This window comes from Exiguobacterium sp. s150 (assembly GCF_018618435.1).
GTDB lineage: Bacteria > Bacillota > Bacilli > Exiguobacteriales > Exiguobacteriaceae > Exiguobacterium > Exiguobacterium alkaliphilum.
The window spans coordinates 1-50,001 of the sequence record NZ_JACSMC010000021.1 but is presented as its reverse complement, the minus strand read 5'-3'; the positions used below and the strand labels follow the sequence as shown (position 1 = coordinate 50,001).

General features: G+C 52.8%; 60 protein-coding genes, 8 tRNA genes, 1 rRNA gene, 1 pseudogene and 1 riboswitch. Of the genes and pseudogenes, 14 read left to right on the top strand and 56 right to left on the bottom strand.

What is annotated here, in order from left to right; all coding sequences use genetic code 11:
• Positions 1-48: 48 nt before the first annotated feature.
• From KNP76_RS10860 to KNP76_RS10845, 4 genes are read right to left on the bottom strand one after another with little or no spacing between them, the layout of a single operon-like run.
• Positions 49-915 (bottom strand): alpha/beta hydrolase, encoded by an 867-nt coding sequence (locus KNP76_RS10860; RefSeq protein WP_214844541.1) that lies wholly within the window; start codon positions 913-915, stop codon positions 49-51.
• Between the two features lie 58 nt (positions 916-973).
• Complete coding sequence (locus tag KNP76_RS10855; RefSeq protein ID WP_214844540.1) at positions 974-1,330, bottom strand: hypothetical protein; 357 nt, start codon at positions 1,328-1,330, stop codon at positions 974-976.
• Positions 1,330-2,055: an HAAS domain-containing protein gene (locus KNP76_RS10850; protein ID WP_214844539.1), complete on the bottom strand. Its 726-nt coding sequence runs from the start codon at positions 2,053-2,055 to the stop codon at positions 1,330-1,332. Before KNP76_RS10850 ends, KNP76_RS10855 begins: the two co-directional genes overlap by 1 nt.
• Before the next feature lie 4 nt (positions 2,056-2,059).
• Entirely contained in the window at positions 2,060-2,413 is a 354-nt protein-coding gene (locus tag KNP76_RS10845; RefSeq protein ID WP_034816206.1) for a PadR family transcriptional regulator, read from the bottom strand.
• Between the two features lie 170 nt (positions 2,414-2,583).
• Between KNP76_RS10845 and KNP76_RS10840 the strand changes: the two genes are divergently transcribed.
• The gene (locus KNP76_RS10840; protein ID WP_214844538.1) at positions 2,584-4,041 is read left to right on the top strand and encodes an aldehyde dehydrogenase family protein; all 1,458 of its coding nucleotides are present in this window, start codon (positions 2,584-2,586) and stop codon (positions 4,039-4,041) included.
• A gap of 44 nt (positions 4,042-4,085) precedes the next feature.
• Here KNP76_RS10840 and KNP76_RS10835 read toward each other — a convergent pair whose 3' ends face one another.
• From KNP76_RS10835 to KNP76_RS10820, 4 genes are all read right to left on the bottom strand, one after another.
• Positions 4,086-4,424: a zinc ribbon domain-containing protein YjdM gene (locus tag KNP76_RS10835; RefSeq protein WP_214844537.1), complete on the bottom strand. Its 339-nt coding sequence runs from the start codon at positions 4,422-4,424 to the stop codon at positions 4,086-4,088.
• Between the two features lie 67 nt (positions 4,425-4,491).
• Positions 4,492-5,004 carry a GNAT family N-acetyltransferase gene (locus tag KNP76_RS10830; protein WP_034807804.1) on the bottom strand — a complete coding sequence of 171 codons (513 nt, stop codon included), beginning with the start codon at positions 5,002-5,004 and terminating at the stop codon, positions 4,492-4,494.
• A gap of 110 nt (positions 5,005-5,114) precedes the next feature.
• The gene (locus KNP76_RS10825) at positions 5,115-5,441 is read right to left on the bottom strand and encodes a four-helix bundle copper-binding protein (protein ID WP_034807807.1); all 327 of its coding nucleotides are present in this window, start codon (positions 5,439-5,441) and stop codon (positions 5,115-5,117) included.
• Between the two features lie 86 nt (positions 5,442-5,527).
• Positions 5,528-6,139, bottom strand: coding sequence for a protein kinase family protein (locus tag KNP76_RS10820; protein ID WP_211780320.1), 612 nt, complete (start codon positions 6,137-6,139; stop codon positions 5,528-5,530).
• Positions 6,140-6,274: 135 nt separating this feature from the next.
• Here KNP76_RS10820 and KNP76_RS10815 point away from each other — a divergent pair, with 135 nt between their 5' ends.
• The 4 genes from KNP76_RS10815 (at position 6,275) to KNP76_RS10800 (ending at position 10,941) form a co-directional block, all read left to right on the top strand.
• On the top strand, positions 6,275-7,171 hold the full coding sequence (locus KNP76_RS10815) for an aldo/keto reductase (protein WP_034807813.1): 897 nt from the start codon (positions 6,275-6,277) through the stop codon (positions 7,169-7,171).
• A 286-nt stretch (positions 7,172-7,457) separates the two neighbouring features.
• The gene (locus KNP76_RS10810; protein ID WP_371816215.1) at positions 7,458-8,720 is read left to right on the top strand and encodes a hypothetical protein; all 1,263 of its coding nucleotides are present in this window, start codon (positions 7,458-7,460) and stop codon (positions 8,718-8,720) included.
• A gap of 12 nt (positions 8,721-8,732) precedes the next feature.
• Positions 8,733-9,977, top strand: a complete 1,245-nt coding sequence (locus tag KNP76_RS10805; RefSeq protein ID WP_214844536.1) for a hypothetical protein — start codon at positions 8,733-8,735, stop codon at positions 9,975-9,977.
• Between the two features lie 106 nt (positions 9,978-10,083).
• On the top strand, positions 10,084-10,941 hold the full coding sequence (locus KNP76_RS10800; RefSeq protein WP_214844535.1) for a pirin family protein: 858 nt from the start codon (positions 10,084-10,086) through the stop codon (positions 10,939-10,941).
• 26 nt (positions 10,942-10,967) lie between these two features.
• On the opposite strand, the gene KNP76_RS10795 is transcribed toward KNP76_RS10800, so the two are convergent.
• The 4 genes from KNP76_RS10795 to KNP76_RS10780 are packed head-to-tail and all read right to left on the bottom strand — an operon-like array spanning position 10,968 to position 12,628.
• A complete protein-coding gene (locus tag KNP76_RS10795) occupies positions 10,968-11,222 on the bottom strand; it encodes a hypothetical protein (protein ID WP_245175486.1) in 255 nt (84 codons plus the stop codon).
• 35 nt (positions 11,223-11,257) lie between these two features.
• Positions 11,258-11,749, bottom strand: coding sequence for a GNAT family N-acetyltransferase (locus KNP76_RS10790; protein ID WP_214844534.1), 492 nt, complete (start codon positions 11,747-11,749; stop codon positions 11,258-11,260).
• Positions 11,746-12,048, bottom strand: a complete 303-nt coding sequence (locus KNP76_RS10785; protein WP_214844533.1) for a hypothetical protein — start codon at positions 12,046-12,048, stop codon at positions 11,746-11,748. The genes KNP76_RS10790 and KNP76_RS10785 overlap by 4 nt, the downstream gene beginning before the upstream one ends.
• Positions 12,049-12,103: 55 nt before the next feature.
• Complete coding sequence (locus tag KNP76_RS10780; protein ID WP_214844532.1) at positions 12,104-12,628, bottom strand: GrpB family protein; 525 nt, start codon at positions 12,626-12,628, stop codon at positions 12,104-12,106.
• 141 nt (positions 12,629-12,769) lie between these two features.
• On the opposite strand from KNP76_RS10780, the gene KNP76_RS10775 reads away from it, so the two are divergent.
• Positions 12,770-13,312, top strand: coding sequence for a TraR/DksA C4-type zinc finger protein (locus tag KNP76_RS10775; RefSeq protein ID WP_034816226.1), 543 nt, complete (start codon positions 12,770-12,772; stop codon positions 13,310-13,312).
• 58 nt (positions 13,313-13,370) lie between these two features.
• On the opposite strand, the gene KNP76_RS10770 is transcribed toward KNP76_RS10775, so the two are convergent.
• From KNP76_RS10770 to KNP76_RS10760, 3 genes are all read right to left on the bottom strand, one after another.
• Positions 13,371-14,357 carry a M23 family metallopeptidase gene (locus KNP76_RS10770; protein ID WP_034807825.1) on the bottom strand — a complete coding sequence of 329 codons (987 nt, stop codon included), beginning with the start codon at positions 14,355-14,357 and terminating at the stop codon, positions 13,371-13,373.
• 168 nt (positions 14,358-14,525) lie between these two features.
• Positions 14,526-14,705: a hypothetical protein gene (locus tag KNP76_RS10765; RefSeq protein WP_034816227.1), complete on the bottom strand. Its 180-nt coding sequence runs from the start codon at positions 14,703-14,705 to the stop codon at positions 14,526-14,528.
• The gene (locus KNP76_RS10760; RefSeq protein WP_251137443.1) at positions 14,702-15,421 is read right to left on the bottom strand and encodes a GNAT family N-acetyltransferase; all 720 of its coding nucleotides are present in this window, start codon (positions 15,419-15,421) and stop codon (positions 14,702-14,704) included. Before KNP76_RS10760 ends, KNP76_RS10765 begins: the two co-directional genes overlap by 4 nt.
• Before the next feature lie 150 nt (positions 15,422-15,571).
• On the opposite strand from KNP76_RS10760, the gene KNP76_RS10755 reads away from it, so the two are divergent.
• Positions 15,572-16,099: a GNAT family N-acetyltransferase gene (locus tag KNP76_RS10755; RefSeq protein ID WP_371816214.1), complete on the top strand. Its 528-nt coding sequence runs from the start codon at positions 15,572-15,574 to the stop codon at positions 16,097-16,099.
• 13 nt (positions 16,100-16,112) lie between these two features.
• Here KNP76_RS10755 and KNP76_RS10750 read toward each other — a convergent pair whose 3' ends face one another.
• Genes KNP76_RS10750 through KNP76_RS10740 form a run of 3 tightly spaced genes read right to left on the bottom strand, consistent with a single transcriptional unit; the run spans position 16,113 to position 17,529 of the window.
• Positions 16,113-16,697 (bottom strand): NUDIX hydrolase, encoded by a 585-nt coding sequence (locus tag KNP76_RS10750; RefSeq protein ID WP_214844528.1) that lies wholly within the window; start codon positions 16,695-16,697, stop codon positions 16,113-16,115.
• On the bottom strand, positions 16,694-17,167 hold the full coding sequence (locus KNP76_RS10745) for an LD-carboxypeptidase (protein ID WP_214844543.1): 474 nt from the start codon (positions 17,165-17,167) through the stop codon (positions 16,694-16,696). Before KNP76_RS10745 ends, KNP76_RS10750 begins: the two co-directional genes overlap by 4 nt.
• 59 nt (positions 17,168-17,226) lie before the next feature.
• Complete coding sequence (locus KNP76_RS10740; RefSeq protein WP_152545895.1) at positions 17,227-17,529, bottom strand: hypothetical protein; 303 nt, start codon at positions 17,527-17,529, stop codon at positions 17,227-17,229.
• A gap of 153 nt (positions 17,530-17,682) precedes the next feature.
• Here KNP76_RS10740 and KNP76_RS10735 point away from each other — a divergent pair, with 153 nt between their 5' ends.
• Both KNP76_RS10735 and KNP76_RS10730 read left to right on the top strand, forming a co-directional pair.
• Positions 17,683-17,997 carry a hypothetical protein gene (locus tag KNP76_RS10735; RefSeq protein ID WP_214844527.1) on the top strand — a complete coding sequence of 105 codons (315 nt, stop codon included), beginning with the start codon at positions 17,683-17,685 and terminating at the stop codon, positions 17,995-17,997.
• A gap of 82 nt (positions 17,998-18,079) precedes the next feature.
• A complete protein-coding gene (locus tag KNP76_RS10730; RefSeq protein WP_034807840.1) occupies positions 18,080-18,865 on the top strand; it encodes an SDR family oxidoreductase in 786 nt (261 codons plus the stop codon).
• A gap of 28 nt (positions 18,866-18,893) precedes the next feature.
• Here the strand turns inward: KNP76_RS10730 and KNP76_RS10725 are convergent, their stop codons facing one another.
• The 8 genes from KNP76_RS10725 to KNP76_RS10690 form a co-directional block, all read right to left on the bottom strand.
• Positions 18,894-19,685: a GNAT family N-acetyltransferase gene (locus tag KNP76_RS10725; RefSeq protein WP_034807842.1), complete on the bottom strand. Its 792-nt coding sequence runs from the start codon at positions 19,683-19,685 to the stop codon at positions 18,894-18,896.
• Between the two features lie 80 nt (positions 19,686-19,765).
• Positions 19,766-20,833 (bottom strand): saccharopine dehydrogenase family protein, encoded by a 1,068-nt coding sequence (locus KNP76_RS10720; protein ID WP_214844525.1) that lies wholly within the window; start codon positions 20,831-20,833, stop codon positions 19,766-19,768.
• Between the two features lie 128 nt (positions 20,834-20,961).
• A complete protein-coding gene (locus KNP76_RS10715) occupies positions 20,962-21,600 on the bottom strand; it encodes an NADPH-dependent FMN reductase (protein ID WP_214844524.1) in 639 nt (212 codons plus the stop codon).
• A complete protein-coding gene (locus KNP76_RS10710; protein ID WP_214844523.1) occupies positions 21,597-22,589 on the bottom strand; it encodes a ring-cleaving dioxygenase in 993 nt (330 codons plus the stop codon). The genes KNP76_RS10715 and KNP76_RS10710 overlap by 4 nt, the downstream gene beginning before the upstream one ends.
• 36 nt (positions 22,590-22,625) lie before the next feature.
• Positions 22,626-23,060: a MarR family winged helix-turn-helix transcriptional regulator gene (locus KNP76_RS10705; protein WP_034816242.1), complete on the bottom strand. Its 435-nt coding sequence runs from the start codon at positions 23,058-23,060 to the stop codon at positions 22,626-22,628.
• A 131-nt stretch (positions 23,061-23,191) separates the two neighbouring features.
• A complete protein-coding gene (locus KNP76_RS10700) occupies positions 23,192-23,626 on the bottom strand; it encodes a GNAT family N-acetyltransferase (RefSeq protein ID WP_214844522.1) in 435 nt (144 codons plus the stop codon).
• Positions 23,627-23,636: 10 nt separating this feature from the next.
• Complete coding sequence (locus tag KNP76_RS10695) at positions 23,637-24,767, bottom strand: tetratricopeptide repeat protein (protein WP_214844521.1); 1,131 nt, start codon at positions 24,765-24,767, stop codon at positions 23,637-23,639.
• Between the two features lie 50 nt (positions 24,768-24,817).
• Positions 24,818-25,357 (bottom strand): ribonuclease FAU-1 family protein, encoded by a 540-nt coding sequence (locus tag KNP76_RS10690; protein ID WP_214844520.1) that lies wholly within the window; start codon positions 25,355-25,357, stop codon positions 24,818-24,820.
• Positions 25,358-25,589: 232 nt separating this feature from the next.
• Between KNP76_RS10690 and KNP76_RS10685 the strand changes: the two genes are divergently transcribed.
• The 3 genes from KNP76_RS10685 (at position 25,590) to KNP76_RS10675 (ending at position 27,344) form a co-directional block, all read left to right on the top strand.
• Positions 25,590-26,312: a hypothetical protein gene (locus tag KNP76_RS10685; RefSeq protein ID WP_251137442.1), complete on the top strand. Its 723-nt coding sequence runs from the start codon at positions 25,590-25,592 to the stop codon at positions 26,310-26,312.
• Between the two features lie 45 nt (positions 26,313-26,357).
• A riboswitch (TPP riboswitch) is annotated at positions 26,358-26,456 on the top strand.
• 62 nt (positions 26,457-26,518) lie between these two features.
• Positions 26,519-27,004: an energy coupling factor transporter S component ThiW gene (gene thiW / locus KNP76_RS10680; protein WP_214844518.1), complete on the top strand. Its 486-nt coding sequence runs from the start codon at positions 26,519-26,521 to the stop codon at positions 27,002-27,004.
• Positions 27,005-27,071: 67 nt separating this feature from the next.
• The gene (locus KNP76_RS10675) at positions 27,072-27,344 is read left to right on the top strand and encodes a hypothetical protein (RefSeq protein ID WP_214844517.1); all 273 of its coding nucleotides are present in this window, start codon (positions 27,072-27,074) and stop codon (positions 27,342-27,344) included.
• Here KNP76_RS10675 and KNP76_RS10670 read toward each other — a convergent pair.
• Entirely contained in the window at positions 27,339-27,818 is a 480-nt protein-coding gene (locus tag KNP76_RS10670) for a GNAT family N-acetyltransferase (protein WP_214844516.1), read from the bottom strand. The two genes, KNP76_RS10675 and KNP76_RS10670, sit on opposite strands and share 6 nt — an antisense overlap.
• Before the next feature lie 93 nt (positions 27,819-27,911).
• On the opposite strand from KNP76_RS10670, the gene KNP76_RS10665 reads away from it, so the two are divergent.
• Together KNP76_RS10665 and KNP76_RS10660 are read left to right on the top strand one after the other, a co-directional pair.
• A complete protein-coding gene (locus KNP76_RS10665) occupies positions 27,912-28,310 on the top strand; it encodes a VOC family protein (protein WP_034816256.1) in 399 nt (132 codons plus the stop codon).
• Between the two features lie 93 nt (positions 28,311-28,403).
• Positions 28,404-30,221, top strand: coding sequence for an LTA synthase family protein (locus KNP76_RS10660; protein WP_214844515.1), 1,818 nt, complete (start codon positions 28,404-28,406; stop codon positions 30,219-30,221).
• A 16-nt stretch (positions 30,222-30,237) separates the two neighbouring features.
• Here the strand turns inward: KNP76_RS10660 and KNP76_RS10655 are convergent, their stop codons facing one another.
• The 29 genes and pseudogenes from KNP76_RS10655 to rrf all read right to left on the bottom strand — a co-directional run.
• Positions 30,238-30,729, bottom strand: a complete 492-nt coding sequence (locus KNP76_RS10655; protein ID WP_214844514.1) for a VOC family protein — start codon at positions 30,727-30,729, stop codon at positions 30,238-30,240.
• Positions 30,730-30,743: 14 nt separating this feature from the next.
• Positions 30,744-31,028, bottom strand: a complete 285-nt coding sequence (locus tag KNP76_RS10650; protein WP_214844513.1) for a putative quinol monooxygenase — start codon at positions 31,026-31,028, stop codon at positions 30,744-30,746.
• A 102-nt stretch (positions 31,029-31,130) separates the two neighbouring features.
• A complete protein-coding gene (locus KNP76_RS10645; RefSeq protein ID WP_211780290.1) occupies positions 31,131-32,450 on the bottom strand; it encodes a methyl-accepting chemotaxis protein in 1,320 nt (439 codons plus the stop codon).
• Between the two features lie 313 nt (positions 32,451-32,763).
• Positions 32,764-35,421, bottom strand: a complete 2,658-nt coding sequence (locus tag KNP76_RS10640) for an MMPL family transporter (RefSeq protein ID WP_214844511.1) — start codon at positions 35,419-35,421, stop codon at positions 32,764-32,766.
• A 3-nt stretch (positions 35,422-35,424) separates the two neighbouring features.
• A complete protein-coding gene (locus tag KNP76_RS10635; protein ID WP_214844509.1) occupies positions 35,425-35,868 on the bottom strand; it encodes a MarR family winged helix-turn-helix transcriptional regulator in 444 nt (147 codons plus the stop codon).
• 85 nt (positions 35,869-35,953) lie between these two features.
• Positions 35,954-36,331 (bottom strand): annotated as a pseudogene (locus KNP76_RS10630) (GNAT family N-acetyltransferase); the annotation flags it as partial.
• Between the two features lie 118 nt (positions 36,332-36,449).
• The gene (locus tag KNP76_RS10625; protein WP_214844508.1) at positions 36,450-36,923 is read right to left on the bottom strand and encodes a YfbM family protein; all 474 of its coding nucleotides are present in this window, start codon (positions 36,921-36,923) and stop codon (positions 36,450-36,452) included.
• A 72-nt stretch (positions 36,924-36,995) separates the two neighbouring features.
• The gene (locus KNP76_RS10620; protein WP_251137441.1) at positions 36,996-37,925 is read right to left on the bottom strand and encodes an NAD(P)/FAD-dependent oxidoreductase; all 930 of its coding nucleotides are present in this window, start codon (positions 37,923-37,925) and stop codon (positions 36,996-36,998) included.
• A gap of 68 nt (positions 37,926-37,993) precedes the next feature.
• Positions 37,994-38,683 carry a DUF975 family protein gene (locus KNP76_RS10615; RefSeq protein WP_214844506.1) on the bottom strand — a complete coding sequence of 230 codons (690 nt, stop codon included), beginning with the start codon at positions 38,681-38,683 and terminating at the stop codon, positions 37,994-37,996.
• 97 nt (positions 38,684-38,780) lie between these two features.
• On the bottom strand, positions 38,781-38,987 hold the full coding sequence (locus KNP76_RS10610) for a helix-turn-helix domain-containing protein (RefSeq protein WP_211780285.1): 207 nt from the start codon (positions 38,985-38,987) through the stop codon (positions 38,781-38,783).
• Between the two features lie 9 nt (positions 38,988-38,996).
• The gene (locus KNP76_RS10605) at positions 38,997-39,476 is read right to left on the bottom strand and encodes a DUF2975 domain-containing protein (protein WP_214844505.1); all 480 of its coding nucleotides are present in this window, start codon (positions 39,474-39,476) and stop codon (positions 38,997-38,999) included.
• 107 nt (positions 39,477-39,583) lie between these two features.
• Positions 39,584-40,171, bottom strand: a complete 588-nt coding sequence (locus tag KNP76_RS10600; protein WP_214844504.1) for a YdhK family protein — start codon at positions 40,169-40,171, stop codon at positions 39,584-39,586.
• 101 nt (positions 40,172-40,272) lie between these two features.
• Entirely contained in the window at positions 40,273-40,842 is a 570-nt protein-coding gene (locus tag KNP76_RS10595; protein ID WP_214844503.1) for a hypothetical protein, read from the bottom strand.
• A 130-nt stretch (positions 40,843-40,972) separates the two neighbouring features.
• Complete coding sequence (gene glmS / locus KNP76_RS10590) at positions 40,973-42,769, bottom strand: glutamine--fructose-6-phosphate transaminase (isomerizing) (protein ID WP_214844502.1); 1,797 nt, start codon at positions 42,767-42,769, stop codon at positions 40,973-40,975.
• Between the two features lie 358 nt (positions 42,770-43,127).
• Positions 43,128-44,486: a phosphoglucosamine mutase gene (glmM, locus tag KNP76_RS10585; protein ID WP_214844501.1), complete on the bottom strand. Its 1,359-nt coding sequence runs from the start codon at positions 44,484-44,486 to the stop codon at positions 43,128-43,130.
• A 35-nt stretch (positions 44,487-44,521) separates the two neighbouring features.
• Positions 44,522-45,802 carry a CdaR family protein gene (locus KNP76_RS10580; protein WP_214844500.1) on the bottom strand — a complete coding sequence of 427 codons (1,281 nt, stop codon included), beginning with the start codon at positions 45,800-45,802 and terminating at the stop codon, positions 44,522-44,524.
• Complete coding sequence (gene cdaA, locus KNP76_RS10575) at positions 45,803-46,663, bottom strand: diadenylate cyclase CdaA (RefSeq protein ID WP_034804079.1); 861 nt, start codon at positions 46,661-46,663, stop codon at positions 45,803-45,805.
• A 128-nt stretch (positions 46,664-46,791) separates the two neighbouring features.
• On the bottom strand, positions 46,792-47,430 hold the full coding sequence (locus KNP76_RS10570) for an anti-sigma factor (protein ID WP_214842143.1): 639 nt from the start codon (positions 47,428-47,430) through the stop codon (positions 46,792-46,794).
• Positions 47,427-48,002 carry an RNA polymerase sigma factor SigW gene (gene sigW / locus KNP76_RS10565; RefSeq protein WP_214842141.1) on the bottom strand — a complete coding sequence of 192 codons (576 nt, stop codon included), beginning with the start codon at positions 48,000-48,002 and terminating at the stop codon, positions 47,427-47,429. Before sigW ends, KNP76_RS10570 begins: the two co-directional genes overlap by 4 nt.
• Positions 48,003-48,142: 140 nt before the next feature.
• Positions 48,143-49,036 (bottom strand): arginase, encoded by an 894-nt coding sequence (gene rocF, locus KNP76_RS10560; RefSeq protein ID WP_214844499.1) that lies wholly within the window; start codon positions 49,034-49,036, stop codon positions 48,143-48,145.
• A gap of 200 nt (positions 49,037-49,236) precedes the next feature.
• Positions 49,237-49,312 (bottom strand) — tRNA-Ala (locus tag KNP76_RS10555).
• Positions 49,313-49,322: 10 nt separating this feature from the next.
• Positions 49,323-49,397, bottom strand: a tRNA-Gly gene (locus KNP76_RS10550).
• A gap of 6 nt (positions 49,398-49,403) precedes the next feature.
• Positions 49,404-49,476, bottom strand: a tRNA-Lys gene (locus KNP76_RS10545).
• Positions 49,477-49,481: 5 nt separating this feature from the next.
• Positions 49,482-49,565: transfer RNA gene (locus KNP76_RS10540), tRNA-Tyr, on the bottom strand.
• A 6-nt stretch (positions 49,566-49,571) separates the two neighbouring features.
• Positions 49,572-49,644 (bottom strand) — tRNA-Thr (locus tag KNP76_RS10535).
• 27 nt (positions 49,645-49,671) lie between these two features.
• Positions 49,672-49,747, bottom strand: a tRNA-Val gene (locus KNP76_RS10530).
• 4 nt (positions 49,748-49,751) lie between these two features.
• Positions 49,752-49,826 (bottom strand) — tRNA-Glu (locus tag KNP76_RS10525).
• A 5-nt stretch (positions 49,827-49,831) separates the two neighbouring features.
• Positions 49,832-49,906 (bottom strand) — tRNA-Asn (locus KNP76_RS10520).
• 8 nt (positions 49,907-49,914) lie between these two features.
• A 5S ribosomal RNA gene (gene rrf, locus KNP76_RS10515) occupies positions 49,915-50,001 on the bottom strand; the annotation flags it as partial.

Sequence of the window (50,001 nt, the reverse complement as noted above, 5' to 3'; positions counted from 1 at the left end):
GATGTTTTTCACATCCGAACTCACGTTCATCCCATGCCTAAAGGCGGGCTATGCCCGGTATGGGCTTTCCTGCTCGTATAATCTGTAATAATTAACGAAGCCGTGGATGAGTCCTCCGTAATTGTGGCACGTCACCGGCACCCCGAGGCTAATCAGTTTATTCGCATACGCTCGACCGAGGTCGCGGAGCGGGTCATACTCGGCCAAATATTCGGAAAAAATTGGCGAAGCGTACGGGTGTGTCAGCTCCGTCTCATCGTTAAAATACTGATGCTGGAACCATCGAATCAACCCCTCGTCGAGCAAGTAGCCGTTCGCATGCTCAACCATCGACAACGGCACGTTTTCCTCGGTCCCAGTGACCGGGTAGAGGAGCAGTTGGTGCACCACTGGCGGGCCGTCTCGTTCGACGGCGATTAAGGCGCTGACCGTCACGAGCGCCCCGCCGGCACTGTCACCGCCGACGGCGATGCGGGCCCGGTCAATCCGTAACGTATCCGCGTGATCGGCCACCCAGACGAGGGCGCCGTACGCATCTTCGACAGCGGCCGGGAACTTGTGCTCCGGCGCGAGACGGTAACCGATTGAGATAACGGTACAATCCGCCTCGTTCGCGAGCGTCCGGCAAATCGCGTCATGTGTGTCGAGGCTGCCGCTGACATAGCCGCCTCCGTGATAGTAAACGAGCACCGGGGCGATGGTCTCGGTTGTCCGATATACCCGCCCCGGAATCGTCCGGCCGGAGAGGGTGAGCGTAATCTCTTCCACTTCCTGGACGTGCTCTTTATGTTGAAATCGGGTCATCATCGCATCTTCTTGTCTTCTCAATTCGAGCGGATCCAATCGATCGTATGTGACCGGCAAGTCATTTTGCAGCTGGTTTAAATAAAATTGAATCGTCGGATTGACTGGCAATGGGAATCCCTTCTTTCTCTATTGGCGTTCAGTTGCCTATTCCCAGCCGCGTCCAACCTTAAGCAGAATCGTGCGTTTTTCGAAATGCCCAACGATAAAAGGACGTCAAGCCAACACCAATCGCGAACACCATCGTCCAGATGTTCATGACGATGAACTGATTGAACGGCTTAAAGAAGTAATCCCACGCCCCGTCGACACGCCAAACCATCGCCGTGGAAATGAAATAAGATACGATGAGTCCGAATGCGAGCCACGGGAACATCCCACGTCGAGCAAACCGCCACGCGCCCCACCACATAATGACCGGAATCATGACATACCCGAACGCATTCCCTAAAAGAAAGTCTGATGCTGTCACGAAGAAACCCCACGGCAGACACAGGAGGACGACGAAGATGATTCGCCCTAGCATCAGGCTTGCCCCTGTTGATTCTTTTTCCACCAGACGAACAAGAAGACGCCCATCCCGACGACCAAAATCAACATCGAGAATATCAGTTGTTGCTCGAGCGGCAAACTCGTCTGGGCGAACGCGTATTGCGGCCCGAATAAGAGCAGCGGAATAATCAGATTGATCCACGTCTTCGTCCACACCGAGACGATGAGTAACGTAACGACGGCCATTCCGAGCAAGACGAGTTGGCCGGTCGAACCGAACACGATCGTCGGGGTCTCGACGAAGATGTCGAGCACCATCAGACCGAGGAACAGCGTCATCGGCAACACGGCAAGCGCGATGTACGTCGCCCCGTTTTTGAATGGACTTGCTTTCGAACGGACGGACAGATTGCGGAACGCTTGCGAGGCGGCCAGCAAGAACAGGACGGCTACGAGCGGGAACCCGATCAGCTGAACCGTCGAGAACGTCATCTCGCCTTGAATGAAGTTACCGATGATGATGTAGGCGAACACGTTCGGAACCAACATCGCGATGATTTTGAAAAAGCCTTTCCCATCAAACGCCATCTCATGCCCGAGATGCTGCATATAGGCTTTCGGACTTTGGCCGACGACATCGTCCACACTTTTTCCTGCCCGTTCCGCTTCCTCGAGGTGATCTTTGAGCTCGGCGACGACGTCGTGCACTTCCTCTTCCGCTTTCCCACTCGACATAAGATAGACTGCTAAATCATCCAAAAAATCACGACTCTTTTTTGAAAGCTCCATCTTCATTCCCCTCTCCGAGTACGCGGTCGACGCCGCTTGACACTTCCGCCCAACGTTGTTTGAAGGCGAGCAATTCTTGTTGCCCCGCCTCCGTCAAGATGTAATACTTTCGCTTCGGCCCTCCGGACGGCAGTGTCTTTTGAATCGTCTCGACCCAGCCGTCTTTCTTCATCCGCAATAACACCGGATAGATGCTGCCCTCACTCACCATCGTGAATCCGTACGCCTGCAACTTCTCCGACATCTCGTAGCCGTACGTCTCTCCTTTATCGATGATGGCCAACAGGCACCCTTCGAGCAATCCTTTCAACATCTGACTCATCGCCATGGCGTGACCTCGCTTTCATCAAACTAACTTGTTATACATAATAGTAATGGAAGGTACTACCAAGCGTAACTATTTTGTAAAACAAGCTAGTTGCGCATCGATAGGTTTAATTTTTCAAATCAGGTGAATACTTCTTAAGGTGAAGCAAAAACATAAAGGAGTGTTTGAGTATGCATACCGATTTTACGAAGATGTACATCGATGGCCAGTGGGTCGAAGGATCGAGCGACAAATCGATTGATAACACCAATCCGTTCACGGACGAGACGTTGTTCTCCATCCGCTCGGCCGACGAATCCGATCTCGACAAAGCCTACGCGGTTGCAAAGGAAGCACAAACCGAATGGGCGACGATGCTCCCACAAAACCGACGCGCCTTGATTGAGAAGTTCGCCGAAGTGACGCTCGAGCATAAAGATGACATCATCGAGTGGCTCATCAAAGAGTCGGGCAGCACGCGCATTAAAGCAGAAGGTGAATTTTTAGCATCGATGGCGATCATCAAGGAAGCGGCGACGTTCCCGTTCCGCATGGACGGCCTCATCAAGCCGTCGATCGTCCCGAACAAAGAGAACCGCGTCTACCGGAAACCGCTCGGCGTCATCGGCGTCATCAGCCCATGGAACTTCCCCTTCCACCTCGCGGTCCGCTCAATCGTCTCCGCCCTCGCGACGGGGAACACCGTCGTCGTCAAACCGGCTACGGCGACACCGGTCACAGGAGGTCTCCTCTTCGCCTCGCTCTTTGAAGAAGCGGGTCTTCCGAAAGGCGTTTTGAACATCGTCGTCGGTCGCGGTTCTGAGATTGGGGACGCCATCGTCGAGCACCCGGTGCCAAAACTCATCTCGTTCACCGGTTCGACCGAGGTCGGCAAAGGGATCGCCGAGAAGGCCGGACGCCTGTTGAAAAAGACAGCGCTCGAACTCGGTGGGAATAACGTCTTCGTCGTCTTAGACGACGCCGACATCGACCGTGCCGTGGAATCGGCCGTCTATTCGAAATTCTATCACCAAGGGCAAATCTGTATGTCGACGAACCGAATCCTCGTCGCCGAGTCGATTCACGATGAATTCCTCAAAAAATTCGTTGATCGGGTCCGTGCCTTGAAGTTCGGCAACCCGAACGAATCAGACACACAAGTCGGTCCACTCATCGACCACGACCAAGTCGACCGTATCCTTGATCAAATCAAGCAGACGGTCGACGCTGGTGCGACGCTCCAGGTCGGCGGTAACGCTGACGGGAACGTGCTCGAGCCGACTGTCGTGAGCGGTGTCACGAACGACATGCCGCTCGCGAAAAATGAGATTTTCGGACCGGTCGCCGTCATTCTGTCGTTCAAGGACGACGCCGAGGCGCTGAAACTCTCGAACGAGTTGCCATACGGACTGAGCGGTGCCGTCCACGGTTCAATCTATCGCGCGACCGAGTTCGCCCGAAACGTCGAGACCGGGATGATTCACGTCAACGATCAATCGGTGAACGACGAGCCGCACTTGCCGTTCGGTGGCGAGAAAGATTCTGGTCTTGGCCGTTTCAACGGCGAATGGGTGCTCGAGGAGTTCACGACGCTCCAATGGGTCTCCGTCATGCACGAACGCCGAGAATACAAACCCTTCTTCTCGTAAGCAGCAAAAAGCGTGTTGATCCGTTTGCGGACCGACACGCTTTTTTAGATTTTCTTCACAAATTCCGATTTGAGTTTCATCGCACCGAGCCCATCGATTTTGCAGTCGATATCATGATCGCCATCGACGAGACGGATGCCTTTCACTTTCGTGCCTTGTTTGACGACGAGCGACGTCCCTTTCACCTTCAAATCTTTGATGACCGTGACCGTGTCCCCGTCTTGGAGCACGTTGCCGTTCGCGTCTTTGATTTGCGCGTCCGCTTCTGCCTCGGCCGCCTCGCTCGGTGACCACTCGTAGGCGCATTCCGGACAGACGAGCAAGCCCCCATCCTCATACACGTACGTGGATTGACACTTCTGACAATTCGGTAGTTCTGTCATGCTGATTCCTCCATTCGATTCCCTGTAGCCAGTATATCGTAATTTCGGAACGTCCGACAGCTACCGCTCAGCCCTCTTCCGGCGTCTCCGGACCGTTCAAATCGAGTTGATAGAATGATAAATCAAGCCATTTTCCAAACTTGTAGCCGGCCCGTTTCACCGTACCGGAATGAACGAATCCGACTTTTTCGTGAGCCCGGATACTCGTCACGTTCGAAGCGTCGATACCACCGATGACGGTCTTATACTCACGCTCTTCTGCGAGACGGATAATCTCACGGAGCAACTTGTTGCCAATCCCTTTGCTGCGGTAACCGGGATGGACGTAAATCGAGTGCTCCACCGTGTATTTATAGGCTGGCCAAGGTCGGAACGGACCGAACGTGGCGAATCCCATGACGACGTCCGCTTCTTCCCAGACGATTACCGGAAGACCGGATGCCTTCTTCTCTTCATACCAGGCGATTCGGTTTTGAAGCGTCACCGGTTCATAGTGATAGACGGCGGTACTGTTGACGATAGCATCGTTGTAAATATGTAGGACGGCCTGAAGGTCGTCGCGTCGACAAGTTCGAATCATGAGGCACCACTTTCTTAGCGTTTTCTTCATTATACTTATCTCGATTTCAAAATACACGTGGCGATTTGCTCCCACATAAAAAAGTCAGTCGACCGACTGACTTTTTTACATTATGCGGCCAACCGATCGCACATCGACGCGCACTCGAAACAGACGCGTGCGCATTCCTGACAATGCTCATGCTTGTGTTTCTCACACTCCTGGGCGCACGCCTTACAGACGACGGCACAAGCCCGGGCAAGTTCCGGCACGAACGCCGAATCCCGCGTCATCGCCTCGGCGAGAAATGTACAGAGGGCGGCGCATTCACGGTCGAGTCGGATGCAATCGACCATCATCTTCACGTCTTTCTCTTCTAGACACGATTCCAAACAGTAGTTACACGTCTCGACACAGTCATGTAGCGTCTCCAATTCGTTCGCATAAATCCGATGCATAAATGGATCCTCCTTTTTTTTAACTGAGGTGACAAGTCCAATACGTTACTGTTGTTCCCTAATCGCCAAAAAAAAAAACGGCCCGCTCACTGTCTCGGGTCGTTGACGAACGTCCGATATAGGTAAGCGACCGCATTCAACAGCCGTTTCGAATAACGCTTCGGCATGAACGGGAGACGGTAGAGCCGATACATCCGCTTCAAATCTTCCCATTGATGGTCGACGTGCTGGCCTTGACGGAATCGGGCCAAATCGATTAAATAGATGCGCCCGTCCGGACTGAGGATGATGTTTCGCAAATGGACGTCGGACGGTGTCAGCCCGAGCGCCCGTGCCGCAAGGAGCGCTTCATCGACTTGATTGATATAAGACGCGTCAATCCAAATCCCTTCGGTCAAACATTCAAATAGCGTCTTCCCCGCGATGTAGTCGATGACGATATAATTCGGCCCGGCCTCATAGAGCCGTGGGAAGTGCGGCACCCCTTGCAGCGTGTCATAAATGACGTGCTCTTCGGCCGCGATGTGAGTGAAACCGGGGAAAAACACTTTGATGACGCGGGCGGTCCCGTTGATTCGAAACACCGCGGCGCTTCGCCCGATTCCATGTAACTCGAGTTGATCGTGATGCCTGATCACGTGGGTCTCGTGACCGGATTGGTCGAACACCACGTCGGCGTAGTCGTGATAGCGTCTCATGAGGGGCTCCTCTTCTAGATTGTGTTTTTATCATAGCGGATTTTAGTCGATTTGACTGCATCCTCGAATCGGCAAAGTGACGCTTCGTCGATTTATCCGTATAATGAAAGCGATTGACAAAGAGGAGGAATGATTATGCAACGCATCACGCTTACTGAAGACTTATCATTCTCACGCATCGTCCATGGCATGTGGCGTCTCGCCGAATGGAACATGAGCGCCCAAGAGCGGCTCACGTTCATCGAGTCGTGCATCGAGCTCGGCATCACGACGTTCGACCATGCCGACATTTACGGTGGCTACACGTGTGAAGGGCTGTTTGGAGAAGCGCTTCGCTTGAAGCCGGAGCTCCGTGACCAAATCGAGATCGTCACGAAGACGGGCATTAAGCTTACAGGCGACTTCAATCCGGGCCAGACCATCAACCATTATGACACGACAAAGGCGCATATCATCGCCCAAGCCGAACGGTCGCTCTCAGAGCTCGGCATCGATCACATTGACACGTTGTTGATTCACCGCCCGGACCCGCTCATGGACCCGGACGACATCGCCGAGGCGTTCAACGCGTTGCACGACAGTGGCAAAGTCCGGACGTTCGGCGTATCGAACCATCTGCCGTCACAGCAGCGCCTGCTTCAATCACGCCTGCCTTACAAGCTGGTGACGAACCAACTCGAACTTTCGCCGATGCAACTGAAGCACTTCGAGGATGGGGCGGTCGACCTGTGTCATGAAGAACGGATGCCGCTCATGGCATGGAGCCCGCTCGCTGGCGGACGACTCTTCTCAGACGATTCGTATGCACCACTTCGCGACAAATTGAAAGAAATCGCTGAGCGGCACGGTGCGCATGGAATCGATGTAGTCGTTTACGCCTGGTTATTAAAACACCCGGCGCGCATCATGCCGATTATCGGTTCTGGGAAAATTGACCGAGTCGAGCGTGGCGTCGAGGCACTCGAAGTCGAACTGACTCGTGAAGAATGGTTCGAAATTTTGAAGGCCGCACGCGGCCGAGATGTAGATTAAAGGATTAAATATACAATTAATTCCTTTAATCACATTTTTCAAAAAAAGTCAATGTAAATACGATTCGCTAAACGATTGATAATCCTTCATTATTCGTCAAAAGTCGACACGTTTAAAAACGTTAAACCCCATTTTATATCCATAAGTGTAAAAAGGACCCGCTCAGTTCAAGTCGAGCGGGTTTTTCGATTTTTTTTATCAAAATCACTTTAATTTTCCTAAGTCTAAAGTCACAAAAAATTGGTGCTAAAATGATGAAAGTTATTCATTGAAGGAGAGCACCGATGTGAAAAAGTACCTGATTTTCTGTACACTTGCCATATTGACGTTTTTGTTCGGATGTGAAGAAGAGCAAGCGTTTCGCTTACATACAGCCCCAGAGTACTATCAAGGACGGGCGATGCTGCCTTCCGGTCAATTGATTGAGATGACCGAGGCCGATCGGACGACGGTCTTGGACGCCTGCTACCCGGAAGACGCCCTCGCCCTCGCACCAAGAGGAGAGCGCCGTTGGATCGGCACGGTCACGCTGTCACAACCGCTGACGACCAACAGTTCGACCCAAGTCTTCCCGACCGCCACGTTCTTTGAGGCGGAGAATCAGACGTTCGTCGAATGTCAGGTCGATACAATCACCTATATGAAGCAAATCGATGCCGTCCCCGATAGTCTTGCCGCGTTCCGCGATCAAGCCGTCACCTATCCAGCCGTCGCCAAACTGCGCAACGCCCAGCCCCACGAGCGGTTACAGTTTTTAAAGGAAATGGATAAACCGTTCGGCAACGAGCCTTATCCGACACGGACCGCTTTCGAGCAAACGCTCGTCCATGTCACGATGCCGTTCAACGGGTCGTTCGATTTGACGTTCGAATCGTCAGAAGGCAATGAGCGTGTCACAATTCCAATCGACGCCGCCTCACGTCAGCCGTTTCGTTCAATCGGATTCGGATTGGAATCAACCGAGAAGATGAACGCGTACGGGGTTTACACCTCCCCGAATCAGGAGGGGTATGACGAGGTGCGACGACCGGAAGACGCCTCGTTCGACCGCTTGCTCGGTGTCCGTCAAACCGAGACGCTCCCGACGACGCTCGTCTCAGGCGAACGGTATCCACTGTTTAGCTTCTCGTTCATGCGTGACAACGTCCCGCATAAAGAAATTGTCTCCATCACGTATCACGAACCGATCCTGTTGCGAGGCGAGGCGTTGAAGCGTGAGATGCGAGCCGAATTCTCGAACCGGCAGCATGCCGTATTTCATGAACTCGCTTTAATCGGCACCGAATCGCGAGATGCCTCGTTCTTGACGCATGTATCGGCCGACGATACGCGCTTCATATTCAAGGCGATCGAACGTTCGAAAGCGACGACCGAACCGGGTGAGCCGGCCTCGATGCCTTACTTGACCGTATTCGAAGGCATCTGCGCCCAAACGTTCGACGTCGGTTATCGAGGTGACGACGTCGTGTTGACGAATACAAAGACCGGGTCCCACTTTAAGCTATTACGGGACGATGCGAACAAATGGCACGACCGCTTTGACGACTAAAGGAGGAATCTTGTGCGCAAAATCAGCATAGTCGCGTCTCTACTTTCCGTCTTGGCCTTGAGCGGTTGCACGGAAGAGGAGACGGCGCTCGAACTCAACGTTCGCCCCCTCTTGTTTGACGGCTATCGCTTCGAGGTCGGAAAGACGTTGACACAGATGGACGAGACGGAGCATACAGCCGTCCATACGATTTGCGACGAGACGGACGTCACGTCGTTACCGGACCGCCCGTTCGTCTTCGATGCGTCATATCGTAGCTTCTCGCGGTTCTCACCCGAGATGGTCTCGCCCCTGACAGGCCTCACCGTCTTCCATGACGACGAAGCGGCATACGCCTACTGCGAGACCGGCCACAGCCGGTATGTGAAACAAATCGACCCGGAACTCATGCCGATTGCCTATCGTGAAGCAGCCCCTGAGCCGCTTCGACCGCGTTCAGCACGTGTGTCCGCCGATACGCAACAGACGCTTCTTGAACAACTCGAGGATGACGCTCCATATTTCGAGTTCAAACCGTTCAACGTGCCGTTTGTGGCGTTACAGGCCCCCCTGCTCACGACGCTTTCGATCGAGGTAAACACGCAGGACGCATCGACGACATTCTCTCGACCTTACGAACCAAGCCTTGGTCTGCAACATGTGACACTCTCGCTTCATATCATTGAGATGAATGGGTTCGTCCAACCGGCGCTCTTTGAATCTTCTGAAGTGAACACATCGCAGTGGCCGCTCGACCCTGTGCCTGACGGCGGCGTCCCGACATTGTCAGACACGTATCCGTTACCTGAGACGCTCGAGTTCGGGAAGACGTACCCGCTCTGGCAACTTTCCTATGATGTCGAAGGAGAAGTCGTCGAGCAGACCATCTCGCTCCGCTATGAGCCACCCGTCACGATGACGCAAGCCGAGGTCGACGCCGCAACGATGACAGCCGATGAGGAAGTGACAATCGGTTACTTCCACAAGACGCCGTTGTCCGGAAAGACCGAGTTGCATGCCTTAGACGCGGTTCAGACGTTGACGACGGACGGTGCGACGTTAAAACAGATCGTGGCACGGGCTGAACCGGTCAAACGGAGCGGCGAGCCGTCCGACTATCCGTTGTTCACGTTAATCGAGGGCGTGACGTCCCAAACGTTCGAGGTGACGCTTCATAAGCGCTCGAAAAAAACGGACGTCTTCCTCACGACCGAAGGCAAACATTACAAGCTGAACTCCGAGGACAGCGCCACGTGGCTGTCGCTCGCCCCTTACTGACAGACGGTCTTCCCGTCTGTCTTTTGCACGTTCTGTAAGCAACATCGTCCAAGCACAAACCGAAACTGTGCGACAATGAAACAAATGACATGAAGGAGTGGATTCGATGACGACACGATTCGTTCGCGACGTCGCCGACAGTTGGCGCGTCTCCTATAAACAAAACGGCTATCCGCACGTTCAACAAGGGTGGGTGTTACCACCGGAGCGTAAAGCCGAGTTCGACCCGTTCATTTTGATGGCCGAAGATTGGTTCAAGCGCGGGACGTTCTCCGACCATCCGCACCGCGGCTTTCAGACGATTACGTACGTCATCGATGGCCGGCTCGAACACATCGACAACCATGGCGGGCATTCGATTCTTGATGCGGGCGACGTACAGTATATGAACGCCGGATGGGCCGCTCGTCACGCCGAGGAGGCCGTCGCCGACGACTTGATCCATACGTTACAACTTTGGCTCAATTTGCCGAAAACACTTAAAACGACGACGACGTCTTATCAAAACGTCTACTTGGAGGACGCGCCGGTCGTCCCAATCGATGGCGGACACGTGCGTGTCTATTCGGGCGATGTCGCGGGCGTCACCGGACCGATGCAGAGCCTCGTGCCGATCACGATGACCGAGATTCAACTGCGCGAAGGAGCGACGTATGACCACGTCTTACCGACGAACCATAACGCCTTCGCCTACGTCCTCGCCGGATCCGTCAATCTCGGTTCGAGCGCGACACCGCTTGAGAAGACAGATGTCGCGACGCTGACGTTCGACGAAGCGAACGAGGGTGAGAGCACCCTCTCCATCACCGCGACGTCCCGGGCGAAGCTACTCGTCTATTCGGGCGTCCCGCTCCGTGAAGACTATATCGCCCACGGTCCGTTCGTCATGAACACGGAAGACGAGATTCGCCAAGCGTTTCGTGACTATCATGCCGGTGTCTTCGGCCCGCCTGCTGTGAAATAAACAGTGAGCCACGCGCGATGCGTGGCTCACTCTTTGTCCGGCTTCAACACCGTCTGCTGTGTCGGGACGTGTCCGATTGGGACGGTCCGCTCGAACAAGACGTAACGTTTCCCGTCTACTTCAAACTTTCGATCACCCAAATAGTGCGCGGACTTCCCATTCTCATATAACTTTGTCAAAATCGCCGGGACATACTCATTCAAGTTCGTATAATGCTCGTCGAGCGTCATGACGATATTGCCTTTCTCGTACCCCATCCACTGGTTCGACATGAATAGCATCAAGGAGATTACTCCAAGTACACCTAATATAAAAATTACGGTCTCCATTTCTCGTTCTCCTTCGTTTCTACAGATTTCACAACGACTTGACGCTTGGCGATAAACCCGAGCTCATCGTAAAAGTGGGCGGCGTCTTCATTGGCGACCCAATAGTCGAGTTCGATGGTAGGAAAATCGTGGGCACGGGCCCACTTCTCCACGTAACCCATCATCTGACGGCCATAGCCAAACCGCTGATGGCTCGGATTGATACTGATTTGTCGCACATATAACGTCCGCGTCGCATTTTTGAATGCGTTTGATGCACTCGTTACTTCTTGCATCCAAATGTAGCCGACCGGTTCCTCGCTCACCTCGGCGACGAGGAAATGATGCCCCGCTCGATTGATCGTCTCGGCGAAAGCTTTACGTACGCGTTCATAATCGTACGAGGCGAAGAAATGTGGCATGAGCGCGACGTGTCGCTCATGGATCGGTCGGTTCAGTGTCGCAATCAAGTCTGCATCATTCGTCTTAACTAATTTCATTGTCCGTTATAGAACTGGCTGCGGTCTTCCGTCACACCGTGCGGTTTTTCATTGCCACGCAGCGCATGTCCTTTTCCACTTTGTGGCTTGCCATGGAGCCGGTGTTGAATCGGACGAGCGAGCATGTAGCCACCGAGCAAAGAGAGCGGAAATGCGATAAACGCCATTCCAAATAGAATGAGAATTTGATTATTCGCCCCTCCAAACGTCTCCGTCAAAAAGCTGATCCCAAAATAAAAGCCGACAAACAATACGCCTACGAACGCATACTCGATGCATTTCCCAAGAAATCGTTTCATCGATTCACTTCCTTTCGTTGTTACTCTCTTATACGTGAGAACGATACAAAACGTTTCATTTCGTTTGTTCCGCCATATACCAAATCGTGGCAACGCGTTCCGTCTCCGACACCCACTCTTGCTTCCCTTGGATATAACTCTCGATATCCGTCGGATGTTGCTCGGCGAGCGCTCGTTTCAAGGCCGCATATGTCTCCCGGACGTCGGGGAACGCCTTCAAGTATTCGCGAAACGCCAAGTGACGGGTTACCCCTTCATTACCAGCCTCGAACACGTGGACGTGGACCGTTCGCACGTCGTCTCCCTTCGCAAAAAAGCGACGTCTCGGGATTCCGTGTTCCCCAAAACTTCGATACCCGAGCGCTTCCATATGCCCCGTCAGTTCATCGACTTGCTCAATCATTCGAACGACGGGCATGATGTCGATAATCAGTTTGGCATCAAGCCCCGGAACCGACGTGCTACCGATATGATGGATTGCGACCATCTCTCCTTCAAACAGACGGTTCAACCGGTCTGCCTCTTCTTCAAACCGCGCCACCCACTGTGGGTCGTACGGTACAACCTCGACTCGTCTCATGATGAATCCTCCTTTCTGCATACGCTTCATTCTCTTCTCTTATCATACCCGTTTTGGAAGCCGGTTACAGGCGAAGATGGTTTGTTCGGTTCTGAAATGGGAAAGGCATAGTAATGAAAACAGAACTGGAGAGTGAGACGGATGTTGACACAAGAACAAATCAACACGTTCAAAGAACGGTTGTTAAAAGAGAAAGCAAAGACAGAAGGCTATATGGAAAATCGAGAAGAAGTGTATGACGAAGGCGAGCTGTCGCATTACGATAACCACCCGGCCGACTCAGGCGAAGAGCTCTTCTTGCGCGAGCGCGATCAAGCGCTCACAGAGCTCGACGAAGAATTTTTAACCGATGTCGACAAGGCGCTCATCGCCATCGAGAACGGGACGTATGGAACGTGTGAAGTGTGCGGAGAAGAAATCGAACTCGACCGCCTCGAAATCATCCCTGAGACGACGCTCTGCATCGAGCACGCCCGCGCCCAGGAAGAGGCAGAGCATCAGACGAACCAAGCACGTCCCGTTGAAGAGGACGTTCTTAATCCGTCGGAGACGGCGCGCCATAAACAGCTCGATGGCAGTGACGATATCAATCAAAGCACAGACGCGTTCAGCCAAGTCGAGGACTTCGGTAGCTCGGATACGATTGCCGATAGCGAAGGCAACCACGACCCGACACGCGAATGACGAAAGGCCGCCCTCGGCGGCCTTTTCGCATGAAAAAAGACGCAACGAATCCGTTGCGTCAATATGTGGCCTTTACGGCCGAGGCGCCGCCGAGCAGCTCAGCGACTTTCATCGGGTCGACCGTGTTACCGGCCGAACTCGGAGAGAACGAGTAACTACCTTTATGCACTTCAAAGTGTAAATGTGGACCTGACGAGTTGCCGGTGTTACCGATTTGGCCGATGCCTTCGGCTTGGCGTACCGTCTGCCCTTTCTTCACGTCGATTTTATGCATGTGGGCGTACACTGTCGTCCATTTTTGACCGTCGATGTTGTGTTCGATTTTGACGTGCTTGCCGTATGGCCCACGTCCGCTCACTTCGATGACTTTTCCGTCTGCCGCAGCATAAATCGGGGTCCCGACTTTCGCCGCGATATCGATTCCGTTATGGAACGTATAGCCGAACTGACCGCTCGCCGGGCCGAACCCTTGCGAGAGCCGACCGTTCGCCGGCATCATGAACTTGTCCGGGGCCATCGCCGCATGCTGTTTCTTCAAATCGTTCAATTTATTTGATTGAGCCTTCATCTGTTCGGCAGCGGCTGCATAAGCAGACTGCGTCTCTTCCTTCGAAGCCGTGACTTCTTCTTGTTGCGCCGACAAATCGTCGAGCGTTTTTTTCGCCGTCGCCTTTTGATTCAAGATCGCCTGGTGCTGCTTCTCAGATTCTGCCGCTTCGGCTTTCGCGCTCGGCAACACCGACGATAACACTTGCTGGAATAGCGAAGCGTCTGCCGGAGCAAGCTCATCACGATAGGCATCAATCTGCTTCGTCACGTCATCGATTTCTGCTTGTAGCGTCTCCGCTTTCGCTTCAATCTGTTCGATTTGTTGCTCGGCTTTGGCTACGGCTTGCTTCGATTGCTTTACTTCTTGCTCGGTTTTTTCAATCGATTTCGTCGTATTGAGAAGTGTTGCCGGAGTGATGTCGTTTGCCGACGCCGTCTGCGCACCGCTCAAGATGAACACACCGACGCCTGCCGTAATCATGAATTGTTTCAACATATATAAAGAAAACCTCCAAATGGGATCATTCATTAGCTATAAAAAGCTACATGCTCGAATATACCAACCCCACCTAAAAAGTTCAATATATGAACCATTTCATTTATATGTCGATTTTATCACAGCACGAAACGATGGTTTCATAATCTTCATCAAAACTTCAAACCTTTATTTTTTCGCCCTCAGTACGATGACGACGATGGCGATTGCCGCAATGACAGTCATCGACGGGCCGCCGATAAGAAAAAGACGTGTCGTTAATGGGGACAAGTTGGTCGTCAGACCGAGGATTGTCAACAGATTGCCGACAATCAAGGCAATCATGAGCACCGGCAAGTAACGGATCATCCACGTTCGCCTCCTTGTTTCATCATTTCATATTGGGCTATCGCATCTTTGACGAAGCCGAGCGTTTCCGCGGCGCTTACGAATGCCGCCCGGTCCGATGTGAGCGTCAAATGGACCGGCTGTTTGGATGCGGCCGCCTGCAACAACCAGACAGCGTCCTCGTCCCGGCCGAACACGTCGAGTAGGACCGCGTCCCGGAACAAGAGCGCCCCTTCCCGCTCTCCTTCAGTGACACGGAAGAGCGTCGCCTGTTGCTGGGTCGTGCGCACGTCGCGTTGCCAAATCGGACGATGGGCCCCGCTCGGATAATGGTGGTCAAACAGTTCGCTGATCGAAACCTCTTCAATCGTCGCCGACGAAGCGGTCACCGCAGCTTGGTAGTAGACGATTTCCCGAACGACCTCGTACCCGAGACGTTCGTAGAGACCGAGCGCTGCGTCATTGCCCTGAATGACTTCGAGCAACCGTGTCCCTTGTGCCTGTTCGTCAAAACGGCGCATCAACTCCTGCGCGATCCCGAGCTGACGATAACCTGGTGCCACGGCTAAGCCGCCACATCGCGTCACCCAGCCGGTCTCAAGTCGCGCGATGCCACTCAATAAGACGCCGACGGGTCGATCGTCAGCGTAGGCCACGATCGAGCGTGACGGTTGATTTTGATCGCGGACGAGAAAGACCGACTCGAACGTGGCTTCATCCATTTCAAAGCGAATCATATAGTCTGAAAATCCGTCCATGAACGCTATATAAAAATCATGTAACGGTGGGTTTTGTCGATAGGTGATGTGATGAGCTGTCATCTGTTTATTCCTTTCCCGGTTGTTCGATATAATAAAAAAGATACTGCATAAGGAGGAACGATGGCAATGATTCGATTAGAACCGCTCCATGCTATGCATTGGCCTGCTCTTGAAACGTTCTCACTTCCGCTCGAACAAGAGAAGTACACGACACTCCCACGTGACCTCGACGATCCGCTCCCGGAAGGCGTCTACCCGGTCGTGATCACAGCGGATAATCCGGTCGGGTTCTTTTTACTGCACGATACGGAACGGGTGACATCGTACACGGACAGCACGGACGCCTTGTTACTTTCCGCTTTTTCCATCGATTATAGATCACAGCGCAACGGTTACGCCAAGACCGCGCTAACCATACTGCCAGACTATGTCCGTTCACGCTTTCCGACGATTCGGGAAGTCGTGCTCTCGGTCAATTTGAAGAATGAAGCAGCGTTCGCTTTATACGAACAAGTCGGCTTCATCGATACCGGGCGTCGCATCGACGGCCCCGTCGGTCTACAACGGATCATGTCGTTGCCGCTTCATGCCTCAACGGCGAAAGCACCAGATGAACAAGCCGCCAATCCCGAGGATAAGGATGACGTTCAATAGTTGCCAGACGACATCAATCATGGCGTTCCCCATCAATTCCTATTCTCACCTGTTGAAAGTATCGGTCCGGATGCGGGACGAGTTGTTGTTTCGTCAACGTGTACCGGGCCTCGCTCACGAGCGACGACGCGTCGAGTGACGCCACTTCTCCTGCGACGAGGGCAAAGAAGCGTTCACGGTGGACCGTGACGATGTCTGCCACTTCATCCGATTCGAGCGTGAACGGTTCTCCGGCGTATGCGTAGACGTACGTGTGCGCAAATTCACGGTCAAGGAACGACTCCGTCTCGATCACATCCTCGTATACGCCGAGTACGGTCAATTGATCGAGTGTCAGTTCGATTCCGAGCTCCTCATGAATCTCCCGTACCCCATCGCGTACCGTCTCACCGGCCGCCAAATGGCCGGCCGCTGTAATGTCGAATCGATTCGGGAAATCCTGTTTCGTCGCGCTCCGCAGTTGGAGGAAGAGTTGGTCCCCTTCGATAATCCAACAGTGGAACGTCTCATGCCAATCGCCGTCGCGATGGACGTCAGCCCGTTGCTTTAAGCCGATTTTCTTGCGTCGTTCATCGACGACGGTGAGAAATTCAATCATCGTGTCACCCCATTCTCTAACAGTGTGATGGTACCGTTCGTCGCGTCGAGCTCGACGTCCACCCCGATTGGGAAAACATGTGACGGAAACGTGTGCCCGATGTCCACGTTCGTCATGATTGGAAATGTTATGTCTCCCAGCACCTCGAGTAACAATGATTCAAACGAAAACGTCGCCCCGCCCGTATCGAGGTGTTCATGTTTTCCAACGATCGTGCTGATGATCGCCTTTATTTCAGGATCTCGAATCATCGCGTTGATTTCGTCTGCACGCGCTTGAATCGACGCCGAACGATATCCTTCCGTCGTTTGTGCACACGCGCCTTCGATTACACGGAATCCCATTTGTCGCAATTGCTGAAGGCCACGTTCATAGCGCTCTGGAAAACGGACCGGAGCCGGAAAGGACGGTGTCATAACCCCTACCGTGTCCCCCGGTTGCAGTACGTTCGGTTTCTTGTATGTTGTCATCTCACTCACACCTCTCTCTCCTCACTGTAGAGGTTTGACGTGGAGGCTAACAACCTATCTCAAAACAAATCCGGGTCTTCGGACAGCGTCCGAACTTTGCGGACTTTGCGCACCCGTCCCGTCCAACCGAGCGCCGTAAAGAAGAACCCCCCGCCGACGACGAGTGAGATCGCGATGAGCCCGACGACCACACCATCAAAGCCGTACCGTTCCCCGCTATGAACGAGGGCGAGTGGCGAGAACAAGAACGCCGTCAACAACATCGCGGCTCCCCCCACAAGTCTCCGCCTCGGAAACCCGATCGTCCACCAGCCGAACGCGATCAATCCGCATACAACCCCTGCGACTATCCCGAATAGCACCATCGCTGCTCCTCCGCTTCATCATAAGTTGAGGTATACATTCCGCACGAGGGAATGAAATTCCTGTAAAGCTTCTCCAATTAGATTCCCCAATTCCGGGTAAATAAGGATTAGACACCATCGGAACGGGCTTTCACAGAGGAGGCACCCCCCATGAGCACGCGACTCATCTTTGCCCTCACCTTTATCGGGTTGTGTTTAGCTGTCTTTTTCTGGGCCACTACGCTCGACGACAATCGCATCGAAGGGCGTATCGAACAAATCAACATCCCTCAACTCATGATTGGGCATAACGACGATACAGGCAACGAAATGAAGTTGCGGACGGTATTGATTAACGATGAGACCGTCGTGACCGGACTAGCGGACGACGTACAACAACTGCGGACCGGTCAGTACGTCACGGTCGAACTCGTCCCCGAAGGCAATTTGAATATCGCCGTCTCGATTCATGTCACATCGGATTGAGGCGAGAGCAATTTTCGAAAACGAGCATAGTTTTGTACAAACAGTGGAATATGACAAAAGGTAGCAGAAAGGAGCGAATTGAATGATCTCAAATACATTGTTGTCAGGGAAAGTCGCCTTTATCACCGGAGCGGCATCCGGAATCGGTCGAGCCGCGGTCATCCGGTTCGTTCAGGCCGGCGCAAAAGTCGCCATCGTCGATTTGAAGTTAGAAGACGCCGAACAGCTCGCAAGCTTGATTGGAGAAGAGCGAGCGATCGGCATCAGCGCCGACGTGGCGAACGAGGAAGAAATGAAACGTGCCTATGAACAGACGATCGATCGCTTCGGACGACTCGACATCGTCTTCGCGAACGCCGGGCGCAACGGGACGATCACACCGATTGAACATTTGTCGCTTGAAGATTGGAACGGCGTCGTCGAGACGAACTTGACGGGCACGTTCTTGACAGTGAAACATGCCATCCCGCATTTGAAGGACCAGGGCGGTAGCGTCATCCTCACCTCGTCCATCAACGGGAACCGTTACTTTAAAAACTTTGGTTTTAGCGGCTATGCGACGACGAAAGCGGGTCAGACCGGGTTTGCCAAAATGGCGGCCGCCGAGCTCGCCCAGTTCGGGATTCGGGTCAACTCGATTTGTCCAGGTGCCATCGATACGAACATCGATGACTCGACGAACCGGGATGACGCGTTGCTCGCAGAAGTCGTCATCCCGATTGAATATCCGGAAGGCAACCAACCGCTCGCCGGAAAGTCCGGTTCCGCCAAACAAGTCGCGGACGTCGTCTTGTTCTTCGCGAGCAGTATGTCGAGCCACGTCACCGGTTCTGAAGTGTACGTCGACGGCGCGGAATCTTTACTATAACGATAAAGGTCGCCCCGCGGGGCGACCTTTATTTGAGGATCGGGCTTTTCATGACAGCTTTTTGATAAAACGGTTGGAAGCCGAGCCGCTCCATGTTGCGACCCGAAGTCGAGTCGACTTTCGTCGTCACCGTCACGTACTGACAACCGGACGCTTTCGCCTGGGCGATGCGTTCGAGAATCAATTGCGTCTGATAGCCTTTCCCGCGATAAGCCGGAATCGTGCTCGTCAGGAACAGCTCACCCATGCCGTCCTGAACGGCAAGGATGCCGCCCGCCACCGCATTGCCGCCTTCACGGACGAGAAACGCCTGATTTTCTGGTAACGCATAAAACCCTTTCGCCGTATCGACCGTCTCTTGTAAAATCGTCCCCGTCTCGGCGAAGCCAGCCGCGACGGCACGCGCCCATTCATTGACGTTGTCGGCATCGACCCGTTCGACTTCTTGGGCCGGGGCCGCCTCCATCTCCGTTACGTCCAACAGCCAGACGTCGAGAAAATGATCGAGCGTGTAGTTCCGTTCCTGGAGCAACCGGATGAGCGACATATCCGCGAGCGGACACACCTCGACGTGGAGCCGGGACACATTTTTTCCGCGCACCCACTTCTCCATCTGATGCAAATCATAAAAACTCGTCGGACGATTCAAGCCGAAGCCAACAGCAAAACTCATATTGCCCATCCGGAAGACGTGTCCTTTGTTTTCAACAATCAATTCTGAACCTTCATAGGGAGGGGTTTGTTTACGGTGCCGAATATAAGCAGACGTCCCTTCCGCTTTGATGCGTTCGATTCGTCTGGCCAATTCTAAGCGTTTCATCTCAATCCCTCCCTTTACTCTGTCTCGAGTGTAGCACATTTCATCTCGGAACAGATTGTGATTCCGTTACAGGTCCAGGACTATAACCGAACCTCGTCGACAACGAATGAAGAAGACCCTTCAATCTCTTCGATGAAATGTGACCCGAACAGCATCGCCGGCGTGAAACTGCCCGGGATGATATGCCCCGAATGAACGAGACGCTTGACGACGGCGAGCGCCCCGTTCACGGTGAAGGCATACGTGCTCGCCGTCTTGATCCGGACGATCACTTTTCGACCCGAGGCGTTCGTCGCCTCACCCCAGACGTGCGTCGAGGACCGCGCTCGCTCCGACTCGTCCGGTCCCGTCACATGTTCATCGACGTAGCGGAGCAGTTTCCCTTGTACCACGTCGCTGCCGAGAATCGGGCCGAACCACGCCAAAAGCCGCGCGCCATAGGCATAGACAGGCGGAACCGGCACCCACGTCGTGATGTTCGGGATGCCTGTCGTGTAGAAAGCTGTCGAGACGTCGCCCCACGGTATGGCGATGGCCGTCTTTTTCCCTCGTCCGAAGTCGATGTGACGCCGTTTCGCCCCAAGCGGGAATGGCGTCAATTCTCCATCTTTCCGCTCGGCACTGCTCGACCCGAGACCGCGGATGGCTGTTTTCAGCGTCCCGCGCGAGATGCCGGACGCCGCCGAGAAGCCAAGGGCGAGGTTCGTCGCGTCGGGCATGAGTTCTTTTAATTTTCGCGCCACGCAGTCGGTCGGGATGACGTCGAACCCGACACCAGAACAGAGCAACACGCCTGCTTCTTGTGCAAGTTTGGCCCGTTTTTTCGAGTGGATGTATTCGAACACCTCGATTTCCCCGGTAATATCGAGGTAATGTGTATGTGAGGCGAGACACACCTCGACCATCGGCTGACTCGTATCGGTGAACGGACCGGCACAATGGAGCACTAGGTCGATATCCTGTAACGTCTCCGTCGCTTTGTCGACGGATAGACTAAAGATGCGTGACTCGCACCCGAGTTCTTGACCGAGCCGTTCGATCTCTTCGGCGCGTCTTCCGGCGAGCACAGGTGTCAATCCTTCCTTCACCGCTTGACGAGCAATCAGTTCACCCGTATAACCGTTCGCGCCATAAATCATCCATTTCATCGTTGTTCCTCCTTCAATAATTATGTATCTTCTCTTCTTCCCTTCTTTCACAGACGATACACGACAGCAATCCAATTGAAAAGAACACAAAAAAACCAGCCCCATGAAAAGGCTGGTCGATCGATCTATTAGTTGTTTGCAGCTTCGATGGCTTCTGCCGCTTTGGCACGGACCGACTGCATCGCTTCTGTCCATGGGACGAGCTGGTCGAGCATATCGTTCACTGATTGAACTTGAACGTCTTTCGGTGCGAAGTGCGTCCCGTTCTCGAAGTCTGTGAAGAGCGAGAGCGCCGGATGGACACGGACGTGGGCGATTAAGAGCTCGCTCAACACGCCGCGTAAGTGTTCAGTCGCACGCGCACCGCCGACTGAACCGTATGAGACGATCCCGGCTGCTTTATTGTGCCATTCGTCGCGTAAGTAGTCGAGGGCGTTTTTAAGGGCACCTGTGATCGAGTGATTGTACTCTTGGACGATGAAGACGAACCCGTCCATCTCTGCGATTTTCTTAGACCATGCTGCAGCACCTGTTGCGTCGCCGCCTGGCTCACCGAGAAGTGGCAAGCTGAAGTCTGCGATATCGATGATTTCATAGTTCGCATCTCCGCGTTTGTCTGCGAGTTCTTTCACCCATTCTCCGACTTGCGGGCTGACGCGTCCTTCACGAGTAGATCCGAGTACGATTCCAATGTTTAACATAGTAGTTCCTCCTTGTGAGTTGGTTGGTTCTTCTTGTTTACCAAATAAACGATTTAAAAAGCTCATTTCATTCCCTCATATTCTTTCTCAAACGTTTTTGTACTTCTGACCGTATCGATCGGTCGAACCATTGCTTCAATCTGTTCCCGTTTCGGTTCTAAGAACGGCGGGAGTGACAATTTTTCACCGACCGTCTCATACGGCTCATCGCCCATGAATCCTGGTCCGTCCGTTGCCCATTCGAACAGGATTTGTGGCGCGACCCGAGCGTAAGACGATTCGAAGAAGAAGCGGTCGACATAGCCTGACGTCGGTAACCCGAACTGTTGTAATCGTGCTGTCCACTCATCGAGGACGCTTCGGTCATCGACACGGAAAGCAACGTGGTGCACAGTTCCGAACCCTTGGCGCGCGACTGGTGATGTCTCGTCATGGATGACGACGACTTGCGCTCCGTTTCCACCCTCACCCCCTTCAAAGAGATGCGCATCGCCTTCTTGTCCGATTTCTTCGAACAACATGACTTGCTCCATCACTTGTTTGAAATACGTAAAGTCCGCGATGCGGATAAAGATTGGACCGAGGCCTGTAATCGCGTATTCGAGCGGGACCGGTCCGTTTTGCCACGGTTCCCCTGAGGCGACACCGCTGTTGAACTCATCTGAGATGAGTTGGTACGCCTGATCGTCAAAGTCGACGAATGCGAGCGTCTTTTTACCGAATTGCTCAGTGATGCCTTCATGCTTCACGCCGAGGCGGTCGAAGCGGCGCACCCAATACGTGAGGGCTTCATCGGTCGGGACGCGGAATGACGTCTTCGCGATTTCGTTCGTCCCGTGCACGCCTTTTGGGATCCCTGGAAAATCAAAGAACGTCATATCCGTTCCGGCACTCCCCTTATCGTCGGCGAAAAATAAGTGATACGTCTGGATGTCGTCTTGGTTGACCGTCTTTTTAACGAGACGCATTCCAAGGACGTTCGTAAAGAAGTCATAGTTCTTCTCGGCGCTACTCGTAATCGCCGTCACGTGGTGGATTCCTTTTACATGATTCATCGTAATCGCTCCTTCAAAATCTTGATTTCGAGATAATTAATTAAAATTTTTTGACGCTTCGGCGCGTTTGCCAATCGTCTTCAATTGAGTAATCGTGTCTGCTAAATCGAGTCCGTCGAACAGATCGTCCATCCGTTGTTCATGAGCTGGAAAGATGCGCGACATGAGGGCGTCACCTTCATCAGTTAGCGCCGCATACGTAACGCGCCGGTCGCTCGGACATGCTTTGCGAATCAAGTATCCTTTCGCTTCGAGCCGGTCGACGATGTACGTCATGCTCCCGCTCGTCAATAACACTTTTTTGCCGATCGTTTGAATCGGTTGATCGCCTTTATGATACAACAGTTCGAGCACCGAGAATTCGGTCGGGTTCAGCCCGTACTCGGCGACTTCGTGCTTGACCACGTCTTGAATCGATTGCGAGGCCCGAAGCAACACCGTGATGGCTTTTAACGTTTGCCGTTGTTCCATGTGTTCCCCTCCTCTGCTGAGAGAAAACAATACTTTAAATTTCATTATCTTTAATTCAAGATAAATATAACATGACAAATTTGATGGGTCAATCATTTTGTCTCAAAAAAAAGACGAGTTGCCTCGTCTTGTCACGCGCGGCGAATGACCGCCATCTCCCGCCCGAAGCGATCGCCTTCATCGACGAAGCCCAAGCTTTCGTATAATCGATGCGCACCCGTATTGTCCGGATGATAGCCGACAACAATCGGTTCGGTGCCGAACTGCCCCATTTCATCGAGCATGAGTTCGGTCGCCTGACGGCCAATGCCTTTCCCTTGGTGCGCGTGGTCAATCATGATGCGATACACCCAGCGCGCGCCCAATTCTTCGAGCACGGTGTTGTACATAAGAAACCCGACCATCGTCTCGTCCTCATAAATCGCGCGCGCTCGCAGCGTCGGCTCATACATCGCCTGTAGCAGTGAGATCGCGTTCGGTTCCATATACGCTTGTTGCGCGTCACTCAACGTGAGCTGACAACACGTGTACCAGTTTTGTTCTGTGATTGGTTGTAGCGTGATCATTCGATCCTCCTTAATCATACGTCTCGTCCAAGTTACGCGCATAAAACGCGATGGCGCGACGATACCGTTTGATGCTGTCATCCGGATTCGGGTTTGCGAGCAGTTCGAGCAACGTGCCGGTCGCTTCACTGTGACGTCCGAGGTTGTAACGGGTCATTGCTTGGAACACTTTGAGCGCCGCGATGTCTGGGAACTGTTCAATCGCTTTCGTGAACAACTCTTCGGCATCGTCGTAACGTCCGAGTGCCCGGTACGTACTGCCGAGCCCGATGTATGTCTCCCGTAACTCGTCTCCGGTGAGGCCGAGGCGAATCGCCCGTTCGTAATGCGGAACGGCTTGTCGCTCTTCCCCGAGTGCGTCATAGCACCACGCACAGTGCGCGTGCAGGCGAGGGTTCTTCTCATCTTGGCGCAGCAACATGAGGAGCAGTTGTTTGGCACGTTCGAGTTCCCCGTTCTCACGAAGGCGAATCGCTTCGTCGAGTCCTTCCTCTTCGACGCGGATCGGCACTTGTAAATCGCTCAAGTCGTTGAGCCACGCCTGTAGCGCTTCGTAAAATCGGCCGACGTGCACGCCGTCGACGAGGGCATGGTGGGCTTGGACGGAGAGTGGAATCATCATTCGGTCACCCGTTGCCGTGAACTTTCCCCAGGCGATGCGTGGGACGCTATCGTGCTTCTCGTCGTTGATCGGATGGCTGATACTCGTGAACGATACCCACGGCACACTCGTGATAAAGAGTAAATCATCCGACTCCTCGTCTCCGACGTAGACGTTTCGCTTCGCCTCCTCCATTCGCGACGCGACGGTGTCCATAAACGCAGGGAACGACTCTTTGAACGAGACGGTACAAAAATTGAAGACGTCCCCGTCCATCATGACGGTGAACGACGGATGGACGACGTCATGTTCGACGACGGTCTCTCCGCGCATGCGGTATCGAAATTCCGGAATCGTGTTCGCCGTCTTGACCACCCCGTATAAGAACAGCTTGAAAAACGATTGTCCGGTCGTCTTCGCATGCGTATGTAATTTTGTGACGTCGAGCGTCGCCGTCACGTTAAAATGTGGGGCGGCGAACGCCTTGAAAAACTCGTAATGCTTCTTTCGTGGCCACGTATCGATGTCAATCTGTTTCATGGTTCATCCCCCTGCGCTTTTCTTTCACTGTATCAAAGGAAGCCGCACGTTCAAAGCATTTGCTTCAATGTCTCGTAATGCCCTTGTGCAAGGTCAAAGTAGACGAAGTCACGGCGCTCGATACGGTCGAGCGTCTGTTCGAAGTCACGCCAGCCGGTGACGACGAGCTCCGGTGTCAATTCGCCCGTCAACCGCGCTTCCTCGAATTCATCTTCGTCTTTTCGGACGATGTCCCCGTTCGGGAAGACTAAAATGTCGAGCAACAAGTCGTCCATATAGGGGATTCCGTCCTCTTTGCCAATCGATTGGACGATATCGATGTACCACTGGACGATGTGACCCGTGTCATCAAACATGACCGTCACCCCAAACGGTTCATTGTCCGGGAAATATTGGAGCCACGCAAAGCCGGCGTCGGCCACGATGAATTCCTCTCCGTTATGTTGCTTATACTGCGGGGCCCGGACCGCATCGATTTGAAACAAGGCGACCGTCCCTGAGAAATGTTCGTCATGGACGTCCATCTGGGCATAGCGGTGTTCAAGAATCCGCTCCCAATCCCGTCGGTTGGCAAATTTTCGTTTTGGCATCGTACTCGCTCCTTCATAGCTCGTTTGCTTTAACAGTTCGCCAAAATCCGACAGTTCCCTGTTCAGTCGTACAGATTCTGTTCAGTTAACCTGACAGGATCACGCCCTACTACACCACAACGAAAACGTGTATAGGTTCTCATCCGTTTCCATCCATGCTACGCTTCTTTATGAATAGGTAAAATTTGTATAATCAAAGGGGTGCAATGTGACACGTTTATTTATATTCGGGTTGGGCCTACTGTTACTTGCAGGCTGTACCGATCCAATCGAAAAGCCGGTCATTCCAGCGGATTCGAACGAACCTGCGCCAGAAATCATGACCGAATGGACTCGGGAGGACTTCAAGGACGTTTTTGACCAACATGAAGTCGCCGAAAAATTACTTGAAACCCTCAAGGCGAACGGACTCACGCCGTATCGTGAGACGTTCGAACGGGTCGTCATCGCTGGTAACGGCATCCACCACACTTATGCAGACGTCTATCCGTTCCAACTCGACGATGGAACGTACGCCACGGTGTTTGAAGGCGAGGACGGGTTGATTGCGAACGGGACGGAAGCGATTGCCCCGCTCTTCTGGCAAGAAACGTCGTTCTTACAGTTCGTCGAGGAGGTCGAGAAACGGAAATATGGGACGAGCGCCCCACCGGAAGACGTCACGTTGACACAAGATGCGTTTCAATCGATTTACGATCGTCACGCCTACACGTCCGCACTCATCGTCGAGCTCGACGAATGGGGCGTATCAATCGCCCGCGAGCCGCTCAAGGATATCATCATCGCCGGGGACGGCGTGACCGAAGTGACCGCGGATTTGATTGTGTTTGAGGTCAAGAGCGGGTATGCCATCGTCTACGACCGAGACGGGGAAATCTTTAAAGGGCCCGAGTCCATCGCGCCATTGTTCTGGAACGAAATCGATTACAAACATCTGCTCGAGAAGAACGAATGAACCATCGAACGCTTATGATGACACTATGTTATACTTAAACGAATAAACGACCACTAGGGGAGCCTTCGGGCTGAGACGGCAAACGCCGGACCCTTTGAACCTGATCTGGCTCATACCAGCGTAGGGAAGTGGCATGGGATTCGTCTGTTCCACGCCACTTTTCCTTTTGGAGAAGTGGCGTTTTCATTTTGAAGGGAGACTGATCCATGCGTATTCAACAACTCACTTGGATGGCGATGCTCGTCGCCATCGCGATTATCGGCTCATTGTTCATCTCGATTCCGACCGGAGTCGCCCGGGCTTTCCCAATCCAACATATGGTGAACGTCATCGCGGCGGTCACCGTCGGCCCGCTCGGTGCCGTCCTTGTCGCCTTCGTGACCGGACTGGTTCGGGTCATGACAGGAACCGGTTCCCTACTCGCGTTCCCTGGCGGCATGATTGGTGCAATTCTCGCCGGAATCTTCTATATGAAGACGAACCGCGTCGCCTTCGCCGCACTCGGTGAAGTGATTGGAACGGGCGTCATCGCCTCGCTCATCGCTGTGCCTTACGCGAAAATCTTGATGGGGACTGAGTTCGGCGCGTTCTTCTTTTTCCCGGCCTTCCTCGCCTCGAGCGTGACCGGCGCCTTACTCGGCTGGATTGTGCTCGCTCGCGTCAAACAGTTGCGGCCTGCTCTCAAGCAATAATTGATTCATTTGGCCTCTCCTTTTCGTTCAAACGAATGGTAAAATAAGGGTATATCATTCGAAAGGAGTGACCGTATTGACTCGATTACAGTCAGGGGTGATTGGAGCGACTGCTCTTGTAATCACCGCCCTGTTATTTACGTTAGAGCGCATCGCGGCGTATACGCGTTGGCACGCCTTGGTCGCTACAGGCGTTTGGCCTGAGGAACCGACCGTCATGGATCTGTTGGTGCAAAATTGGTTCATCCCTCTCTTCGGCTTCATCGCCATCATCTGTTTCTTCATGGCCGGGAATTCGGTTAAAGCGACCACAACGAAAACAGGGACGACCGCCTCATGACGGTTGTCCCTGTTTGACGTGATACACCCAAATCGCTTCTCCGTTCCATTCGTCGATGCGGCCGCTATCGACGAATCCACCTCGCTGATAAAACCGCTTCGCCGGTTCATTTGCCGCGTGTAAACTGAGGACGATGTCATCCACGTCGAATCGGTCTTGAATGAAGATGAGCGCCAACTGTAGAAAACGTGATCCAAGCCCCCGTCCTTGCTCATGCGCATCCATCATAAAACGGTCGAGCCACACGTAGCGGTCGATTTTGTTCTCCGCCCCAATCATCATGAAGCCGACCGGTCGTTCGTCGAGACAAAGCGCATAGCACTGCCACGCGTATTTGACGTCGACTTCCATCTCGCGAAGCGATTCCGCATTCGTTTCGATGAAGCGGGACTGCTCCGCAGCGACGGTCAAGCCGATGACGACGTCCCGGTTCGTGTTATCAACCGGTTGAATCGTTAACACTTCCGTATCCATCCTTTCGCCTCCCCGGTATCCTATACGCCCTTTGCCCATGAAAAGTTCCGTTTCCAATATGGATTCGCTAAACTAAAAGAAAGGAGTGATACGATGAAACAAATCCACCATCTCTGCATCCAAACGCCCGACTATGAGGCGTCTAAACGATTCTATGAAGCGCTTGGATTCGAACTCGTTCAGGAATCGCCTGACTTTCATACACGGGCGTTCAATAGCTGGCTCAAGCTCGGCGACTTTTACATCGAGCTCCAGACGGCAAAAGTCGACGAGACGTTGACCCCCTATTCGAAACACGTGGCCGGCCCTGTCCATTTCGCTCTGTACGTAGACGACCTCGAAACAGAAGTGCGACGGCTCGAGGCGCTCGATGTACCGTTCTTACCGAAACAGGGCGGCAACATCTACTTCGTCGTCGACGGCTATTTAAGCAAATTAAAAGCCCCGGAAGGCACGATCATCGAACTTCGGGACTCGTTTTTAATCAAGTGAGGCGACGCGCCTCACTTTTTTTGTACACCGTGATGTTTTTGGCCACTTGAAAACAGGAACACTTAACCAACTTGGTTTTCTTGGAGGCAACGCATGAAATATCTCGATTATTGGACTTACTTGATTCTCTCGCTCCTCAAGCTCTATTTATTCAGCGTGCTGACGACGAGTGCATTCACATTCCACTTCTTCCTCGTCAACGTCGGCATGATCCTCATGATGACGAGCTGGGCATTACTCGTTCGACCGAACGTTCGCAGATGGATCCTCCTCGCCTCGCTATTTTTACATAGCACCTTGCTCATCTCGGACGCTTGGTATTACCGCTATTTCGGAAACGTCTTGTCGGTCGCGCTCTTGTCAGATGCCGGCCAGATGGGTGACGTCGGCGGTGGATTCTTGACGTTGATTCAGGCGACCGATTTCCTCTTTTTCGCCGACTTACTCGTTTTTGGGGCAATCGTGATGTATCGAAAACGGCACCCCGTTCGAGAGACGAGAGGACTTCGTGCGGCTGGTCTCGGTTTGTTAGCCGGACTTATGCTGTATAGCGTTCCGCTTATTGTCAATTATCCACCGGACGACCGGACGGCCATCTCGAACATGCGTGAGTACTATAAATACGGATTTTGGGGTTATCACGGCTTAGACGCCGCGCGTGGCCTCCGTGACGGGGCTGGACTCGGGACGGCGGTGACCGACGTCGACCAATCCAACGTCGCCGCCTTGTCTTCCGCGACCGTGAGCGCCTCGTCCGACACGAACGTCATCGTCGTCCAACTCGAGTCGTTTCAAGCGTCTGTGATTGGCCAAGTCATCAACGGTCAAGACGTGACACCAAGTTTGAACGCGCTCCGCGACGAGATGCTTTATTTCCCGAACGTCTATCACCAGACACATGAGGGCCGGACGTCGGATGCGGAGTTCACCGTCAACACGTCGCTCTACCCGGTCAAGTCGGGATCTGTCTACACCCAGTACGCCGACCACACGTTCGACGCCTTGCCTAAACGATTGAAAGCGGCCGGTTACGACACGGCGGCGATGCATGCGTTTGATAAGACGTTCTGGAATCGGGATAACTTTTACGAAAACATCGGTTTCAATCACTTCTTCTCCGCAGAGGACTACCCAGACGGTGAAGTGATCGGCATGGCGCTCAACGACCAAGACTTCTTGACGGAGTCCGTCCGTTTCATGGAGACGCTCGAGCAGCCATTCTATTCGTTCGTCGTCGCCTTGACGAGCCATACGCCGTATGACATCCCGGACCGCGAGAAACGGCTCGACTTGTCCGGCTATGACGACCCGCTCCTCCAAAACTATTATCACACCGTCCACTATGTCGATACGGCCGTCGGGTCGATGGTCGACGCGTTGAAGGCGAACGGCATGTGGGACGACACGCTCGTTGTGTTTTACGGCGACCACGACAACGGGTTGACCGCCCCCGGCGACGAGATGGCCGAGAAAGAAGGGGCCATATCCGTCACCGAGGTCTTTACGCTCGACCGGGCAGTACCGCTCTATATCAAACCGGCCGGGCTCGCGCGTGGCGAGGTGATGCAAGCGAGCGGCGGTCAACTCGACTTCGCCCCGACCATCCTCGAGTTGCTCGGGATGACGCCCGGCTATATGCTCGGAAGTTCGCTTCTCGATGACGAGCCCAACTTGACCGTGTTCCGAAACGGCTCGTTCCGTTACGACGATGTCTACTTCGACCCGGATTTGACGAAGCCGTTCGGGGCCGGCACGTGTTATGCAATCGATTCAGGAGACCCGCTCCCGTTCGACGCCTGCGCGCCGTATATTGACGAAGCGGCCGACCAGTTACGCCTTTCCGACATCATCGTCGAAAAAGACGCCTTATCCGCCCTTACACAAACCGACAAACAAGCCGCCCCGGACTAATCGGGACGGCTTGTTTTTAGTAGACTTTCCGGAGCGTCGCCACATCGATCTTTTTCATCGGCAAAAACGCCTCGGTCACGCGCGCCAACTGCTCCTTTGTTCCGGTCATCAACATCTCTTCCATCTCCCACGGCACGATTTGCCAGGAGACACCGTGCTTGTCCTTCAACCAGCCGTAGCGCTCGCTGAAGTCATACGTGTCGAGCGGCATAAGCACCTCTGCTCCATCTATAAGCTCGCTCCACAGTGTCTCCACCTCTTCCGACGTCGGGAACGTGACCATATACGAGATGGACGGATTTCGCTCCTTCAACGGACCGGCCCCGAGCAGTTGACAGAACTGTCCCGCCAGCGAGACGGTCACAACCGTCGTCTCGCCTGATGGCGTGTCCGTCAGTTTCGTCGTATAGTCGACGAATGAATCGGGAAACTTCGACACGTACCATTCCGCAATTGCCTCGACGTCGCCTTCAAACCAAATGCACGGGATTATCGATTGGGTAATCATCGGATGGACTCCTTTCAGATTTCACGCAGACGATACACGTCACGGACGGCGAGCAGCGTCTCTGCTGCCTGTCGGTATGCTTGATAGTGTGGTGAGTTGATGTGATGGTCGAGCGCCGTCTCGTCTTCGTATTGCTCATAAAACACAAACGTACCTGGGGCGTCAATTGACTCATGGAGCACATACGTCAAACATCCTTCTTCTTGTCTCGACGGGGGGATGACCTCGTCGAGCGCTTGCCGTAGCGCCTCTTCTTTTCCTGGATGTGCCTTCAAAATAGCGGTGATCGTAATGGCCATACGCGATTCCTCCTCATTTTAGGACTGACGCAAAACTGTTCCCGTTTTGGAAGAGATGTATACGCAAATGGACACGCCTATTTGTAAAGGCGTGTCCATCGTTTAGACGAGTTCGTTCGCAATCTCGTTCAGTTCTTCAATTTGATCTTTCAACGAAGCTAACGCTTCTTGCTGTGACATCGTCAGCACATGAACGTCTTGACTGCTCACTTCGAGCGCCGTCATCAATGCCGTCATGTCACCCGTCACTTGATGAACTTTGTTCAATTCTGAAACGACAACTTGGAGCTGGAGTGATGTCTCATCGACTGTCCTAGCGACCGTATCTGTCGTTTGAATCATAGAAAGAATCGATGTCCCGCTCTTACGGACTTGTTCTTCCTGCGTCGACAAACGTTCTGTGCTGCCATCGATGGCACGTTCCGTCACTTGTACCTCCTGCATGACGAGTTGGATAATGTCATTGATTTGAGATGAGGCTTGGGCCGTTTGTGCCGATAAATTTCGAATCTCAGTCGCGACGACGGCAAATCCTTTTCCGTGTTCCCCCGCTCGCGCTGCCTCAATTGAAGCGTTGAGCGACAGTAGGTTCGTCTGAGACGAAATCTGCTGGATCGTGCCCGTGATAGTCCGGACCTCTTGGAATCGCTCGGTCAATCCTTTAAACGCCTGATTCACTTCGCCGATACTTAAGTTCAGTTCAGCAAGCGACCGTTCTGTCGAGTCCATATTTTCATGTGACATTTGGGCATCTTGTAGGACACCGTTCACTTGTGATGTTGTGTCTTGAAGCTGTTGTTGCATTCGCTCAAATGCCTGTACGGTTGACTGAATTTGCGAGGCGACGTTTTGAATCAAACCTGCTTGTTCAGACGTTTGTTTCGTCATCGAATCAATTTGTGCCGTGACTTGTTCCGACGCATTCGTGACAGAATCGACGGAATCATTCATTGTAAATACCGCACCATGAAGCGTTGTCGCACTCGCTGTCGTCTTCGCCATGGTGAGTTCCACCTCACTCGCATGCTGTTCTGCTTGTTGTTGTTGGGCGAACGTCTCATGTAATAATTTTGCACCGAAGAAGGAGACAAAGTAGGCGCCAGATAACGCCATCGTGAGCACAGTGAACCAAATCACGAGGTCAACTGGCGTGGTAAATGAAAAACGGCCTATCCCGACAGCTGCAATTGATATGAGTAAACTGAGAACACTACCGTACAACACAAGATGACGATTCAAATACATCAACATCAATATAATATATAAAAAGACGATGTTTTGAATCGCCGCACCGGGCAAGGTATAAATAATCGCTGAAGCAGCGATATACATGAGTGTGACCAGACCGTACTTCAACCAAGGCTTTTCTACGTAAAAGCGATAACCGAGCCACGTTCCAATCTGAATAATTGTCCCTGTCATAATAAAACTAATGGCATCCTGTCCAGCAAGCTCACCCAGCCAATACAAAATTCCCATAATCGGATAAGAGAGGAAAAATAAAATGATTAACATCCGCGATACGAGTAACGAACTCATTTTTTCAAAATGATTCACCATGATTGTTGCCTTCTTTCAAGAAAAGTAAGAGTCTATATACATTTCGGTGCGTGATGTGAACATGTTTAGTCCATTTTTCGCAATTTTCTTCATATTGACTCAACAAATAAAAATAGGACAACAAATACCAGCAACCGCTGCGTTTGTTGTCCTAGAAATACATGACGAATGGTACTTATTTATTTTCATCTTTCGATTTGAATGGCCACCATACCCCGTCCCCGAACGATACGGTGATCGCAGGGATAAGGAGCGGCAACACGATCAATCCGTATAGTAACAGTCCGGTGATGACGATCGTCGCGATTTGAACGAGACTGAGCACGCCCGACGGAATCATCGCCCCGAACGTACCCGCGAGGATGACGGCGGCGGTCATGATGACTGTCCCCATCTTCGTCATCGAGTGGACGAGTGCGTCACGTACCGTCATGCCGCTAATCGTTTCTTCCCGGAATCGATCGAGAAGGAAAATCGAGTAGTCGATGCCGAGTGCAATCAACATGACGAATCCGAAGAACGGAACGGCCCAACTGATCCCGTCATAGCCAAGTCCTTCGACGAAGATGAGCTCTGTGATGGCCGCTGACGTGTAATACGTCAACAAGAGCGAGCCAATCATATAGAGCGGCATAATCATTGAACGGAACAGCATCGCCATGACGACAAAGAGCGTCACGAGCATGATGGCGACCGTTCGGTTGAAGTCGTTCGTCGACGTCGTGTTCAAGTCACTATTGATACTCGAAATGCCGGCATAACCAATCGTAGCCGCTTCAAACGGGGTATCTATGACGAGGCGGTCCATCGTCTCTTTCACCGTTTCGACCGTATCGATTGCTTCTGGTGAGTACGGATCCATGTCGAGTACGACTTCGAGTTGCGTCGCGGTCCCATCATCGAACACGTAACGGTCGATGGCCGGTGCGAACGTATCGGACGTCAATGTCCCTTCCGGTAAATAGACGCCTGTGTCACGTAAACTATCCGCCTCACTAAGTGCCGATAAGAAAGACACGGCCTCGCCTAATCCCGCTTCAATTTGGGACAAGCCAGCGTTGGCTTCACCGACTCCGGTGGCGAGCTGAGACAGGCCGACCCCAAGTTCTCCAACTTGCGCACCTTGTGCCGTTAAAGCCGAGGCAGCTTCATTGATCCCGGCCTCGATTTGTCCGAGTCCGACGGAGACTTGGCCGAGACCGGCTACCGTCGCTGGAATGTTTTGTGTGACCGTCAAGCCTTGTCCGATGAGACCAAGCTGGGCGTTCAATTGACCCAGCCCTGCCGCTGCTTCCGCAAGTGGCGCCCCCGCGTTCGAGGCTCCAGCTGGCAGCTGAGCGACAACGGCGTCAAGACCGGTTTGTACTTGCGCGAGGCCATCTTGGACGTCACCGAGGCCTGTCTCCGCTTCCGCCAGCCCTTCACTTACTTGTTCAAGCTGAGTATCGACGTAGAAGTCATCGATGACGTCACCGGTCGGACGTGTCACCGAACGGACGCCGCTCACCCCATCGATTTTTTCAAGTTCACTCGAGAACTTCTCGATATACGGAATCTCCGCTTCAGAGAGCGCGCCATCTTGTTTCAAAATGACTTGAACCGGGAGTGACTCGCCTTTCCCGAACCCTTCTGAAATTAAATTGAGCCCTTTGACCGAGTCATAGTCATCTCCAATCTCATCGACTGTATTGAATGACCGAGCGTCATCGTACGTGAACAAGACAGGCACGGTAATTGCGGCGACGACGAGAATCGAGATGAACGGACGGTTGACCGATAGCCGACTAAAGGTGGCCCAAAGACGACTGTCGTGATGTTCGCCCGCTTTCTTCGATGGCCAAAACAAGCGATGTTTGAGCGTTGCCATAAAGAACGGGACGACGGTGAACAAAATAAGAAGTAAGACCGCAATCCCGACGGCGACCGCGACGGCCGATTTAAAAATCGGGAAATCGGCAAAACCGATCGAGGCGAAACCGACGAACACGGCGAGCCCGCTAATGAGAACCGTCCGACCGGCCGTCTTATACGTGTTGACGATTGCGTCTTCAATCGTGTGACCGGCCCCGAGCTCTTCTTTATACCGACTGAGGAGCAAGATGCAGTAGTCCGTGCCAATCCCGAACAGAATCGCCACGAGGAAAATCTGCGTGTAGTTCGAGACCGGGAAGCCGAACCAATCGACGAAGAACGCGACGAACGATTGGCTGAGAAGGTACGTGAAGCCGACCGCGATGAGCGGGATGAACGGTGTCACGATGGAGCGGAAAACGACGAGGAGCAAGCTGAAAATCAAGACGACGGTGATGATTTCCGTTTTCTTCAAGCCTTCCTGCGCACTCAAGTTCACATCGTTATTGATAATCTCTTCTCCAGTGATGTACACCGTCTCATCTTTGGGTAAGACGTTCATTCGTACATCATCTGCGAAGGCGTTGATGGCCTCCATCGAACCTTCGACCGTGATTGGGACGAGCACGATGCGCGCATCTTCTGAAACGAGCTGTGCTTTGGTCTCTTCATTCTCGAACGGGTCGAGGACGTCCTTGACGACATCGTCGCGCGTTTCGATGTCACGGATGACCCGGGAAATATCAGCCCGTTCGGCCTCCCCAAGCGAGTCAAATTCGTAGACGAGTGAAATCGTTTTGTCACTCTTCCCGGCAGCGGTCAAGATGTCTTGGGCCCGTTGCGAGTCCATGTCTTCAGCGAGTTGGAAGCTTCCGGCCTCTTCGGCCTGCTTTGTTAAGTTAGGTGCCGCAATAAACAAGCCGGCTGTTAAGACGATGAGACCGATCAAGATCCCCCACCGCCATTGAATGATGTTACGCAATGCTCATTCCTCCCCAATCCGAAGCAGCTGTTTGATTTTCCGGAACGTCCGGACGAACTGTTCGATTTCTGCCTCGTCAATCTTTCCGTCGAGTAACGATTCGACGTAACGGTACACGGCCGCATCCGCCTCTTCGACGATGCGTCGTCCGGCCTCGGTCAATTCAATCAACCGCTCGCGTTGGTCTTGACCGCGTCGGCTGACGACAAGGTTTTTGTCGACGAGTTTTTTTAAGCGGTTCGAGACGGCGCTTTTATGCACCCCTTGTTTTTGCGCCAACTGTCCGGCTTGAATCGGCCCAAATTGTTCGAGCAACTTCAACAACTGCAGCTGTTCGCGTGAATATTCGCGCCAGACGTCGCCTTCCATCGCATCGATGACGTGTTCGGCACCTTGAAACATGACTTCTTCAAATAATTGAACGGCTTCCCGCATCAATTCTTTCATCGTTGGTTTACCCCCTAAACTATATTTATCTAGTTTATGCCCTAAACTAACAGCAGTCAATAAAAACGACCGATGCAGTCGTTGCTCATCGGTCGAGTTGATATACGTATGTATAGAACGTGAGCAGTTGTCCTGCCCATTCAATTTGTTTTTCCGCACCCTCGCGGATGAATCCGACACGTCTTAACACGTGCTGAGAGGCCACATTGTCGTTCGTCGTCTCGGCAATGAAGCGCCTGAACCGTGGTAACTTAAACGTCAGCCATTGCCGTAAAGCCTCCGTGGCATACCCGCTTCTGACATAAGCCGTCCCAATTCGATAGCCGACTTCCCCGGTCTCAGCATCAGTGTGACGAACGTTCAGGCGTCCGACGATTGTGTCATCCTTCCAAATCAAGTAATAATAGCCCTCACCGTTCGCCTGTTCGGCCAAAAGGCGCTCGAGTGACTGACGAAACGACTCCGGCTCATAGTAGGCGTTGCGTTGCCTCGGCTCGGGACCGAACGCTCAAAATACGCACGGTTTTCACACTCGAACGCGTACAAGCAGGCTTCGTCATGACGGCATAACGGCTTTACGCTCAGCCAATCCATGTGACGAGCGCCCCGTTTTCGTCAGCCGCTTGTTTGAAAACACGCTTCAACTCATCGAACTGTTCGAATAAATACTGTTTCTCTTCTAGTCCCCATTCGCTCTCAAACGGATACAGTTGTTGCTCATTCATCGTCGTGATGTCATAGCGCGCTTCAAGCGCATCGAGTTCGATGTACTGAAGCCGTGCGGACAAATCCGCCACTTCCTCCGGCGTCAAATAAGCGAGTCCCGCCTCTTCGTCCAAGACGTCGCCCCCAAATACCACTTTCCCGAGCGAATGGCGGTCAATCTCGTCCAAGTCCGTCTCCCCGGTCAACAAGAAATAAAGCCCGTGCCACGCCTTGTCGATATCGCTCTGCCGACCCTCGTCCTCTACGAGCTCCTCGAAGCGGTCCGGTTCGTGAAGCAGCCCTGTCAACTCTTCGGCCGATACACGCATGTATGCGCCAACCATCCCCATGTCTGATCCCCCTTTCCATTTCGTATGTCTGACTATTCGGCACGGTCATGAAAAAAACCTTCCGAAGAAGGTTTAGCGCATCGCTTCCGCGACGCGGAGTCCTGAGACGTATGCACTCTCAAATCGCGTTCGACCTGAGGCGTCGTCCGGCTCGAGGAAGACGTCACCGGCCAAGAAAATCGGCTCGTCACGCAATCGATAGTATGGCTCGTTCCAGACGTCGGTCGCCTGCGCATAGCGCCACCGCTTCAACTGGCTCGATTGAATCACAGACGCCGTCACTGTCTGCAAGAGGCGCTCGATTTCGTGAAGCGTCTCGTCTTCCGGACGGTCGTACCATTCCTCGCTCCAAGACTCGTCCATATAGACGCTGACGAGTTCTGTCGCCGAGACACCTTTTTGACGGTTGTTGATAACTTTTAACAGACCCGATGCCAAGCCCGTGTCGAGAATCCCGTCCGGACCGATGGTTACCTCGTTTCCGAATTCGAACAAGCCGACGAACGTCGGGGCATACGTCAATCCATGTAACGTCGTGTCAATCGGAAAATCCGCGAGCAAGTCAAACGTCTGCGGGAGCGGTGACGTGATGAGAAGACGGTCGTACGGTCGTGTCGTTACATCCGTCCGTACAATGACCGCCTCGTCCATCATCGTAACTGCTTCGGCTCGCTCGTTTAAATGGACGGTCAATCCGTCAGACAACCGTTTGGCCAAGGCGTTCATCCCGTCGACGGCGACGTAGCGCGGATACGGGTCGGCGTACCACACGTTGACCCACCCTTTCGTCTGCCAGTCGGCGACCTCTTGTTTGAGTTCTTCCCCGCGTACAGTGAAATAGACCGCCCCGTGATCAGCTTTGCCGTCTCTAATCCGTCTCGTCGCCAAGCGTCCCCCGACGCTCCGACTTTTTTCAATCAATTCAACTGTATGACCGTGACGGGTGAGCTCGCGTGCTGCGACAATCCCGCTCAATCCCGCTCCGATAATGCCGATGTTCATGTCCATTCCCCCTTCTGTCAGGAAGATTGTATCATGACCGAGGACTTATACGCCGGAACCGATGCGCTTCACGCCGACCGATTCCATTGCTCATCATACTCGTGGCGTGCGTCTTCATACATGACGGCGAAACGGCTGACGATGAACGGGCGGATGAGGGCGGTCGCTACGAATAAAGACAATGCAGCGAGAAAAACGGTATTAAAGTAGAAGAACAGCGTCAATCCGAGCACATATACGGGAATGAACGGCAAGATCAGCTTGAACGCCTCGCCTTTTCGCCCCCGCATCAAATCGCGCGACTTAGTGATGGACTCACGGATGGACAAATTAGGCTCATCGCGCAAAATAAAAAACGTGAACGCATAAGAAAAATATTTGATGATGCCTGGTACGAGAAAGAGCAGTGTCCATAACAGTTGATATACCGTCACGACAATCGTGGCCACCACATGTTTGTCATACCGCTGACGAAGCGGTCGAAACACGTGCTTGAACTGACTTTCCTCTCCTCGTACCGTCCCCAGTAACACCCAGTGGTAACCGATGATGATCGGATACAGCATGAAGGAAACGACCGCGCTGCCGATTAACCACATGCCACTAGCGAACAGTGTGTCTGTCGTCATCCCGTATAACGTCGGGTCCACTATTGTTCCTGCCTCCAGTATGAACGCACAGACAAATGACCACCCAAGTAACGTCAAGTTCTTTCCTTTCAGTGCTTCGTACGCCCGTTCATTCCATGTCTGGACCATCTTATTTCCCCTTTTTCATTCGTCTTTCCTGTCTTATACGCAACGTGATGAAAAATGTTTCAACCTCCACAAAAAAACAGGGCACTCGCCCTGTCGATCAGTCTTCCCGATATTCCAAAATGTCGCCCGGCTGACAGTCGAGCGCTTGACAGATTGCTTCGAGCGTCGAGAAACGGATTGCTTTCGCTTTCCCGGTTTTTAAAATCGATAGGTTTGCCATCGTCACGCCGACTTTTTCCGACAACTCGGTCAAACTCATCTTTCGTTTCGCCAACATGACATCCACATTTACGATAATCGCCATCGTCTCACCTCACACCGTCAAATCGTTTTCTTGTTTCATGTCGATTGCTCGTCTCAACAGTTTTTGTAACAACTCGGCAAAGACGGCAACGACGAACGAGGCAAAGACAAAGACGAGACCGATCAGGAGGAATCCCGGCGCGTCATCGCGTTCGGCGAACCAGTAGAAGAACGGTAACGTCATCGCGTAAACGGCGGTGATGATGACGGCACTATACTTGATGTGACGGAGCGCACGGACCGTCTCGAGTGAAAACACCTCGTCTCGATCGATGTATCCAAGCAGTTTGAACGTCTGATACAACGCGTAGAAAAACGGAACGGCCGCCACATACATTCCAATCACAATCGGCTGAATCGAGGCTTGCACCCACCCGCCGCTCACTGTCGCTTCCCGCCATATATGCGGTAATGCCAAAGCACAGCCTCCGATGACCGGAAGGGTCAGGACGATGACAGCTAACTTTAAAAACCATGTCTCTCGCTTCATGTTGTCGACACCTCACTTCATTTGGTGTCTCTAGCATATAAGTGATTTTATTGTTAATCAATAAAAAAATATTGCATTTCATAAAAAAAAGACCTTCACATCGAAGGTCATTCTTTCGGTTCTAACTCATCTTCCGTCACCCATTTGTGGTTCGTCACTTCTTCCCCGTCCTGGAGCATGAAGTTGACCATATAGACGGTCGTCTCTTCACTCGAGTCGATGGTCGCGTTCGCTCCGTCCATGCCTTCCATGTGGTCGGCTCGAAGCGTCACTTCGGTCCCATCGGCGAGCGGCGCGTCCTCGGTCGTGTCGAGTTCTTCATGTATCACCCATTTGTGATTCTCGACCGGTTCGCCGCCATCGGTCGGGGTGTACGTCACCGCATACGCTGTCGTATCATAGGCGCCAACGATTTTTGCCTCGGCACCTTCCATCTCGAGCATATGGTCTGCAGTCATGACGACTGTCGAGTCGACCGGGTATGTCGGATTCGATGCTTCCTGTAGGCCGTCCGGCACTTCACCGGAACCCGAGTGGTCCATCGTGCCATGCGCCTCTTCTTGTTCTGCGTTGTGCTCCTCGGTCACATCGATTGCTTGATCTTCTTCTGTCGTATCACCCGTGCCACCGCATGCGGCAAGTGACGTCGCAAGTAGCATGGCACCAAGTGTCGTTGCCCATTTTTTTTGTTTCATCAAATCGCTCCCTTCTATCTGTCACTTCCCTTCATCAATATTTGATATGCGGGTCTGACTCGATTTGTTAGCAAATTGAAAAGACCGTCCGAAGACGATCTTTAATGGACGCGTTTCACATCTTCGAACAACCCAAGCGCTAACCCCGCCACCATACCGATCGTTGTCACAATCAGCACGTAGTTCAAGTCGACGCCTTGCCAGAATTGTCCTTGCATGATGTTCGTCACTTCAATCAGAACGGTCAAAGCAAGTGCCGTCAATAGACTGATCCCGAAGAAGAATCTGAACGTTTTTTTACCAAAAACAATCACCCCTAACACCGTACCAAACACTGTCGTCACAGTGACTAAAAACATAGCATTGGCAAATGACTCCCCGACAGACGGCACAAGCGAGGCGGTCATTTCACCGACGGCAAATCCGAGCAAAATCGCACCGACCATACCAATCGTACTTAACCCGACGTTTCGAATGAGATGTTCACGGTAGCCAAGCAGGACGAACAGAAGCCCGCTACCGACACCACCCGTGAGGAAGGTGACGAGGACGCCCGCTTCAATGAAGAGACTGAACAGAAAACTGCTGAGCAGAAATGAGACAAATCCAATCAACAAACCAATCGCCCAATGCATATGATGATTTCCATGGACGATATTCATGATCCCCATCTCCCTTATAGGCTTATACTTTTCTATTACCGTTTCCATCGAATCGAAACGAGATTTCCCCCTGTTGTTCCACGATTATACAGAAACGTTCACAAAAAAGACCAAGGTGTCTCCACCTTGGTCTTGTCACTTATTCAACTGTTACCGATTTCGCCAAGTTACGTGGCTTGTCGACATCACAGTCACGCGCGAGTGCCGCGTAATACGAGATGAGTTGAAGCGGTAACACCGTCACGAGTGGTGTGAGGAGTGGCTCGACACGTGGCAAGACGAATGAATCGCTCTCGTGTTCCATCCCTTCCATCGAAATCGTGCAGGCAACTGCGCCACGAGCGACAACTTCCTTGATGTTTCCGCGGATGTTGAGGTGCGTGTTCGGTTGCGAGACGAGTGTGATGACCGGTGTGCCGTCCTCGATCAACGCGATCGGTCCGTGCTTGAGCTCTCCACCTGGATAGCCTTCCGCTTGGATATACGAGATCTCTTTGAGCTTGAGGGCCCCTTCAAGACCGACGTATGAATCCATGCCGCGACCGAGGAAGAACGCGTTGCGTGATTCTTTCAAGAACTTGTCAGCCAACTGCTCGAAGATTTCTTTTTGTGCCATAACCGAATCCATGATCGTCGCGATGCGCGCGAGTTCTGTCATGAGGTCAAACGGTACTTTCTTCCCGTTCGCACGAGCGATGTCGTAGGCAAGAATCGCGAGCACCGCGATTTGAGCCGTGTACGCTTTCGTCGACGCGACCGCGATCTCCGGGCCGGCGTGAAGGAGCATCGTCTCGTTCGCCTCACGCGAGAGCGTCGAACCGGCAACGTTCGTGAGTGTGAGCGCTTTGTAACCGCGCTTCTTCACTTCGACGAGGACGGCGCGGCTGTCCGCTGTCTCACCTGATTGTGAGATGAAGAGGAACAACGGTTTCTCCGTGAGAAGTGGCATGTTATAACCGAACTCTGACGCGACGTGCACTTCAGTCGGTACACCTGCGACGCGCTCGATCAACTGTTTGCCGACGAGACCAGCGTGGTAACTCGTACCGCAAGCGATGATATAGATGCGGTCGGCCTCAGAGACGAGCGAGCGCACGCCTTCCGTGAGCTCGATGTCACCGGCGTCGTTCTGGTAGTGCTGGATGATGTTGCGGATGACGGCCGGTTGCTCGTCCATCTCCTTCAACATGTAGTGCGCGTACGTGCCCTTCTCGATGTCTGAGGCATCGATCTCGGCCGTGTAAGGCGCGCGCTCCAATACCTCGCCGTCGAGCGTCTTGATCGTCGCCGACTCGCGCGTCAAGATGACGATCTCGCCGTCGTGGAGCTCGAGGTACTGGTCCGTCACCTGGAGCATCGCCATCGCGTCAGACGCCACGACGTTGAACGTGCCGTCGCCGAGACCGACGAGGAGCGGCGACTTGTTCTTGCCGATGTAGAGGCGCTCTTCGTCCTCTGAGTCGATCATCGCGATCGCGTACGAGCCGTGGAGCTCAGCGAGCGTCTTGCGGAACGCCGATTCGACGTCGCCGAGCGCGACGAAGTTCTTCTCCATCAACTGGACGATGACTTCCGTGTCCGTTTCCGACTTGAACGGGACGTCGAGCGTCGCCTTGAGCTGCTCGTCGTTCTCGATGACGCCGTTGTGGACGAGCGTAAAGCGGCCCGTCGTGCTCTGATGCGGGTGGGCGTTCGGGACGCTCGGCACCCCGTGTGTCGCCCAACGTGTGTGGCCGATTCCAATCGTGCCGTCTACTTCTGCTGGGACGATTTCGCGTAGCGCGGCGATGCGTCCGACTTCCTTGTGAACGTTGACACCGTCTTGCATCAACGCAAGGCCAGCCGAGTCATAGCCGCGGTACTCGAGTTTCTCAAGACCTTTGAGAAGGATTTCCTTCGCTCCGGTATTCCCAATCATTCCTACAATTCCACACATAAACAATTCTCCTCTATATTCGATTTCTCGAAAAAGGAAACGGGCTTTTTCTAAGAGCTGTCATCGTCTTTCACTTTGTCCGTCCGGTCACCCGGGCGTTTTACTGAAAGATTCTTAGTCGTGACAGGCGACTAGAAGGCATCCGCCGAAAATCTCGATCACCTTCGTCCTCGTCAACTCCGTAGAGTTCTGGCGCTTTCTCGTACTCTGTGCCCCTCCGTTTCTAAGGTCACGCTCTTAATAGTACAAATCACACCCCCATTCGTCAAGAAAATCACTAGATTTCACAGTGACAAAACGGAAACAAAAAGGGAATCCACAGTTGGATTCCCTTGTGTTATTCCCTGTTTGGATAAAATTATCCTTCCACACCGTAATCTTCACGTACGACTTGGGCGATTTTTTCGACGTAACGGTCACATTCTTCTGCTGTCGGCGCTTCCGCCATGACACGGACGAGCGGTTCCGTGCCCGACGCGCGGACGAGGATGCGCCCGTTCCCGTTCATTTCCGCCTCTGCCTCTTGAATCGTCGCGAGGACGCGTTCACCGTTCATCGCCTCGTTCTTATCCGTTACACGTATGTTGACGAGTTTTTGCGGGTACACTGGCATCTCCGCTGCGAGTTCAGACAGCTTGCGCCCTGTCGATTTGACGATTTGGGCGAGCTGAACGCCAGAGAGCATCCCGTCTCCTGTCGTCGAGTGATCGAGGAAGATCAAGTGACCCGACTGCTCGCCACCGAGTGTGTAATTGTGTTTCTTCATCTCTTCGACGACATAACGGTCACCGACTGCCGTTTGAAGCGCCGTCATGCCCGCTTCTTCAACCGCCTTGTGGAAGCCGAGGTTACTCATGACCGTTGCGACAATCGTATTGTCTTTCAAGCGGCCTTGCTCGCTCAAATACTTCCCACAGATGTACATGATCATGTCGCCATCGACCACGTCACCGTTCTCGTCGATGGCAATCAAACGGTCGCCGTCGCCGTCAAACGCAAGACCCATATCCGCACCCTTTTCACGCACGAATTCAGCCAAATGCTCTGGGTGGGTCGAACCGACGCCTTCATTGATGTTCAAACCGTTCGGCGAGTTCCCGATTGTCGAGACGTTCGCTTCGAGGTCTGCGAACAGACGCGCCGCAAGTCCGCTCGTCGCGCCATGGGCGCAGTCGAGGGCGATATGAAGACCGTCTAAGTCCTCATCGACCGTCTGTTTTAACAGCTGAAGGTACTTCTGGGCGCCTTCATAGTAATCCGAGACGAAGCCGAGGTCTTTTCCGACCGGACGTGGCAACGTGTCTTCTGACGCGTCTAAAATGTCTTCGATTTCTGCTTCCGTGGCATCGTCGAGTTTGAATCCGTCGCTACCGAAGAATTTGATGCCATTATCGGCGACTGGGTTGTGCGACGCAGAGATCATGACACCTGCCGTCGCATCGAGTGACTTTGTCAAATACGCGACACCTGGTGTCGAGATGACGCCGAGACGCATCACTTCTGCCCCGATTGAGAGAAGACCCGCGATGAGTGCACCTTCAAGCATGTGACCTGAAATACGTGTATCGCGGCCGATCAAGACTTTCGGCTGTTCACCGACCGGCAAGTGTTTCGATAACACATAACCACCGGCGCGTCCTAGACGATATGCCAATTCTGCTGTTAACTCTGAGTTCGCGACACCGCGAACCCCATCTGTTCCAAAATATTTACCCATATGATCATTTCCTCACTTTTGTATGATTGAACGCCTTATTGAAGCGAAGACGTCTCTGTTTCGTCATCGACGCTCGTCAATTCGACGTCAATTGTTTTTGGCGAGACGACCGTCACGCCTTTTGGTACTTCATAATCGACATCCACGCCATGTAACCCGCTCGGCAGACCGGTCAAGTCGAGCGTAACGCCTACACTATTCGACGTGACGTTCTCGAGGAGCGCTCGTTTCCCCGACAGCGTCACACTGACGACGTCAGGCGACCGGAGCGTATAGTTCGTCCGATCAAAACCACGAACGCTTACCGGCACCGTCAGACGGACCCGCTCGGTCAATTCGCCTGAATCGTCACGTGTATCATCAATCCCGCGAACGAGCAATTGCACCTCGACTTCTTTCTTGCCGAGTGCCGTTGCACCATCCGGCAACTGGAGCGTCGCTGTGACTTTATTATTTCCGTCTAAGCCGCCTAAATCGATTGGGATTGTCTCGATTACATCGAGGTTGGCGAGCACGTCAGTCGGTGCGAACACCCGCACTTCCGTGTCGGCGAGAAGTGTATCGACGAGACGATATTCATCCGCGACGTCACCGGTCGTTACGACCTCAATCGGGACGACCGCACTCTGTTCATATACCGGGACCGTCACACGAATGATGTTTGGTTCTACCGTGACGTTGAGCGGGTTCCCGTTCGCATCTAAAATGGTCGGCGGTAACTCTCGGGTGAACGTCTGGTTCTGGTTGGCGACATCGATGTTCAAGGTGATTTCTTTCACGTTTTGAATCCGACTCGCCCCACCCGACACCTTCACGGTCGTCGGTTCGATTTCAGCGTCCCCGACGACGTACCCTTCTGGCAACTGGTCTTTATTTAACATGTTAACGGAGACCGGTACTTCCACCGTCTGTTTACGATCGATGTAAATCTCGACCGTGTCCCGTTCGAGTTTGACGTTCACATCCCCCCCGAAACCACGGGCCTCGACCGGGACGCGATGAAATCCGGTACCGAGATTCGTCAAGTCGACGAATACTTGATAATCTTTCACCAATCGAGTCATCGTCAAACTGCTTGATGGTCCTTTGAGCTCGACGTTTAGCTCTTCCGGCACGTTATAGGCGACGTACTGGACCTCATCGAAAAAGACTTCCACCGGCACATCGAGCGCCATCGAGCTTTGACCGACAATCGGCAAGGCACTCGATGAGCTCGTCGACGAACTCGTCTCGGCGACCATAAAGTATAAAAGGATAGCTAAAGCAAGTGCGATGATGCGGAGAAACCATTTGTGTTGTAACCACTGATCAATCACTTACTTGTCCCCTCCTTTTTTGCCGAAGAACGAGAGCGTCGTCTCTTTCTCTTCGATGACGAGTTCTTGAATCAACTTGTTGCGAAGCGCCTCCTCGTCTAACTCACGATACAGACGCCCGGCAATCGCGAGCGATACAGCTCCCGTCTCCTCGGACACGGTGAGCGTCACGCTATCTGTCACTTCACTGACGCCAATCGCTGCACGGTGCCGTGTCCCGAGTGCCTTGTCGATGTGAGGACTCTCCGATAGCGGCAAATAACAAGCGGCAGCGGCGATTTTCCCATCTTGAATAATCATCGCCCCGTCATGGAGTGGCGTGTTCGGGATGAACAAGTTGATAATCAATTGCGACGTGATGTGCGAATCCATGCGAATCCCTGTCTCGACGTACTCGTTCAAGCCGGTGTCCCGCTCGATTGCAATCAATGCACCGATTCGGCGTTTCGACATATATTGCGCCGAACTGACAATCGCCTCAATCATTTGACGCTGTTTGTCCTCATCGCTCGTACTCGTCCGACCGAACAGGTTGCTCGTCCGGCCTAAGTGTTCTAGCCCACGTCGTAACTCTGGTTGGAAGATGATGATGATTCCGAGCAGACCATACGTGATGACTTGATTCAGCAAGAATTGCAACGTCTTTAATCCAAAGAATCCACTGAGGAACCAACTGACGAGGATAATCGAGATCCCTTTAATCAGTTGAACCGCTTTTGTGCCACGGACGATCATCATCAGCTTGTAGATGACGTACGTGACGACGACGATATCTAAAACGTCATTCAAATAATCGTACCAATGTACGTTCTCCGAAAGACTAAAAAATGATAAGAATGAAACCTGTTCCAGTAGCGGCAAATGCTCCCCTCCTCAACTACCTAGCCAATTGTGCAAGTTTCATTATATCACATTTCCAAAACGAAGCATCGCTTGGCGATAAAACGAAACCAGATTGAAACGAACAAAAAAGACGCCCGCGGGCGTCTTTAGAACAACTGTTTGATGGAATACCAAATCCACTCGAAAATCCGATCAATTTGCTCGAGCTCACCGGTCACTTCACCGGCGCTTGCCAAATATGCACGACCGTGGACGGCCGTCGCATTGCCTTCGACCTTGCCTTCGATGCGGAGGTCGCCTCCTTGAACCGTGATATCTCGCTCGACAGTGACACCTTCCGGTACGACGACTTCATTGGACGTGACGACGATTCCTGGTACTTTCGTATACGTCATCGTCTCCGTTGAACCGTTCCATAGCCCGAGCGTCGCGCTCGACATCAAACTGAAGAAGAGGACAGCCGCAATCAGGCCAGGATGTTTCCGGAACCAAACCATCTGTCTCGAATGCGTCCGTCGCACTTTCCGCGTTTGAATCGGTTCTGGCACAGCTGTCGGAACATGAGTCGGACGTGCTGTGGCGTCAGGTAAAGCCGCCATGACCCGAGCCGTGAAGTCCTCAGACAATCTCGGTCTTGGCAAAGCTTTTAGTTCGGCATCTATTCGTTCGTATTGAAGGTAGGCCTCGTATAAGGCGTCGTCCTCGAGTAATTGACGTAATTCGTCAGATTCTTCGGGCAGGATGCCATCTTCCAAATATTGTTGTAGCTTTTCTTCAGGAGTCAATTGAACCCCTCCCTGTTTTGAAAGATTGTTTTCAACATTTCTCTTCCCCGGAAAATCCTTGTTTTAACCGTTGCGACCGGCATATCGATCATCACACTAATCTCTTTTAATGACAAATCATCCACATACTTTAAAAGTAGCGGAATGCGATATTTGTCAGGCAGTTGCTTGATTGCCTCATGCATCTCACCTCGAATTTCGCGATGAACGACTTGAGCATCGGGTTGGGGCGCTTCATCAGCTAAGTGGTCTTGATACGTGAGACCCTCGGTACCCGCGATTTCCGCATCCATTGAATACTCCGGCTTCCGTTTGCGAAGTCGATCAATGGCGACGTTTGTCGCGATTCGGTACAACCATGTTTTAAATTTATATTGTGGGTCGTACGTCTCAATCCGTGTATAGGCTCGTATGAACGTTTCTTGGGCAGCGTCCTCGGCTTCGCCACGGTCATATAGAATCTTATAGGCGACAGCAAAGACACCGTCCTTGTACAGTTCTACCAATTCAGCAAACGAATCGTGATTCCCCGACCGCAATTCGTCGACCAAACGGGTGGTCAGCCGTTCCATCAATCCACTCTCCCTCTCCGCAGCTATGCGGTCATCCCTCTATACGTGCAATCCATCAAATAAGTTTCATCTCCAACAAAAAAAGTTTCCAAACCCATTGTAGCAAAAGGATTTGGAAACTGTAAGGGATGGAAACTAATTCAACTTTCCAATAACAGGTTTTCTTTGGATTTCACAATCGTCTCGCAGAGCGCGAACGCCAACTGGGCCGTCTTGTCTTCGACATCAAGGGATGGGTTCAGTTCAACGAGTTCGATGGCAATCAACTCGTCTGCGGTCATCGCTTCAGCGACAATCGCTTTCCCTTCTGCAGCGGTCAATCCCCCCTCGACCGGCGTCCCTGTCCCTGCGACGAGGCTCGCATCAAAGCTATCCATGTCAAAACTGACATAAAAACGACCGACGCGTTCACGTAAATAGGCAATCGCCTCTTGCATAATCACGTCCGCACCGCGCGTTCGAACTTCTTCGACCGTGATGACTTTAATCCCGAGTCGATTGATTTCACGAATCTCCCCTTCATCGATATCGCGAAGTCCAATATAGACCAGGTGCTCCGGCAGAAGCTTACGCTCTCTTCCTCCGACCTCCGTCAAACGGACATCCCCCATCCCCATGGCGGCTGCAAGCGGCATGCCGTGAATGTTCCCCGAAGGTGACGTCTCACCTGTATTCAAATCCGCATGGGCATCCACCCAAATGACGCCATATGGACCAGTTTTAGCAAGACCTGCGAGCGTTCCGATGGCCATGCTATGGTCGCCTCCGACAATCAATGGGAAACGATTCGCCTGAACTTCCTCATGGACGGCTTCCGCGAGCCCATTGACCGTGTATAACACGCCATCTACCCGTTTCAAGTGCTCTTCATTCTCACGGATTTCGGATTCAGGCAACACGCGGATTGTTCGCTTTGCCGTTCCCTCAGGCAATAACGCCTCTAACCCGAGTTCCCGAAGTTTACTCGGACCTTGATCGACTCCGTCTTTCCCCTGTCCATAACGGAGTGGTACTTCAATATATGACCATTGCATAGCCATTCCCCCTTGACCGATTAATACCTTTATTGTAAACGCTATCAATCAAGTGGTTCAACTTCGCACGGTCGTGTATAAACATACAAAAAGGCAGCCTGAATGGTGGCAGGCTGCCTTTCTCTGTACTCTCAAGTGAATGGTTCATGGTTTTAGGCAAAAAAAAACTTAAGTCATCAATAACTTAAGAAACAAACAAATGGTGGAGCCTAGCGGGATCGAACCGCTGACCTCCTGCGTGCAAGGCAGGCGCTCTCCCAGCTGAGCTAAGGCCCCGGGAATGATATGGAGCGGAAGACGGGATTCGAACCCGCGACCCCGACCTTGGCAAGGTCGTATTCTACCACTGAACTACTTCCGCAAAAAATGAGCCATGCAGGGCTCGAACCTGCGACCCTCTGATTAAAAGTCAGATGCTCTACCAACTGAGCTAATGGCTCAAACCTGGTGGGGGGGGGCGGATTCGAACCGCCGAACCCGAGGGAGCGGATTTACAGTCCGCCGCGTTTAGCCACTTCGCTACCCCCCCAAGGAGTGCCGGCGAAAGGATTCGAACCCTCGACCCTCTGATTACAAGTCAGATGCTCTACCAACTGAGCTACACCGGCATATATGGTTTGATTGATTATAAAAGATGGTGGAGGATGACGGGATCGAACCGCCGACCCCCTGCTTGTAAGGCAGGTGCTCTCCCAGCTGAGCTAATCCTCCATAATGGTGACCCGTACGGGATTCGAACCCGTGTTACCGCCGTGAAAGGGCGGTGTCTTAACCGCTTGACCAACGGGCCTAAATTGGCTCCGCAAGTAGGATTTGAACCTACGACCTACCGGTTAACAGCCGGTTGCTCTACCACTGAGCTATTGCGGAACGATCTTGCCTGGCAACGTCCTATCCTCACAGGGGGAGACCCCCAACTACTTTCGGCGCTGAAGCGCTTAACTTCCGTGTTCGGCATGGGAACG

What these genes read in the sequence shown, in the direction of transcription:
- KNP76_RS10715 (WP_214844524.1), bottom strand. Translation starts at nt 21,600, where the DNA reads ATGAGCTTTTTAAATCGTTTATTTGGTAAACAAGAAGAACCAACCAAC.
- KNP76_RS10710 (WP_214844523.1), bottom strand. Translation starts at nt 22,589, where the DNA reads ATGAATCATGTAAAAGGAATCCACCACGTGACGGCGATTACGAGTAGC.
- KNP76_RS10620 (WP_251137441.1), bottom strand. Translation starts at nt 37,925, where the DNA reads ATGAACATCGGCATTATCGGAGCGGGATTGAGCGGGATTGTCGCAGCA.
- KNP76_RS10670 (WP_214844516.1), bottom strand. Translation starts at nt 27,818, where the DNA reads ATGGATACGGAAGTGTTAACGATTCAACCGGTTGATAACACGAACCGG.
- KNP76_RS10655 (WP_214844514.1), bottom strand. Translation starts at nt 30,729, where the DNA reads ATGATTACCCAATCGATAATCCCGTGCATTTGGTTTGAAGGCGACGTC.
- KNP76_RS10595 (WP_214844503.1), bottom strand. Translation starts at nt 40,842, where the DNA reads ATGGGGATCATGAATATCGTCCATGGAAATCATCATATGCATTGGGCG.
- KNP76_RS10605 (WP_214844505.1), bottom strand. Translation starts at nt 39,476, where the DNA reads ATGAAGCGAGAGACATGGTTTTTAAAGTTAGCTGTCATCGTCCTGACC.
- glmS (WP_214844502.1), bottom strand. Translation starts at nt 42,769, where the DNA reads ATGTGTGGAATTGTAGGAATGATTGGGAATACCGGAGCGAAGGAAATC.
- glmM (WP_214844501.1), bottom strand. Translation starts at nt 44,486, where the DNA reads ATGGGTAAATATTTTGGAACAGATGGGGTTCGCGGTGTCGCGAACTCA.
- KNP76_RS10600 (WP_214844504.1), bottom strand. Translation starts at nt 40,171, where the DNA reads ATGAAACAAAAAAAATGGGCAACGACACTTGGTGCCATGCTACTTGCG.
- thiW (WP_214844518.1), top strand. Translation starts at nt 26,519, where the DNA reads ATGCGTATTCAACAACTCACTTGGATGGCGATGCTCGTCGCCATCGCG.
- KNP76_RS10720 (WP_214844525.1), bottom strand. Translation starts at nt 20,833, where the DNA reads ATGAAATGGATGATTTATGGCGCGAACGGTTATACGGGTGAACTGATT.
- KNP76_RS10695 (WP_214844521.1), bottom strand. Translation starts at nt 24,767, where the DNA reads ATGAAACAGATTGACATCGATACGTGGCCACGAAAGAAGCATTACGAG.
- KNP76_RS10690 (WP_214844520.1), bottom strand. Translation starts at nt 25,357, where the DNA reads ATGCCAAAACGAAAATTTGCCAACCGACGGGATTGGGAGCGGATTCTT.
- KNP76_RS10735 (WP_214844527.1), top strand. Translation starts at nt 17,683, where the DNA reads ATGAGCACGCGACTCATCTTTGCCCTCACCTTTATCGGGTTGTGTTTA.
- KNP76_RS10815 (WP_034807813.1), top strand. Translation starts at nt 6,275, where the DNA reads ATGCAACGCATCACGCTTACTGAAGACTTATCATTCTCACGCATCGTC.
- rocF (WP_214844499.1), bottom strand. Translation starts at nt 49,036, where the DNA reads ATGCAATGGTCATATATTGAAGTACCACTCCGTTATGGACAGGGGAAA.
- KNP76_RS10790 (WP_214844534.1), bottom strand. Translation starts at nt 11,749, where the DNA reads ATGAAATTAGTTAAGACGAATGATGCAGACTTGATTGCGACACTGAAC.
- KNP76_RS10610 (WP_211780285.1), bottom strand. Translation starts at nt 38,987, where the DNA reads ATGGCGATTATCGTAAATGTGGATGTCATGTTGGCGAAACGAAAGATG.
- KNP76_RS10770 (WP_034807825.1), bottom strand. Translation starts at nt 14,357, where the DNA reads ATGTTGAAACAATTCATGATTACGGCAGGCGTCGGTGTGTTCATCTTG.
- KNP76_RS10855 (WP_214844540.1), bottom strand. Translation starts at nt 1,330, where the DNA reads ATGCTAGGGCGAATCATCTTCGTCGTCCTCCTGTGTCTGCCGTGGGGT.
- KNP76_RS10705 (WP_034816242.1), bottom strand. Translation starts at nt 23,060, where the DNA reads ATGGAACAACGGCAAACGTTAAAAGCCATCACGGTGTTGCTTCGGGCC.
- KNP76_RS10840 (WP_214844538.1), top strand. Translation starts at nt 2,584, where the DNA reads ATGCATACCGATTTTACGAAGATGTACATCGATGGCCAGTGGGTCGAA.
- KNP76_RS10825 (WP_034807807.1), bottom strand. Translation starts at nt 5,441, where the DNA reads ATGCATCGGATTTATGCGAACGAATTGGAGACGCTACATGACTGTGTC.
- KNP76_RS10745 (WP_214844543.1), bottom strand. Translation starts at nt 17,167, where the DNA reads ATGACAACATACAAGAAACCGAACGTACTGCAACCGGGGGACACGGTA.
- KNP76_RS10725 (WP_034807842.1), bottom strand. Translation starts at nt 19,685, where the DNA reads ATGAAACGCTTAGAATTGGCCAGACGAATCGAACGCATCAAAGCGGAA.
- KNP76_RS10665 (WP_034816256.1), top strand. Translation starts at nt 27,912, where the DNA reads ATGAAACAAATCCACCATCTCTGCATCCAAACGCCCGACTATGAGGCG.
- sigW (WP_214842141.1), bottom strand. Translation starts at nt 48,002, where the DNA reads ATGGAACGGCTGACCACCCGTTTGGTCGACGAATTGCGGTCGGGGAAT.
- KNP76_RS10820 (WP_211780320.1), bottom strand. Translation starts at nt 6,139, where the DNA reads ATGAGACGCTATCACGACTACGCCGACGTGGTGTTCGACCAATCCGGT.
- KNP76_RS10800 (WP_214844535.1), top strand. Translation starts at nt 10,084, where the DNA reads ATGACGACACGATTCGTTCGCGACGTCGCCGACAGTTGGCGCGTCTCC.
- KNP76_RS10775 (WP_034816226.1), top strand. Translation starts at nt 12,770, where the DNA reads ATGTTGACACAAGAACAAATCAACACGTTCAAAGAACGGTTGTTAAAA.
- KNP76_RS10635 (WP_214844509.1), bottom strand. Translation starts at nt 35,868, where the DNA reads ATGAAAGAATTGATGCGGGAAGCCGTTCAATTATTTGAAGAAGTCATG.
- KNP76_RS10765 (WP_034816227.1), bottom strand. Translation starts at nt 14,705, where the DNA reads ATGATCCGTTACTTGCCGGTGCTCATGATTGCCTTGATTGTCGGCAAT.
- KNP76_RS10750 (WP_214844528.1), bottom strand. Translation starts at nt 16,697, where the DNA reads ATGATTGAATTTCTCACCGTCGTCGATGAACGACGCAAGAAAATCGGC.
- KNP76_RS10645 (WP_211780290.1), bottom strand. Translation starts at nt 32,450, where the DNA reads ATGACAGGGACAATTATTCAGATTGGAACGTGGCTCGGTTATCGCTTT.
- KNP76_RS10760 (WP_251137443.1), bottom strand. Translation starts at nt 15,421, where the DNA reads ATGATTCGCTTTGAAATGGATGAAGCCACGTTCGAGTCGGTCTTTCTC.
- KNP76_RS10700 (WP_214844522.1), bottom strand. Translation starts at nt 23,626, where the DNA reads ATGATCACGCTACAACCAATCACAGAACAAAACTGGTACACGTGTTGT.
- KNP76_RS10755 (WP_371816214.1), top strand. Translation starts at nt 15,572, where the DNA reads ATGATTCGATTAGAACCGCTCCATGCTATGCATTGGCCTGCTCTTGAA.
- KNP76_RS10625 (WP_214844508.1), bottom strand. Translation starts at nt 36,923, where the DNA reads ATGGGGATGGTTGGCGCATACATGCGTGTATCGGCCGAAGAGTTGACA.
- KNP76_RS10660 (WP_214844515.1), top strand. Translation starts at nt 28,404, where the DNA reads ATGAAATATCTCGATTATTGGACTTACTTGATTCTCTCGCTCCTCAAG.
- KNP76_RS10795 (WP_245175486.1), bottom strand. Translation starts at nt 11,222, where the DNA reads ATGCTATTCATGTCGAACCAGTGGATGGGGTACGAGAAAGGCAATATC.
- KNP76_RS10845 (WP_034816206.1), bottom strand. Translation starts at nt 2,413, where the DNA reads ATGGCGATGAGTCAGATGTTGAAAGGATTGCTCGAAGGGTGCCTGTTG.
- KNP76_RS10785 (WP_214844533.1), bottom strand. Translation starts at nt 12,048, where the DNA reads ATGAAACGATTTCTTGGGAAATGCATCGAGTATGCGTTCGTAGGCGTA.
- KNP76_RS10650 (WP_214844513.1), bottom strand. Translation starts at nt 31,028, where the DNA reads ATGGCCATTACGATCACCGCTATTTTGAAGGCACATCCAGGAAAAGAA.
- KNP76_RS10730 (WP_034807840.1), top strand. Translation starts at nt 18,080, where the DNA reads ATGATCTCAAATACATTGTTGTCAGGGAAAGTCGCCTTTATCACCGGA.
- KNP76_RS10830 (WP_034807804.1), bottom strand. Translation starts at nt 5,004, where the DNA reads ATGATTCGAACTTGTCGACGCGACGACCTTCAGGCCGTCCTACATATT.
- KNP76_RS10780 (WP_214844532.1), bottom strand. Translation starts at nt 12,628, where the DNA reads ATGAGACGAGTCGAGGTTGTACCGTACGACCCACAGTGGGTGGCGCGG.
- KNP76_RS10615 (WP_214844506.1), bottom strand. Translation starts at nt 38,683, where the DNA reads ATGGTCCAGACATGGAATGAACGGGCGTACGAAGCACTGAAAGGAAAG.
- KNP76_RS10835 (WP_214844537.1), bottom strand. Translation starts at nt 4,424, where the DNA reads ATGACAGAACTACCGAATTGTCAGAAGTGTCAATCCACGTACGTGTAT.